Origin of the sequence: Nostoc sp. CCY0012, assembly GCF_963920855.1 — a bacterium.
GTDB lineage: Bacteria > Cyanobacteriota > Cyanobacteriia > Cyanobacteriales > Nostocaceae > Cyanocohniella.
Window position 1 is genome coordinate 1 of record NZ_CAWUDM010000045.1, and the last position, 51546, is coordinate 51546.

Here is a 51546-nt window from a genome sequence, read left to right on the forward strand (position 1 = left end):
TGTTACTGTTTTTTCAACTTGAGACTCCAAAAAGTTTTCTGCACCACTAAGCTGTAAAAGAGTCGCTTCTGTCTGCTTGCGTTCTAGGTTCTCAACCCGCAGTTGTTTAATTCGCATCTGTAGCGCTTCATTTGCTTCCTTCAAAGCAGCCTGCGCTCGTTTACGATCAGTAATATTCGTTAAAGAACCACATATTTCTCCTTGATCTTCAGAACGGGCTGATAACTCTAACCAGACAATCTCTGAATTTTTATGATGAAAACGTAATTCTCTACCTGCTAAATCCTGGTTATCATACATTTGACTCAAAAAATTCAACCAAACTTCTCGATCTTCGGCATGGAGATAATCATCGATGGGGCGATTTAAACATTCCTCAGCACTATAACCCAAAGTCATTGTCCAAGCTTTGTTCAAAAGTGTAATATTACCTGCTTGATCACATTTAAATACAATCTCACGTAGATTTTCAACTAACTCTCGATAACGCCGTTCTGATTCTGATATTTTTTCAATTAAACGATATTGAATCTGCGTATGCAGCTCGTTCTCAGCTAACAAATCTGGCTTCATAAACTTTTATATTGGTAGAAGTGACAGGAATTATTAAAAAAGTATTTCTATCATTCCCAAGACCCTATGAGATAAGCAAAGCTACTCGTAGCAATTTGTAGGGATAGAATTAACTATTCCCTATCTCTACGAGTAAAATTGCTATTTACAGAAATTTCTGGTTTAGATGGTAACAGTTAGCTGTAGATGACTGAGTAGTTCTTTGTGGGTTATTACTTCTGCATACAGCGGAAAAATATTACTACAATAAAACTCTTGCTCAAATACGGTACGGGCTGAAGTGCAGTCTGACAAAATTGTCACATGATAGCCTTTTTCGTGGGCAGATCTACCAGTAGAATCAATACATATTGATGTTACAGCCCCTGCTATAACAACCTCTGTGATTTCTCTCTCCTGAAGAATTTCACCCAGATTAGTATTGATGAAAGCATTAAATCCGCGTTTACCAGGTACTTCTAGTATTCTTTTTTGAAAAGGTATTAACTCCTTAATTGTTTCTGATCCCAGAGTTCCCATTTGAAAGGCATTGACTTCTTTAATTGTTTTCAGAATACCAATTGGCTCAATTAATTCTTCATAGTTAGGGGTAAAAAATATCGGAGTCGTGACTATTAGTGCAGATGTGGAAAACAAACACTCCAGAAGATGAACTGTATTTGATATGACATTTGTAACTTTCGATGATTCCTCTACCACTCGATATAAAATGCCATCCGGTGAAAAATAATCATTTTGATATCCAATAAGAATCAAAGCTATTTTTTCAGATTCCATAGTTTGTTTATTATGTTATGCGATATTATTGTTGAAGTTTTTAGTCAAATTTGATTTTGATAAGGTTGGTAGAAAAAGAAAGCACGCATCCTGAAGATATTTATATTGTAGTACTTACTCGCTTAAGCGCTAATGTAATTTTTACTGATTTTTATCTAATTTCGATCTTTTTGGCTCAGAGGTAGGGTTTAAAAATAAATAAATAACCTACACTCAATCAACTTTTTGATTTCTTTAGATAAAACAGTTTAATTATGAAATATCTTTATGAAATTTCAGATATAAATTTTATTATTTTCTTTATATATTATTAATTTGATTTCAATTTTGCAGTTATAATTCCATAATGCCTAGAAAATTTAGCACTTACAAAGTGACTAGCAAAGATTTGATTATAAATGGAAAAAGACGCCTTAACGTTGATTACCAATATTAATAGACTGCAACATTTTTTCGCGCTTTTTACGGGCAATTTCTTGTAAATCAACAGTTCTATCAGTCTCATCCACAATTTCACCAGTAATCACTTCCAGCACATCTTCCAAAGTGACTACACCAGCAACATCACCGTATTCGTCAACGACAACTGCTAAATGTTCACGCGCTTCTATAAAGTTTTTTAATAGTTTATCTGCTCGAATTATTTCGGGAACAAAGTGGACTTTCCGAGCTAAATTAGCGATTTTTTCATCGTTATTACCTTCTACCATCGCTGTGAGTAAATTTTGTTTTAAGGCAAAGCCAATAACTTGATCTATAGATTCATCGACGACAATAATTCGGGTATGTTGGGAGGCAATAATATCTTTTTTTGCTTCTGTGAGGGTCAGGTGACCGCGTATATATGTCAGCATAATTCTGGGTGTCATCAAGTCGGCTGCGGTGACATCATTTAATCTAAACACCCTTTGAATCATTTCTGCTTCATCACTTTCAATAATTCCCTCTTGTTGTCCAATATTTGCTAGTAGTTTAATTTCAGCTTCATTGGTTGTTGGTCGTTTTTTGACTTTAAAAAACCTTGCCGTCAAATTTTCAATGATCCACACTAAAGGTGTAAAGATAATCGAAAGTCCGGTGACAGGTAAAGCTGCTAGTAAAGCAATTGATTCTGAATAGCGTTCTCCAATTGTCTTGGGAATGATTTCTGCAAAAATGATAATTAAAAAGGTGAATACTCCCGAAAATATCCCCAGCCAGGTATCGCCTAAAATTTGAGTAGCAATGCTACCTGTAAGAATACTGCCAACTATATTGAAAATATTATTAAGTATGACGATGGTGGCAATTGGTCGATTCATATTTTCTCGAATTGCCAAAAGCGCCACAGCAGAAGGATTGTTTGATTGTGCTAATTGTCGGACTCGCAGAGGAGACACAGAGAACAGCGCAGTCTCTATGCTAGAACAAAGCGCTGAACCGATAATCACAACAAGTACGACGATAATAAGCTGGAGCATACAGTTTCCCAAGTATGGGAATGGTAAAGTTGGGGCTAGCGATCGCTAATTGATGCGCTATCTTAAAAATTTGAGTATGGTTTTTCTATTTTACCCGGAATATCGGGAAAACTACCCCCAACTAAAAACCACCAATTTAAACCAAATATTTCTTTAAACGTTCTGCGAGAACTTGCACATGAGGTTCCAGCACAAATGAGTAGTGATGTCCAGGTACTTTACAAATCTCTATTTCATCTGCTGCTAGTACTGAAAACAACTCAACCCAGACTAAAGTCGGGTCTGGAGCCATAATATGTTTTTCACTGGCTCTAAATATAGTGACTTTTCCTGGATAGGGACGACGTTGGTAGGCATAGGTGGCTTTTAATGTGCCTACAAGCACTTCTAAAATCCGGCGATTATTTTGCTGCTGAACGGTTGGCGGGAATATTTGGGCTTTTTTGGCTTTGTCGATAATATAGTCGATTTTTTCTTCTATATTCAGGTGGGCAATTTCTTCAGGCTCTACTAAATTATCTTGACCAAACATACCGCCAAAGACGCGAGATACAACCCCTACTAAGTAAGAATTATCAATTTCTTTGGCTTTGTCTAGCAATATTGGGACATAAGAATCTAACACTGCTAATAAAGAAACTTCTTGCCCCTGCTGGACTAATTGTTGCGCTACTTCATAAGCAACAACGCCCCCAAAAGACCAACCACCTATTTGATAAGGGCCTTCTGGTTGAACTTTTTGTATGGCTTTGACGTAAAGACTCGCCATATCTTCTATTGTTTCTAGGGGTGGTTTTGTTCCATTAAATCCTTGAGCTTGTAACCCATAGAATGGTTGCTCAGTACCCAGGTAACGAGCTAAATCGACGTAGCATAAAACATGACCTCCCGCTGGATGAACACAAAAGAAGGGACGTTTACTGCCTTGTGGTTGCAGAGGAATAATTGGAGAATCAAAATCTACTTCGTCTGATGAATTGATAACTTCTGCTAATTTTTCAATTGTGCCATTGGCAAACAAGGTGGCTAAGGGTAAATTTCGACCAAATTGCTTTTCTATGGCATTCATTAAATGAATCGCTGATAAAGAATTACCACCAATTTCAAAGAAGTTATTGGTTACACCCAGAGGTGAGATATTTAAAATTTCTGACCAAATTACTGCTAATTGCTGTTCTAGCTCATTCCGGGGGGCAATTATAGTTTCATCTCCACTCAAAATAGAAGAGTCGGGTTGAGGGAGAGAACGCCTGTCTACTTTACCACTGGGGTTGAGAGGAAGTGATTCTAGAATTACAAAGGCTGAGGGAACCATGTAGTCGGGGAGGGTGTGCTTGAGAAAACTGCGTAACTCGTTGGGTGTGGGTTGCTGTTGTGGTGTGACAATATAAGCAATTAATCGTTGCTGATTTAAGTGGTCTGTTTGAGTAATCACAACTGCTTCCCGAATCTGTGGGTGTTGAGTTAACGAGTTCTCAATTTCGCCTAATTCAATCCGCAAGCCGCGAATCTTGACTTGATGGTCAATGCGTCCGATGTACTCGATGTTGCCATCGGGTAAATAACGGGCTAAGTCTCCTGTTTTATATAGCTTTTCACCATCAATAAAAGGATGGGAAATAAATCTTTCTTGTGTTAACTCTGGACGGTTGAGATAACCTCTGGCAACTCCTACACCACCAATATAAAGTTCACCTGTTGTTCCTAGTGGGACTAATTGCAGATGGGAGTCGAGAATGTATAACTGAGTGTTGGCGATCGCTCTCCCTATAGGTACACTTTTTAAGGTACTCTGGCGTTGACACTGCCAATAGGTGACATCAATAGCGGCTTCTGTGGGGCCGTAGAGGTTGTGGAGTTGGCATTCCATCCGCGCAAAAAACCGTTCTTGGAGGTCAACTGGTAACGCTTCTCCACTACAAAACACGCGTTGGAGAGATTGACAACTTTCTAAATTTTTGGCTTCGAGAAACACCTGCAACATGGAAGGAACAAAATGCAGCGTCGTAATTCCTTCATGAACAATAGTATTAACTAAATAAGCAGTATCTCTATGTCCTCCAGGTTGCGCCATTACTAAACGCGCCCCAGTCAATAGCGGCCAGAAAAATTCCCACACAGAAACATCAAAACTAAAAGGTGTTTTTTGCAGTATCCTATCTGTGGCATTTAGTTGGTAAGTTTCTTGCATCCACAGTAAGCGGTTACAAATTCCCCGATGGGTGTTCATTGCACCTTTGGGTTTACCAGTGGAACCAGAAGTGTAGATGACATAGGCTAAATCTGTGGAACTGATGCTGGAATCAGGATTTTTATTACTGCTGTGTGAGATAGTTTCCCAGTCAGTATCTAAACAAATTTTCAGGGTGTTTCCAGGTAAATTATTCACCAAATGACTTTGGGTGAGTAGCACATTAGCTTGACAACCATCTAGCATATATGCTATGCGTTCCTGGGGATATTCCGGGTCAATAGGTACATAAGCACCGCCAGACTTGAGAATTGCCAACAATCCCACAACCATTTCCAGGGAACGTTCTACACAAATCGCTACCAGTACATCAGGCTTAACGCCTAAAGTTTGTAAGTAATGAGCTAACTGATTAGCGCGAGAATTAAGTTGTTCATAGGTCAAACTTTCACCTGCAAACGTCACCGCAACAGCATTTGGTGTCAGTTCTACCTGTGTCTCAATTAATTGGTGCAAACATCGAGATAAATCATAGTCAGTTTGCGTATTATTCCATTCAATCAACTGTTGATGGCGTTCAGCGGCATTTAATAAAGGAAGTTGAGCAATACTGGATGAAGAATTATGAGCGATTACGCCAAGCGTAGCGCCAGAGGCGACCGCCTCTAACAAATTCTCAAAATGCCCTACCATTCTCGTTATGGTGGCAGAATCTAACAAATCACAGTTATACAGAAAGTTGCAAACCAGAGAATCAGACAGCGCCACCACTTCCAAAGTCAAATCAAACTCTGTTCGCTGTTGGGTGATATGAAAATACTCTAACTCCGAGTTTTCTCCCCATAAGTGTGAGAGAGTTGGTAAATCTTGAACATCCTCATAAGCAAAAGCCACCTGACAGATAGGAGGATGACTAAGTTTGAAATCTGGTTGCAGTTGTCTGACTAACACAGGAAACGGATAATCTTGATAAGCAATTGCTTCTGTACAGACTTCCTGAACGTGTTTGAGTAACTCCCGAAAATGTAAATTATCAACAACAGCAGACCGAACAACCATCAAATTAGTCGCATTTCCCACCACCGTCGGATTTTGTGCAGCCTGCATCCAACCGACTAAAACATCTTCTTCACCCGTATAACGTCGCAGCAAAACTTGAAAAGCCGTCAAAAGCAAAACAGATAAACTAACATTCTCCGCCTCTGCTAAACCTTGAAGCTGCTGATAAACTTCCCCCTCAATCTTAAATCTCTCCCCTACCCCCTGATAACTCCGCATCGTTGGACGAGACTGACTCATGGGTAAATCCAGAACAGGTAACACCCCAGATAACTTACCTCCCCAATAATCCTCCAGTTCCCTCAGCCGAGAACCCGCCAACAAGCCCACCTCTCGCAACACATAATCCTCATAACTTCTTACCTCCGCGCCTCTATAACTTTGCGTGATATTATTTCCCAATAACTCATCCACACAAACCAACAAAGAACACCAATCACAAGCAATATGATGCACACTCAATAGCAAAACATGGTCTGTAGGAGAACAACTAAATAGAGTAACTCTTGCTACCAAACCCGCCTCTAGGTTAAACGGTTGCTTCACAGATGCGAGTAAATTTTCCTGTAACTCACAATCATTCCACCCAGAAGCATCAACCTGTTCAATAGGCAACTTAGTAATATTACATACTCGCTGCATCACTTGGTTATTTTTTTGATAGTAACCAGTTCGTAAGCAAGAATGGCGAGATAAGAGGTTATGAAAGCCGGTTTTTAATGTAGAGAAATTAATTTGTGATTTTACCCTGACAGCAAAGGCCAGTTTATCAGCCAAACCTTCTGGTGCTAGTTTGTAGAGGAACCATGTTGACTGCTGGACTTGAGACAGGGGAAATGGTTTGTAGTTTTCTGCGGAATTAAGTTCGTGTTTGAGTGTGATTTGCATAGATAATTGTTAATTCGTAATTCGTAATTGAGAAGTTTAGTGATTTTTTTCACGCAGAGGCGCAGAGGCGCAGAGGAGAGTATGAGTAAGTTTCCCCACTCCCTATTCCCTACTCCCCTCTTCTAGTCGCCGCCTAGTTCTACTAATTTGCCGATGTTGAAGTCGATTTTTACCCAGCTTTTGAGTTGTTGCAGGTTTTTCAGTAAAAGTAAGGTAATCTGCCAGTGGTGTAAGGTTAAAAATGGTACTGGGTCATCAAGTTGATAAATGGCATCAGTGCCTCGGATTAGGTTTTTCAACCAAGTTTGTAATTGTTTTAAGGAGCGAATGTCGGTGAGTCGCCAAATTTCGTGATATAGCCAATATGTGGGTTTACTATTTGCTAGAGGTTGCAGTGGTTCTGGTTGAGGAGTTTTTTCCAGATATGCTGCTGCTACGCCTGGGTGATTGTAGAACATGGTAATGGCTGAATGGGTACGGGGATTACATTCAATGGCGTAGACTTGGCCGTCTTCGGCTTGGATGAAGTCGAAGGATACTTGTCCGGTTAGTTTCAAACCTTTGACAAAGTGTTGCACCCATTCTTTGATTTGGGGATTTTCTATTTGTTCGTAGTTGATTTGAAAGGCGGATGAGTTGGAACAGCAATGCAAATTTAATTCTCCATCCCGGACTGTACTATGAGTACATAATTCCTTCCCAGGAATAAACTCTTGCATAATCCAAGGTTTTTCGGGACTGATGGGTAAACTTTTAACAAAGGCGGCTGTGGCTTCTGGAGTGTCGCAGGGAAGTTTGGTTAAGTCCAAGCGGCGCACGGAATCGTAGTCAATGCTTTTGAGGATATATTTGCGGGTTTCTTGACTAAAGTCGAAATTGATTACTTGTTCGGGATCTGTAATTTTAAAAGATTTGGGAACAGATAAACCAAGCGATCGCGCTTTCTCGGTAAAGGCAAATTTATCATCCAGCATTTTGGTGATATCTGCATCAAAATGGAACACTTCACAATATTTTGATAATGCAGGCTTGGCTAATGAATCATAATAGCTAGCCACAGGGCTACATACAGGCACATACACGTCAATCTTTTCTTTTTTGACGATTTCCACCAAAGCCTGAATATATGCTTCTGGGTCGCTTTGTGGTGCGGGAACTGTATAAAAACGACTTACAGCTTTCGAGAATTTATGTCCAGATAACCAGTATTTATGACTCTCAACCAAAATGACTCGGTGCCCTGCTGCATGGAAAGAACGAGCCAACTGCAAAGCCTTTGTCATCTTCGCTCCACTCACCAAGATGGTTTTCGGTTGAGTAGTTACGACAACTTTCTGAATAAATAAATTACGTATAATTGCTATGGGTAGAGATAATACAACTACCAGAGCATTCAAAGGCAAAGCCAAAAACAATAACAATAAAGTAGCGATAGTCTTGAATAAAGCCCATATCTTCACCTTCACAGCCATCACTGGCGTTGTCGATTCAGGCAAAGATAAAGAAATCGATTGTGTCATACTCTGCGCCCCTTTGCGCTTTCCTTCGCGTTCCTTTGCATTTAACAATTCTGAGGATGGGCGACACTAGCCACCCATCCGAAAAAACCTTAAACCAAGCGTCTAATTAAAGTCACCCCATCTCGTATGGGTAACAAAACCTGCTCTACACGTGGATCGGCCGCCACAACACGGTTAAATTGAGCGATCGCCTCACCATTTGCGGTACGTTGATCAGCAGGCAGATATACTTGTCCTTGCAACAAAGTATTATCGACGCAGATTAACCCGTCGACAGTCAATAAGTTAGCCTCCAAAATTATCTGGAAGTACTCTACATACTCCTTTTTATCGGCATCAATGAAGATCAAATCAAATGACTGTTTGGCTGCTGCTAACTTATGGAGTGTCTCTAAAGCCGGTGCTACCTCAACGGAAATCTTCTCACCGTGGGGCGAATCTTGAAAACAAGCTTGGGCAAATTGAGCGACATAGGAGTCTACTTCACAAGCAATCAATCGCCCCTCACTGGGTAAGGCTTCTGCCATGGCTAAGGCTGAATACCCTGTGAACATTCCCACTTCGAGGATGCGCTTGGCTTTGGTCATATGCACAAACATCTTGAGTGTCTGTCCTTCTAAATGACCAGAGAGCATTTCTTGTTCTAGTTGTCGGACTGTTTCTCCATCACTGAAGCGTTTACTCCAATCTTCTGCACTAGTCCTCTGGGCTAATGCTGTCAAGGCACTCGATTCGGGTGTGGTGCAATCATCGAGGTAAGGATCTAATCCTGCTGCTAATTGCAGAGTTTGCCGCAGAGAAGTCAATACCTCTTGAGGGATGTTATTTTCTTCTGCCGTTCTCAGAGTTTGCTGTAACTGCCATACAAGGATGCTATGAGGCGTTATCGGTCTAGCAGTGTGGCGTCCTAAAGTACTGGTCATGTATTTAAACTCCTAGTAGTTTCGATTCTGGAGTTTCAATATAGGCATCAATGCCATCGCCACCACGAGGTAATTTGGCGCATAAACGTTTGTGTTCCGCTAAGACTACATCAAGTTCTTCGCGGGTGAGGTCGTTAACAAAGAAGCACTCACCAATAGGTTTGGGCATGGCGGCGCGTTGTTTACCATCTCTTGTTAGGGTAATGGATTGGGTGGCATACCACAGTAAATCGCCATCTAGTAAAGGATGATCGATTGATAGACCGATGCGGCTCATCAAGCCCAAAATGCGATCGCGTTCTGCTGTGGTAATATATCCCCGTCTAGCAGCGATGGTTGCAGATAAAGCCATGTCTATATTCACGGCATGACCATGAAATAGAGGTACAAGTGGGGCTAATTCCAAGGTGGGACTCCATGTGTGACCATAGGCAATGACGCGATCTAGGTCTAGTTCATGTAGGTTGGGAGTCTCTAATTCCAACATGGTTTTGATGGCTTCATAGTTTAACTTATGAGCGATCGCTTGGAGTTCTTCTGTACCATTTACATAGCCAAAGTGAGTCCGCAGCAAGTCTTCGCCATATTCATCTAATAATTCAAAGACTTCTGAGTTCGCAACTACAGCTATTTTGATTAACTCTGCCATCCCATTACGAACTTGGGCTGTAGGTAAGGTCTTTAAAAAGGAAAAGTCCAAAATAACTTTCTGCGGCGCATGATATGCACCCAAGCGATTTTTTAACTTGCGATGGTTGACTGCAACCTTAATCGCTACACCTGCATCTATCAAACCAATTAATGTGGTAGGAACGCGAATATAGTTACTCTTGCGACGGTAAGCAGCACAAGCAAACCCAGCCACATCTGTGGTTAAACCACCACCCACAACTAAAACTGGTTCTTTGCGAACTAAGCCAAAGTCCGAAAACGCGTCAACAATTTTTTCAAAGGTCGCCAGGGTTTTGGTCGGCTCAGTAATCACAATGGGAACTACAGTAAGTTCAATATCATAATGTTTAAAATATGACTTGATTTGCTCACCGTACAATTTATTTACATTGGCATCAATTACAGTCAAACAGCGGCCAAATTTTTCGTAACTGTCAGCAATTTCTTTGTTATTGATGTCAAATGCACCGTTGACATAGACAAGACTAAACTCAATTTTCTCGTAACCTTCTACGCGAAATTCAGCTTCCGTTGCTGCAAAGGACGCTTGTACATTATTCATTTCTGTTGACCTTGGTGTAACTAAAATTTTCAGAACAATCTAGGCAAAACTATAAGTTTCACCTGTTATATAGCAACCACAAACTGTGCTTTTGTCAGATCAAAATCCATAACCCTAATTATGAATTATGCCAAAGCATTCGCAAGCAGGCTTTCATTCAAAAACCCCATTGCTATTGCTGGCAATGTTAATTAATAACATCACCTATGTATACAAATTTTGTAGGTTAATCTCTCATTCAAGATTACCTTAAGGTTAATTAACTAATCCCATGAAGAAATTATCACCATCATGCTGGCGCTGATGGAAGATTGTTAATTATATTTCAGGAAATTGACTCGAACTTAGATTAACGCCATTCTTTTAATTAATAATGGCTTGCCAATTGTGCGATTTCGCAAAAATTCTATTTTAGAAACCTGCTCAGAGCAACTATTTCCAGGCTTCCATTTGAGATTACAGCCCTGATTAACGTTCTGATCACTGTTATTTAGCATTAGTCCAAAACCTTAACATGAATAAATTGGTGACACTCTGCTGAAATTAGAGTGACGATGTACTTCCAGAAAGTTAACCTGCATTTGGATTAACTCTGCTATGCATCCTACTATATTTATCTATAGTGGATTTTGACTACTTGACTCTGCAAAAATGGGGTCACGGAAACTGTCTAGATAAATTATCTCCAGGTTTCCATTTCAGATTACAGCTCTGATTAACTTTCAGTTCGCTGTGTTTTCGCATGAGTCTCGAACCTTATATCACTAAAATTGTTACACTCTGTCTGATTCAGAATGATAGTGGACTTTTACTTTGATTCAGTTCAGTTACTATTCAGTACCAAATATACTAAGTCCGCAACTCTTGAAAATCAGAAGTTTTTATTCATCAGAGTTACTAATGACACAAATTAGTCTAACGCAATTAAGCGGCAATTTGCTATCAAGACATATTAAAAATATTTATATTTGTTTTTTTGCTTCATAATTTACTATTTCCAGCTAAAGCCATGAATAATTTTGGGGAAAATAATTTAAATAACGTTAAAAAATTAAGTATACAATCTTACATTGTTCATATATAGTTAGTTATTTTTAATACTTAAACAAAATATGTCCTAGGGGGGCCGATATTTTGACAACAATCATGGAGAAAAGATTGAAATTATCGTGTATTGACGACAACAAAAGTAGGCGATATCGGTCGGTGTTATTTCCCAGCCATAATGCGTCATCATAATTAATAGTGCATCTATCTGTTCTCATGCCCATGCAACAGTTATTTCCTGGTGAAGTATTCGCCAAAACGGCCGATTTTGATACAGGCATTCGCCAACTTTTACCTCGATATGACGAGATGTTGGCAGTCATTACCCATTGCTTGCCTGTGACAACTCATCGCATTTTAGAATTAGGCTGTGGGACAGGGGAACTGAGCCTGAAAATTCTCCAGCGCTTTCCCGATGCCCAAGTAATTGCTTTAGATTACTCACCCCGAATGCTGCAATTTGCTGAAACTAAAATCACCGCAGCTGGATATCAACACAGGTGGACTGGTATGGAAGCCGATTTTGGCGAATGGGCAGATAATTCCAGCAAGTTAGGCATTGGTAGCGAATTTGATGCCTGTGTGTCATCTTTGGCAATCCACCATCTTGATGATCAGATGAAGTTAAAGTTATTTCAGCAAATTGCCACCAGTCTCACCCAAGGCGGTTATTTTTGGAATGCAGATCCAGTATTACCGGAATCACCTACCCTCGCAGAAGTTTACAAAGCCGCGCGCGAGGAATGGGCAAGCCAACAGGGAGTTCCATTAACTGAAGTTCGCGCTAAACTTGGCACCAGCAGTACACAAGGGTATTCTAGTCAAGACCAGTTAGCTACTTTAGAGACACATTTACACATGCTGACAGCATCTGGATTTAAAACAGTGACAGTGCCTTGGAAATATTATGGTTTGGCTGTGTTTGGGGGTAGTAGGTAGTAGGGAGTGGGGAGTGGGGAAATCGGGGCCCCCTCTGGGGATAAGGGGTAATGGGGAGTGGGGAGTGGGGAATTTTGGTTTTGTGTTAATAAAGTGTACGCAGCGCAAATTTTAGATTGATTTTACAATATATCCCAGGCGGTTCCTTTATAGCCATAATCAAAAATCTCTGGATGCAAAATTTCTGCCAAAATTTCTAGGGAATCGGCTAATCGTGGCCCTGGGCGGTTAAAGAAGGCATTACCGTCAGTGATGTAAACTCTACCAGCCTGGGTGGCGTGGAGTTTTTCCCACTCTGGACGTTGAGTAAATAACTGGGCTTCTTGGCGAGTGCGATTTAAATCGAATCCACAGAGCATAAAGATAATTATGTCTGGATTGCTATTTATCAGTGTTTCCCAAGGTATGCGAGCCGAAGGTTTCCCAATTACACTAAACTGTGACTGTCCTCCTGCCAAATTAACGAGTTCGGGAATCCAATTTCCCGCAAACATTAAAGGATCTGTCCACTCAATACAGGAGACGGTGGGTAACTCTGTTAAAGAAAGCCCTTGAATTTTTTGCTGACATATAGTCACGCGAGCTTCTAAATTTTCTAAAACCTTAACTGAGTCTACGTCAAAGACGTGACTTACGCGCTCAATATCAGTCCACACGTCTTCTAGAAGATTCGGTTGTAAGGAAATAATTTGTGGTGAAGTATGAATCAGGCTAGCAACAGCTTTTTCTACGTCTTGTAGACTGACTGCACAGACATCACATTGGTCTTGAGTCAAAATGTGAGTGGGCTGTAATTTCTCTAAAACGTCTGTTTTGATGTCATAGATACTGAGCGCAGATTGCAACAAATTATTGACATCATCGTGAATTTTGCTGCTTGCTGCTTGGGAGTTTAAGCGTGGTTGTGTACAAACAGGGAGATTTTGGATTTCTGGAGGGTAATCACATTCATGCGATCGCCCGACAATTTCATTAGTTAACCCTAGTGTTGCTAAAATCTCTGTACCACTAGGAATTAATGAAACAATTCTTACATCTTTATTGGTCATTGAGCCACCTCCAGAAGATCTGCGTATTATTTTTAATTCTTACAAATTTTCCGCCTTAAAGTATCTTTCTCTAGGTGAATCTGCGGCTGTTCTGGTAATCAGTATTTACATGGTTAATTAGTCATAATTGCTCCTTGAGTCAAACAATTTTAGATTTTGCGGATCGCTAAAGCGTAAATCCCTGATCGGAAGAGGCGGGGGGAAAAATCCCTGTCCCGTTCGCGCATTACTACCTTCCCCCCTGCTCCCCACTCCCCTGACTCTTTTGTCCCCTAAGATAAATCTAGGTACTTGTACTATGAAGCAAGTATTGGTAATTATTGTAAATTGATTGTTACTAGCTTAAAGGAATGCTGAATGGGCTTATCAGACAGTCTTTGTTAATATAACCGCCCCTTAACTAAGTATAGAATTTTCATCAAGATATTATCAATCCAAATCCAATTTTTTCTAAAATTGCCTATGCAGCCCTTGTTTTCTGAGACTTTTTAGATGAAGTTGCTTTATTAAGTAACAAATCCCATAAGTACAATTTATTACTATTAATCATGTTTTCTAATGATTCAGAATCAACAGAGAGTATCAACCCTAACAGATTTACCCTAATGGAGTGATGCTATTTTGGAGTCTTCTATGTTATCTGAGTGTTAATCGTTAAAAATATGACCTCCCAGTACAATTTCAGCTGATTCAGAGCCAGTAATTTCTCGAAAGTGTGAGTACTTGACAGACTCAGTATATAAATATAGTTAGAAGATTTGATGAATAAAAATATACTGCCCGGTTATGAAAAACCCTGTGAAGTAATTGTAGTTAACACAGACGGTTCTACTTTTCCTGTAGACCCGCAAGGCAAAGTAATTTCTTTCCGGGGACAACAAATGCAGATGGTAGTGACTAAAGATATTACAGAACCTCAACAAGTACAAGAAGTCTTGCAACTTAAAGAGCAGGAGCGACGCAAACAAAGTCAGGCGCTAGTGCAATTAGCTAGAAGCAAAACGCTTCAACAAGGCAATCTGAATGCAGCACTCAGAGAAATAACCGAAATTGCGGCGCAAACCCTCTTGGTGAAGCGAGTTGGCGTGTGGTTATATAACGAAGACCGCTCTGCCATTGAATGTATCAATTTGTACGATGTGAGTAAAAAGGAACATACATCTGGTAAATATTTTTTAAAAGCGAATTATCCTGCTTATTTTCAGGCGTTAAAAGAAGAACGTAGCATTGCAGTCCATGATGCCATCGAAGACCAAAGAACCCAAGAGTTATCAACGGTTTATCTTTCTGTATTTGGGATCGCATCTTTGTTGGCTGCACCCATTTGGCTTGGGGGTCATTTGGTAGGGGTAGTCTGTCATGAACACTTTGGCGAAGTGCGTCATTGGAATTTGGCGGAAGAAAATTTTGCCGCCTCAATTGCAGATTTTGTCACCCTGGCTCTAGAAGCAAGCGATCGCAACGCCGCGCAAGAAGCATTACGACAAAGCGAGACTCAATTTCGGGCAATTTTTGAGCGTTCGTCCATTGGTATTGGACTGATCAATCTCAAAGCACAAGTAGTGGATATTAATCCCGCCTTGTGCCAGATGTTGGGATACAGCCGCCAAGAACTATGTGGTCAACGCTTCATCAATTACATTGCCCACCAAAAGGGAGATTTAGCAGTTTACAAACAACTAATTTCTGGAATCCATCTAGACGATGGTGAACAACTTATCGTCAAACAACACCTGGAGATGGAAAGACGCTTAATACACAAAGATGGTAGCCTAGTTTGGACTCAAATATCCGTTTCTATACTTCCAGACAGCAATGGTGCACCTGAATGTTTTTTAGCGATGATCGAAGACATTACTGAGCGCAAACAAATAGAGTTAAAACTACGTGCTTCTCAAGCAGCAGCAGAGGCGGGTAGTCGGGCAAAAAGTGAATTTTTAGCAACCATGAGCCATGAACTACGGACACCTCTCAATGCCATTATGGGCTTGTCTCAGTTGCTACAACAAGAAATGGTTGGCTCACTCAATGAGAAACAAAAGGAGTATATAAGTTGTATATACAGCAGTGGTGAACATCTACTGGCAGTAATTAACGATATCTTAGACTTATCTAAAATTGAAGCAGGTAAAGAAGAATTATCTGTATTACCTTTGTCAGTCCCAGAGCTATGTAATGCTGTCTTATCGACAGTCCGCGATCGCGCTATCGAGAAAGGATTACACCTCACAAGTGACATTGATTCCAAAGCAGACGTGTGTGTTGCAGATGCCCGGCGTATCAAACAAATGTTAATAAATCTTTTAACTAATGCTATTAAATTCACCCCAGCAGGTCAAGTTTCTTTACTAGTCCAAAAATTACCTGACGGTATTAATTTCACAGTTTCCGATACTGGTATTGGGATTGATGCCAATCAGTTTCAATTTCTATTTGAGCCTTTTAAACAATTAGACAGTCGATTAAATCGTCAATATGAAGGCACTGGCTTGGGTTTGGCTTTGACCCGCAAGTTAGCCCGGTTACATGGTGGAGATGTCACAGTAGTATCAAAACTAGGTGAAGGCAGTCAATTCACTTTATTTTTACCAGACCAAACTTATCCAGAGTAGGAGATGCATTGTTACTGAAATATTTTATTGTTGTATGGAGTCACGTTGATATGATTCCAAAGCGCCACTGCGAATCATCAGTTGCGGCCAAATTAAGATAAAAAATCCCATCCATGCTAAGACAGGTATGGCAACGAGGACTGTTAGCCAAATAATTTTAAATAATAACCAACTACTGCTAATTAAGATTACACCTGTAAGCAGGATAGACCAAGGCTGACACCACCAAGGTTTGTAGTGCCAGGGACTTAAAGATTTGTGTTCAGACATTGATTGGTCTTATGTAATGAGGGGCTTGCAATTTCCAAAGTATCCCATGTTCGTGAAAAATAGCACAATTACTACTTGCTAGCGTTTTAATTGCGCTCTCCATTCTTCCAAAGATATGTACTTGTTCTCGATTACATCTAAGACTTCGATGACATCACCTGTATTTAAGACACGAAACCAATAAATCGTTGTATTGTGGTCTGGTTCATCCTCAAATACCCGAACTGTGTAGTAGGGATCATCGGGTGTCGGATAACCATCAACAATTGCGCCAACTTTGATTGTCCCTTTGGATAGTTGTGAGATGATACGTGCTTTGCGTTGTACTTGCGGCAACTGCCAAACTAAGTTAAAAGCTGTTTTTTCATCAATTTCTTTGGTAGCCTGAGAAACCTTAACAGCAGTAGATGCGCCTAAATCTACAAAAGATGGTGAAGATTTGAGATTTATTTGCAAATACTTTTGGGGCTTCTGGCTAAGAGCTAACGTATCTGTAAATCCTATTAGCAGAGTAGCCATGATAGGACACCATATTAGTTTTTTCATGCTGTTTGGTATAACGGCAAATCATCCATGTAACAAATTGTAAAACAAAATCAGTCCAGAGTAAAATCGCCTGGATTTTGATCAATGAAGTCTAGATTTTTGACGGCTCCGCGTTTGTAAAACTTAATACATAATTTTTTGTGTTACAAATATTACTAGAACCTAGGCAATCTTTATTTGTATAGCTTATTTCGTGTACGAATAGGAAAAATTTAAGGATAAACACTGTAAAACATACGTAACTAAAAAAACTATAATCAAGCAGCTTATATCTGTAATTTCCCAAATTTTCCTTGCTGGAAATTCGCAGCATAGTGGGTATGGCGATTTTCAGGAATCACTGAGGAAATAACTGTAGCTTCAATTATTCAACCCGCAATTCAAGGAGATGCATCAATGACAACTGTTGTAGGGGAATTTCTCAACTTAAATAAAATTCAGTCTGAAAATAACCCGATCAAACTCACTGAATCTGATACTGACACCATTAAAGAAGTCCAAACTTTGCTGAACCAAGCAGGAATTTATAAGGGTCAAATTGATGGTATCGCAGGTGATTTAACCCAAAAAGCCTTTGCCCAATTTAAAGAAAGTGTTTGGCTAGATTCTCCGGAATTATTAGGGCCAACCACAGCTGCTGCATTGTTGGAGATTGCAGTAAATCATACAGTCATCGAAGAACAAACCCAGAAACTTACACCCATACCTACATCAACTTTAGGCACTAAAACTGGTCGAACCATGAGGTTAGTAACTGGTATGACCGTTTACCAAAATGAATTGATAGTTCCTGGCATACCTCTAACTTGGGGAGAATTTACTCAAGGATGTAACCCTGAAAGAGCGCCAGAATCCAGAGCTATTATTAATAACATTATCAAAACGACTCAAGGTTTTGGCAAAATCCGTGAGAAATACGGTAGTGCTATTGCCATAACTTCTGCTTATCGTCCACCTGCTGTTAATCGACGCATCGGAGGTGCGCGTTATTCCCAGCACATTCAAGGATTAGCAATTGATATTGCCCCTGCTGACGGCAACTTTTCCCGACTTATGGAAATTTGTCGCGCCTCTGATTGCACTGGCTTGGGAAGAGGAATGCATAGAGGTTTTATCCATTGTGATTGGCGTCCTAGTGGTCGTGTAGTGTTTAATTATCCCTAAAATAATGATATTTGGAGAAATTGCAGGCAAGAGAGTCGGGAAAAAGCATAATTTTGACTTATCCCTTTGTACCTCTGCCTGTTTTTTATGTTTCCAAAACTTCACGCAGTAGAGAGGCCAACTTATCAGCACTATCAGGAACTGCGATCGCCTTGGCATTATCTGCCATTTTTGCCAGTTCTGTTGGTGATTGTAATAAATTCAAAACTTGAGTTTGCAATATCTCTGTTGTTAACTCTGATTGCAAAAACGTTAAAGCTGCACCAGCTTTAGTAAATACGTCAGCATTATAAGATTGATGGTCTTCCGCAGCAAAGGGGTAAGGAATCAAAATCGCTGGGGTTCCACACACTGCTAATTCTGTTAAACTCCCAGCACCAGAACGACTAATTGCTAAATTGGCGCGTCGCAACAACGCCGCCATATTGTCGTAAAAAGGCAAGGCTATGTATTGCGGATGTTTGAGGCTATCTGCTTCGGGATCGCGATCGCCTGTTAAATGTACTACATAAGCACCGACATCAAACCAGGCTGGCGCTGATTGGCGCACTAACTGATTGACTGCAACGGCACCTTGACTACCACCAAAAACAACAATTAATGGAACATGATCGGGAATTGGTAAATCCAGGGTTGTATCCAATCCGCCATCTAGGAATTGGGAACGTACAGGAGTACCGACACAGACATTTTGGGCCCGCGGCAAATACTTAGCAGCAACGGCAAATCCTAAAGCTACCGCAGTACACCAGGGGCCAAAAAAGCGCGTTACTTTACCCGGTAAGGCGTTAGATTCATGGAAAACCACAGGTAACCCCAGCGATCGCGCCGCAATCACACTCGGCCCAGCAATATATCCCCCAGTGGTGAACACGCCTTGAAAATTACCTTGTTTGAGGATTCGTCTCACTTCGAGAATCGAAGCAATCAATTTACCCAATATACGTAACGAGGACAAGCCAAATCCTTGCTGAAACCCTTCAACTGCAATAGTATGCAAAGGATACTGTTTGGGGACAAGTTGAGTTTCTAAACGATTGGGGACACCCAGCCACTCAATTTTATATTCTGGCAATTTTTCAGCCAGTGCGATCGCTGGAAATAAGTGTCCACCAGTCCCACTAGCAGCTATTAATAATTTTATTGGTGCATTTGCCATCAACACTCTACCGTTTAGCGCCTAGCTTAACTAAGATAAAACAATTTCCTGACGTTCTCTACTTAAATCAGTAAACTCTTACCAAATGAATAACATTACTGCATTATTACTGAAACATCAACAAAAATTTCCCAATGGTATTTGGTTAATTTTATCTTTGCTGATTGTTGGTGTAACTAGTAGTTGGCAATCTGTTCAAGCCAGTACACCAGCAAATTTGCTACCCAACTCTTCTTCTGTGGCCAACGCTACACGTACAGAAAAGATTTCTCTGAGGGAACGGCTAATCAACTGGAGCGAAAGCAGAAGAGCAGATACGTTCTCAGAAGAAGTAAAATCGGAACCATCAGTTCAACCCGTTGCTTTGCAAAATGCACCAGCTGAACTCAAAAATTTATTAACACAAATGGATGCCACCGCTAGCAAGGGCGACATCAAAGGTGTGATGCAACTATACAGCCCTACCTTCACTCACGGAGATGGGTTAAATCGCCAAACCTTGGAACAATCCTTGACGGCATTCTGGAAGCGATATCCACAGTTGCGATATAGTACAACCTTGGAATCTTGGAAATCTGAGGGCAACGCTATTGTGGCTGAAACGGTAACTAATATCACTGGGTTATCATCAGCTAACGCTAATAATGTAGCTCTTAATGCCACCATTAAATCCCGCCAGCGGATTCAAGGCGGCAGAATTGTCCAACAAGAAATTTTATCAGAACGTACTCTCCTGACATCTGGTAACCAGCCGCCCCAAATTGATATCAATTTACCTCAGCAGGTGAAGGTAGGCGAGCAGTATAGTTTTGATGCCATTGTTCAAGAGCCACTAGGTGATGATTTTCTTCTGGGAACGGCAGTTGAAGAACCAGTGCAACCTAGCAAGTTTCTCAATCCCACCTCTGTAGATTTGGAATTGCTGACATCCGGTGGACTCTTTAAAGTAGGACGCGCACCATCTACCCCTGGTAATCAGTGGGTTTCTGCCGTGATTCTCCGTGGTAGTGGCATGACGATGGTAACTCAGCGTCTGCAAGTGGTGAGGTAGGAAAAACTTCCGGGGAAGTTAAAAGGAGCCAATGCGATGGGGAGACAGCGCCGTGGGCGGGTTCCCCGACTTGAGGCGACTGTCGTCGGTTTCCCTGACTTGTAGCAACTGGCGTTCAAAAAAGTTTAATTTTGATTGATTTATCTTTGCTTCCCCGACGCTCTACTTTTGTTGACGATTAACTTTGAATTAATCATGATTACTGTAAACAATCAAGTAATTTTAATCACGGGTGCAAGTAGTGGTATCGGTACTGCTTGTGCGAAAATATTTGCGCGTGAAGGTGCCAGACTGATTTTGGCGGCGCGACGTGGGGAACGCTTGCAAGAGGTAGCAGATGCACTTAACAAAATGTACAGTGTAGAGGTTTATTTGTTACCTTTAGACGTGCGCGATCGCTTGGCTGTGGAATCTGCTATTTCTAGCTTACCCTCCGATTGGTCTGATATTGATATTCTGATTAACAATGCTGGTCTGAGTCGCGGTTTAGATAAGTTGCATGAAGGCAACTCTCAAGACTGGGAAGAAATGATTGATACCAATATTAAGGGACTGCTTTACCTCACCCGTTATGTTGTTCCCGGTATGGTAAATCGTGGTCGTGGTCATGTGGTAAATTTGGGTTCCATTGCCGGACATCAAACTTATCCCGGTGGTAATGTCTACTGTGGTACCAAGGCTGCTGTCAAGGCAATTTCTGAAGGTTTAAAACAAGACTTGTTAGGAACTCCCATCAGAGTAACTTCTGTTGACCCTGGGATGGTAGAAACAGAATTTAGTGATGTGCGTTTTCATGGGGATACGGAACGCGCTAAAAAAGTTTATCAAGGAACTACGCCTCTGACTGCCGATGATATAGCTGATGTGATTTTCTTTTGTGTCACGCGATCGCCTCATGTCAATATCAATGAAGTGATACTCATGCCAGTGGATCAAGCTAGTGCCACCCTAGTTAATCGACAAACAGAAAAATAAAGCAAGATTACCTATTTTTTTACTAAACCATAGATAATCACACATGAATTTTCTGTGGTTTTTTATTAAGAGTATGTATTTACATTACTCATTGCTTAACATACGGAAATCTCAAATAAAATGTGTGGGCTGATACAATAATTTCTAAATAACTGTTATAGGCTTTTTAAACCCTTTACTTATACCCTTAGGGCGGAAATTTCCGCTCAAAAAGCACCAGAGCGTTAGCAAATTACCCCGGACAAGGATGATGGGTGTTCATTCACCACAAAGCTTGTAGAACAGGATGAGTAATTTCCAGCGCCCTGGTGATTTACTTTTTTCACTAGTTAAAACAACTTTATCCGAGGCGGCAAATATTTACTATTGCAGCTGTGGTATTCTGTGGTCATCAGCATCGCTGAACACTAAATTATTAAGTATATTTACAAATATATATCCTTACAAGATGACAGACAATTAGAAAAACTGTCAAACATATTTGATGAAGTCTACCTGATTGTCCCATCCACTATTAAAATCAATTTGCTGGGATACTACACAATATTCAAATTTCCGGAGTTTTGTCACCCTGTGCTTACTTCTGTATTACCTACTATCAATGCCCTCAATCAACCGACGAGTCCTGCTTGGGTCGAACAGGCCCTAGCTAACTTAGACATCATTTTGCTTGATCATTCTCACTGTGAACGTAAAGCAGCTGGGGTAGCACTAAACTTTATGTTTCGCTATCCTTCCAATACTAAAATGGTACGGGAATTAACTGCGATCGCCCGCGAAGAACTAGAACACTTTGAACTAGTTAACCAGTGGTTAGAACGCCGGAATATTCCCCTGGCGCCCCTACCACCACCTCCGTACGGTGCTGGTTTACGAGCTGCTGTGCGTCCCCAAGAACCCCATCGCTTCTTAGATACTTTACTCGTTACTGGTTTAATTGAAGCTCGCAGTCACGAACGTCTAGGACTATTAGCTACACATTGCCCTGAGCCAGAATTAGCTGCGTTTTATGGCAGTTTGATGGCATCAGAAGCCAGACATTACGGTACTTATTGGGTTTTAGCCGATACTTACTATGATCGTGCAATAGTTATGCAACGGCTAGATGAATTGGCAATTGTTGAAAGTGAGTTGCTGGAAAATTTGCATCCAGAACCGAGAATTCATAGTTAATAGAATCACGCAAAAGATATGATAATTCAGTTAACACACATCAGGTTGCTAGTCTCCAACTTCAAAGATTGCTTTCTGTTTTATCGGGATGTATTGGGGTTTAATATTGATTGGGGCGACGAAAATAGTTGGTATGCCGAGTTGCACACTGGAGATGGTATCAAACTGGCTTTGTTCAAAAAAGACTTAATGGCTGAAGCCGTCCCCAGCGCCTATCTGCCTTCAGCAAATGACTGCCACAATAAAGTGGCTTTGGTATTCGCCGTTGATAGTGTTGATGAACTATATCAGTATCTCAAAGAAAAAAATGTGACAGTTGTCACTCAACCCCAAGACCGTCCCACCTGGGGACTGCGAACCGCCCATTTCCGTGATCCTGATGGCAATTTGATTGAAATATTTAGTAATTTGGGCGCTTAAAAGTTTTGGTGGTTAACAGATTTGAATTTCTGCGTTATCTAAACTTTTCAGCATGGCTAACCTTGTATCTAGCCAATCATCATCGAACCAACCATAAGGTAAAACATCACCTACAACACTTGTACTAATTCCCATAACCCAGATATGAGCAGTTTGAACAAATACAGGAATTGATGCTAGTTCCTCTTTACTCAACTGGCGAATTGTCTGATAACCTTCAATAAAGCTGTTTCTAACTCCAATGTCTATCTTCATCCTTAGTGCTGCGTGTAAAAATTTTGCAATGTCAAAAGCACGCCAGCTATAACCACACTGATCAAAGTCAAACAATGTTGGTTTATTCTGCGCTGTAAAATGAGCATTACCTGAATGTACATCACCTATACAAATTCCATACTCAGGGGCTTTAAAAGGTAGCCTAAATCCGGCTATTTGGCTGGTAATTTTTTTGATTAATTGTTCAAGGTAGTCTAGCTCATGTTGACGGTGCTTGTAGAGGGGTGTAATTGCTAGTAATGACCTATGAAGTAAATATTCACTATTTAATTTATGTCGAATAAAACTACTCCTGAAGCAGTTTAATTCCTGGTGAATTTCTGCCAGCACTTTTCCCAAAATATAACTTTGGTCAGCATGAAGCTTTGCATTAACTGCACATCCTGGTGCATACGTAAATACAGCCGCATAACGTACACCCTCCGGTGCTAAAACCTCTGTAGTAAAACCATCATCTTTTCTAAGAAGAGGGTATGCTACTGGCTGATTTTTGTTATTTAAAAATGCTAGGATTTCTAACTCAAAACCAATCTCTTCTTTATTTCTCCAACTACATTTATAAATCCGTAAAATATATCTCTCTTGTTCAGTTTCTATTAAATAAGTATCGTTAAGCCCACGTTTATATAACTTACAACTCAGAGGCTTGTTAATGGAGTAGTTATCAAGTACAGTGTCAATTAAAGCTGACCCTTCAGGAATTGAATGAACTACAGGAATAAAAGGTGTGTCCATAAAATGTTGAGGTGGGCGACCTAAATTTCCGCCAAAGAGCGAACACTTAAAATTTCATGATTTCGCAGTGGTTTAATATCAGATATGGGAACGATGACAACAGCGATTGATTCACCAGTTGCATTGAATACTTCTAGAACACATCCTTGTTCGCCATTGCTGGGATGAGGGACAAAATCAATTAAAGTTGCTACATCACCTTTTTTTAATTGATATTCTTCTAAGTTACGATTTAAGGCGACACGCTGGTATAGTTCAAAGTTCATTTGCAGACTCCTTGTTGGGTTTGAGGGTGATAAACTGAAACTTGCCGTCAACAGCCCTTTGCAGCCAAACTGTAATCACTGCTAAGTTTCGCCCCTTTAAGCCGATTAATTCACCAGTAACGCGATAGAACATCCCATATTCATACATTTTAAGAGTACCTCGCAGACAAAATCTCCCACAAAAGCAATTAACTGGGTAAATTGGGATATAGATTCAGAAAAATTTTCTGTGCAAACCTGACCCATGAACAACTATTATCAAGATTTTTTGATTCGTAATTGGGAGATAGGCGATCGCACCAGAGCGGCCTCTGTCATCAGTTATGTACTATCAGAATACGGTTTGGGTTGGGAACCCAACGGCGCAGACAAAGACGTGCTGCAAGTAGAAGAATTTTACTTAGCTACTGGTGGCGAGTTTTGGGTAATTGAACACGAAAAGCAGCTAGTGGGTACGGGAGCATACTACCCTATACAACGGGGAAAAAAAGCCGTAGAAATCCGCAAAATGTATCTTTTATCGAGTGTCAGGGGTTTAGGCTTAGGGAAATATTTGTTACAACAGCTAGAAGCAGCCATCGCCTCCCGTGGATTTCAGCAAGTTTGGATTGAAACCGCCAGTGTTTTGGTGGAAGCCATCAAGTTATATGAAAGTAATGGTTACCAACCAGCAACAGGTGTAGAAACAACACGCTGCGATCGCGTCTATGTTAAAACCCTATGAAACATGAGGGAGAAAATATACCCAGCCCCCACCTATGCCCACCTGGACTAACAATCTCAAAGGCTTTCTCAATTTATTTCTACAATCTAATTGTCCTTTGTGTCAAAAACCTGCCTCTGGCGAATTTTGCTTATACTGTGCTAGGCAATTGCACAACTGTCACCACCAAGACCCTACGACTTTGTGGCAAAAACCAATACCAGTATTTGGCTGGGGAATGTATGGCGGCCCTCTCAAAAGAGCGATCGCCACGATGAAATACGACAATCAACCCCAAATTGCCCGTCCTCTGGGTCAATGGCTAGGAGAAGCATGGTTATCAAATTTATCTCAGTACAAGCCTTTAGTTATCCCCATCCCACTCCATACTAGTAAGCAAAAACAACGCGGTTATAACCAAGCTGCACTCATCGCCCAAAGCTTCTGTCAAACAACTGGGTTAAAATTACAACTCAATGGTTTAGCAAGAGTCCGAGAAACTGAAGCACAATTTGGTTTATCGGCGTCTGAGCGAGAAAATAACTTGGTTGCAGCTTTTGCTGTTAGTCGAGAACTACGCGATCGCCGTTTAAAAATCCCAGTGTTGTTAGTTGATGATATCTATACAACTGGTGCTACAGCCAGATCCGCTGTGCAAACATTCCATGAGTGTGGAATTGCCGTTTTAGGGTTAGCAGCTGTTGCGACTGCCGTTAAAGACAAATATCCAGAGAGTTCCTGGGCAAGCCATAGCTGAGAAATCTATAATTGGTCGAATACCCTGTTTTTGTGGGAACTCTGTTTGATAATGATGAGCAAAGCTTTTGTGGCAGGTTTAAAAAAAGTAATTATCGTTCCTGCCATCTTTTTGGCAATGGGCATGAATCCAAGGGTAGCATTTGCCCAAAATAAATTATACAGTCCAATTCCTTTAACTCCCAGTACTGAATTTACCGATACACTGTCTGAAAAAGACATTCCCACAGGCCAAGGTGGATTTGCTCGTGATTATACGGTGAAGTTGAATAAGGGTGATAATTTAGTGATTGATTTATCATCTGAAAGCTTCGACACCATCATCACATTGTTAGCACCCAATGGAGCCACCGTGGCAGAAAATGATGATGGGCCTGATGGCACTAGTAATTCTCTACTGTTCACGCGCATTAACGAAACAGGAACTTACATTATTCGTGTCCGTTCTTTTGGGGAAACTGGGGTGGGGCCTTTTAAACTGAAAGTTACCAAGCTGCAACCGATGAAGTAATTGGCAATTAGAAAATGGTCAGCGTACAAAGAAACAGCGCTTCTGTCCACTCCACGACTGCACCATAGGTATCACCAGTGTGTCCGCCTAATTTGTGATTAAACCATGCACCTGTAAGAGTGGCGATCGCACTTCCAGCTAGTATCATTCCGAGGGCCAAAAATACAGCCTGGCTATCTAATAACCACAGTAATCCACTCAAACTCAACAGCAACAACAGTCCTGGTAATAAATCCTGGAATGAACGAATTGCTTGTTTGTGGAATGCACCTTTGCCCGTCGGTTTGAGATAAGAATAGCGGGCGATGGCTAGTTGTTGTCCCCAACGTCCCCACCCACAAGCTGTCATTAGTATTAGCCAACGGTTTTGTTCCATGTCTACCAAGGCTGCGGTTTTTAATAATATTAAGGCGATCGCTGTCATTGCGCCAAAGGCACCTGTAGCACTATCTGTCATTACCTCTAGTCGTCTTTCGGGGTTGCCTACTGCTAAACCGTCGGCTGTATCCATTGCCCCATCTAGGTGCAATCCTCCAGTCATGGCTATCCATATACCCACTATTAAAGCGCTACGAGTTAGCACGGGCATCCCCAAATAGTTCATTCCCGTATCACATAGGCCTAACATTCCCCCAATCAGCAGCCCGACAAGTGGGGCCAAACGCGCCACTCCCTGGAAGTCTAGCCCCTGAATTTCAGGTAGAGGAATTGCTGTATAAAATATAATACTTGAGACAAAATTTAAACCTATTTGTTTTGTCCACTTCCACCCCTGATACAGTTGATTCATCTTAGTTAATATACGTAAAAACTGCTTAAGGAAGATTGCCGTTAATGCCCACGCTAGCAGTAGTCAAAATTTTAAAGCTTCAAATAAGATTACCCTTGATTAGAGACTCATGAAAAAAAGTTTGTTATGCTGGTTTCAGTAATTTATTTTTCCAAAGTGCCGATTGTCACGTAATTGCCAAAAATTTAGCAAATCAATACTTGTACAAAAAGAATCGGATTTTGCATTTTGCCATCAATAACTTACTCTAGACTTATGAAGCGATCGCCCTCCAAAGTTGATATTTTTTAAATTATCGGGGGCCAACAAGCTGTTAAAGTGACTGTTGAGCTGCGTTGTACCTCACCTTTGCTTATCTCCTATTTTCCTATGAGTCATCATCTACCCGACGCCAGGATACCAGCTCCGTGCATTGTTAACACGGGAATAATTGTGAATAAGCTCGACATACGGCGATTGCTGTCTGATTTAGGTCGAGTCCACTACATCTACACCCAAGATGGCAACATACAGAGCGAGGGTGAAGGGGATGTGATGGAAGTATTTGTGAATCCGCAACGGTCTACTTTAGTTGCTAATTGTGCGCTTTACTTGAATGTTCATAGTTTCGATTACTTGGAGCTAAAACAATCCCCACAAAAGGAAACTTATTTTGACTTGCTGCAAGAAGGCGTTTGTTTACGGCTGATTCCCCTTTCGACTCCTATACAAGAGCGAAAAGAGCGGAATTTGAATTTTAGTGCCATAGAAGAGATGATGGAACAAGTCTTGTCAGCTAAATGGGATGCAGAATTTGATGATGACTGTTCTGATTCATTTTAAGGGTTTGTAGTCAGGACTTTAGATAAGGACTAAAGTCCTGACTACGAACAAAAACTTGATCTGTTAGCCTAAAACCATGAATTAGGTTGTTGTAAAAACTCCTTTTCCTCTGGAGTTGAGGTACGTCCTAAAATGCTGTTGCGATGAGGAAATCGCCCAAAACGCTCGATTACTTCTTGATGACGCCATGAATATTCGATTGCTTGGGTACTATCAGGATCATCTCTTAATTGCTGAAATAGTTTGACACTCTGACGTTGATCCTCAAGGTTTTCACTATGTTCAAAGGGTAAATAAATAAACCAACGTTGCACAGGCAAAAATTGGCAGTCATAGCCTTTAGCCACAGCGTGCTGGGCGGCGGAAAGTGCTTCCCAGTCTGTAGCAAAGGCTTCTGGAGTGCCGCGAAACATATTGCGCGGAAACTGATCTAATAACAGGATGAGAGCTAAACAGCTTTCGGGGACATCAATCCAGTCGTCTAAATATCCTGCTGCTGCCTTTTGGTAATCTGCAAGAAACTGATTTCGCAGGGCTTCATCAAATGCCGCTTTTTCCTGAAACCAATCAGCCCTTGGTTTGCCGTAATCCGGTTCATCGGGATGACCAAACCAAAATTCCAAAATAGTTTTTGCCTGTGACATTGCCTTTATTGCACCTTACATAAAACTTGCCGCATTTTACGCATATTTGCAGGCAACTCAAAATTCATGGCTTGTTGAATAAAAATCGCAGGTATGGGGAGGTTTGGTGTAGCTTGCACATTATATGCCAACAAAGTGCCATCACCACAATCTTGTAGGTCTACAATGGCTGTAAAGTCCAGAAAATTTCCTTTTTCCATGCGGAATTGAATTTGTTGCCCCAACACTTCGACAACGTTAAGATAAATTTCGACTTGCGCCGTAAAAAATAAAAAGGCTTTGTGTGCTACTTGATACAGGCGCTTGACTTCACCTTTAGAGATCACTTCGCTTTTGGTAATGTCAGGAAAATATTGAACCCAACGAGGGTAGTCAGTTAGTTGCTGCCAGACTTGCGATCGCACTAGTGGTAAATACATGCAAGCAGTCACACAACCGCCCCAGGCTGTATGCGATCGCGTTTGCAATAAAATCTCCCCCTGCATTAGCAACGATTGCTGGTTTTGACTCCAAGCCATATCTGAACCTGTAATCATTGAGTCTGATATTTGAGACGCAGACATATTCATTTGCTTCACTCCTCACCTTTTCCACCTTGTACTAGGGCTGAAATAGCGACCTATGAAATTAGGTCGAGTCCTACCCCATAGATTTTTATTCCAGTGTTCAACTGCTGGAACCAGACATTTTCAGGACATTATTCAGAAATTTCACCTAAAAAAACTGTATTTATTATTACTTTTAATCAAATCTACACATGAGTGACTATGAATATATCACTACTATTTCGGGAAAAAAGAAATTTATAACAGCTAGAATGGCACAAATATAATCTCATATGCAAATTGATTTTTAGCAAAAAGAGGGCAATGTAGTCATAATTTTGGATCACCCGACTTTGAGCAGGATCAAACCCTTGCTGATGTTTGTTTATATATATACTATTGATGTTTAATTATCAATATATACAGAGATAAATTTTCAATTAAGAGGAAAAATTAAGTGAATAAATCTTCCTTAAACCGGACATTAACCCAGATTTTTGGTATCCTTCTCGGCATTGGACTAGCTGTTTGGGTACTCAGAGGCTTTGGTATTCTCACCTTTATTCCGGGTGGAGTAATTGGGTTATTGTTACTAGGGGCGATCGCTATGGGAATTATCAGCTATGTGCAAAGAACTTGGTGGCGTTTTTAGAGGAAAAGGATCATGGAAATTTATGTATGTACTGTTTGCGGCTACGAATATGACCCCGAAGTCGGCGATCCTGATAGCGGTATAGCTCCAGGAACACCCTTTGAAGATATCCCAGAGGATTGGGTTTGTCCGGTTTGCGGTGCCACAAAAGATTTATTTGAACCGTCAGAACCGTGAAAATAACAGCTAGCCTAGAGATAGGTATTGATCTAAAGAGACGTTTTTGAATTTGCTGCCGTTAAACATTGTAGTTATTGGGGGCGGGGCGGCCGGATTTTTCGGCGCGATCGCTTGTGCGAAAGCTAATCCTCATGCCCAAGTCACGTTATTTGAAGCTAGTCGCCAACCCCTGGCGAAAGTGTTAATTTCTGGTGGAGGACGTTGTAATGTCACTCACGCTTGCTTTGAACCACAGAGGTTAATCCAAAATTACCCCAGAGGTAGCAGGGCCCTACTAGGTGCTTTTACTCGCTTTCAAGCACAAGATACAGTAGCTTGGTTTTCTGCCCACGGTGTACATTTAAAAACTGAAGCAGATGGCCGGATGTTTCCCATTACAGATAATTCCGAAACAATTGTGGAATGTCTAGTCAAAGCTGCGGCTAAATCTGGGATAGAACTACGCATTGGGACACCAGTCGTTGCAGTCAAACAACTTGCTCAAAACCAAGGGTTTGAAATTTTTGGAAAATCAGGAGCAACCAAACAGTGCGATCGCCTATTATTGGCCACAGGCAGCAACCCTGTAGGTTATAAAATTGCTAGGGAGTTTGGTCATCACATTGAACCGCCTGTACCTTCTTTATTTACCTTCAATATTCCCGATGCCAAATTGCGGTCATTGGCTGGTATTAGTGTTGATCCTGTGCAATTACGGTTAGAGACAGGAAAACCCCAACTCTCACAAACTGGGCCATTGTTAATTACCCACTGGGGTATGAGTGGCCCCGCTGTCCTCAAACTTTCTGCTTGGGGTGCCAGATTCCTGCACCAAAACCACTATCAAGCTAAATTGTTAGTCAATTGGTTGCCTGATTTGCATCAAGAACAAGTACGGCAAAAGATTCTAGCAGTAAAAACCCAATGGTCTAACAAAGCGATCGCCTTGCATCGTGGCGTTGACCTACCCCACCGCCTCTGGCAATACATTGTTGATCGTGCAGATATTACCACAGAAGACCGTTGGGCAGGACTATCCAACAAAAAATTAAATCAGTTAGTCCAAGAACTGACTCAGGGTGAATACTTAATCAATGGTAAAGGAGTCTTTAAAGAAGAGTTTGTCACCTGTGGAGGTGTGAATCTCAAAGAAGTCAACTTCAAAACAATGGAAAGTAAGTTAATTCCTAGACTTTACTTTGCCGGTGAAATTTTAGATATTGATGGCGTTACTGGTGGTTTCAACTTCCAAAGTGCCTGGACAACCTCATATTTAGCTGGTAACGCAATGGGGATCAGTAGTTAGAAAGGAGCATCGGGCAATAAACGTGAGTTCGACGGATTTAAAAAACCCCTGCAAGGAGGAGCCACTGAGTTGCGCGGGTTCCCCGTGTTGTAGCAAGTGACGTTAGAGACTTTAAAGGCTTAATTTTTCGTTGGTAATTAAGGATATTTTTGCGCCTCTCCGCGTCAACAACGAGGAGTTGGGGAGAGGTTCATCGTACTCATTGTTAAATCAGGAGTCCGAATGGGAATTTTTCCCAAATTTCTCCCTCATCTCCTCCTATACCTGGACGTACACCATTGTGGGACTATCCGCAATACTTACTAAGTAAGTTATGTAAATGAAGTTATTGTAAAGCTATTTAAATTAAGTATAAGTAATTATGCTATGCCTTTTGCAGTGCAAATGTACTACAAAAAGAGGATTTTAGATGTTTTTCATGAATGAGAAACACCTTGTTTTTCTAACTCCAGAGTCAAACATTCAAGTATTGTGGCTGAAACAACTAAAATTTGTTGATTATTACTAAAACGTTTAATTTTCCAACTAATCACCTGCAAAGAATATCTTTTGCGATGTATAAGTCTCTCTAAGACTATAAATATTTAGTAAAGACTTGAACCGCTAAGTGACTTTTAAACTCAGAAATACTACTATATTTACCGAACGGGTACTATTATGTAATTTAATAAATACTTACTCAATATTACCTAGAATAACCAACATCATACTAACATCACATTCTCAGAAGCAACTTCTTTAAGAAGCAACTTATTGGGACTCGTGTGCAGAGATAACATGCATAAGCATACCCATTTGAAAACACAGTGGGTTATACAAACATGCCCTCTATTAAATTTATGTGTTTACTGTTCACAGCATGTTGACTAAGGTAAATTAAGTCTTTCCTCAACCGCTATTTGCGTTGTTAGCTATGCTCATTAGTTCTAAACACTTGAGAATGATTAACGGAAGAAGTGACGTTATTTCGTGAATTGGGGGTGTATTGTGAACAGAAACTCAAATATTTATCAACATGATCTTTCTTCGATTTACTATTACACCAGGTGTTCCTGAACATGACAAACAAAACTCTGACAACTAATCAATTAAGCGAAGTCGCTCTCGACTTACGTACGCCTGTATTTGATTTACGTGCGCCTGCATTTTCTAGACTCAGAAAAGGGTCATGGTGGCTACGATTAATCACATTGATTGCAGCAGACGCTAGTCTTCTGACTCTTGCGTGGGTATTAGCTCTACATCATGCTGCATCTGTAGATCCTCTTGGGAATACACAAATCACTTATATACCCTTGCTAGTTGTGATTCAAATAGCCGCACTAGCTATCCAAGGTATTTATCAATCAGGTAAAAAGCGATGTGATTATCTAGGGATTATCAAAACATTGACTTTTGCCCACGGATTAATCCTGCTTGTTTGTTTTTTATATCAACCTATTTTAGATCTTCCCCGCTCTACATTTATCTTATCTGGATTGATGAGTACAACTTTGGTTTGTGCTGGGAGATTATTTGTCAATTTTAATCTTGAATATCTTCGTAAGCAAAAAATATTCGGGTGTAATTCTGTTTTTATTATTGGTGATGCTGAAAATAGCGAGCAATTCCTTAACTTTGTGCAAAAGGAAAAGCGTTACGTTATTCGTGGACTCGAAGATTCTCAATGTTTAGACAGGTATCGCCGTCAAGAAACTTTAGAGAAACTGAAGAGATTGGGGGTTACAGAAGTTTTTATTACTTGGGATGCAATTAAAAATCGGATGTTTGTTTGCTGGTTATTTCAAGCATCTGGCATTACTGTACATCTTCTCCCAATGGGGCTAAAGCCAATTCACAGACAAGTCGAATTGCAAAACATCGGAGGAATGACTTGTCTAAGTTTTGATTGTCCAGTACTTACAGGTAAGGATTTTTGGCTGAAGCGGTGTTTTGACTTTTGCTTCACTAGCTTATTTCTCATGTTCACCTTTCCTGTTTATGCAGCCATTGCTATAGCTATCAAACTAGATTCTCCAGGCCCAGTCTTTTACAAACAAACTCGCATAGGTCTACGCGGTCAAGAGTTTAAAGTATGGAAATTCCGTACCATGAGACCAGATGCGGACAAACTCCAAAAAGAACTAGAAGCTTTAAACGAAACTAAAGATGGTATCATCTTCAAAATTAAAGATGATCCTCGGATTACTCGTGTAGGTAAGTTTCTTCGTCGTTATAGCTTAGATGAACTACCCCAACTATTTAACGTGATGTTGGGAGAAATGAGTTTAGTTGGCCCTCGTCCCTTGCCAACCAGAGATGTCAACAAGTTTGCTGAACACCACTTTATCCGACATGAAGTTTTACCTGGTGTTACAGGTCTGTGGCAAGTTTCCGGACGCTCCAATATTATCGATTTTGAACAAGTAATTAATCTTGATCTAAACTACATCGAAAATTGGTCGTTGCAGTTAGATTTTGAAATTTTGATGAAAACAGTCAAGGTGGTTTTGAAAAAAGAAGGCGCATATTAAGTATCAGGCACAAAAAACCATCTGAAGTACGTCATTTATTTACGAGTACAAGAAATTTGAAGGAAGATGAAAAAACCTGTAATTGCTATTGGTTTAGATGCAGCAGATCCCGTATTACTAGAAAAATGGATGTCACAAGGACATCTCAAAAATATAGCTAAACTGCGTCAGCAAGGAACCTATGGTCGGATTAAGAATACAGTCGAATACTGCGGTAAAACAACCGACTTTGCTGTAACCGAGCCATTGTGGTCTGCATTTTCCACTGGTTGTAAACCTCACAAAACAGGCTATTGGGACTCCTTTAGGTATGATGACAAAAAGTATGATATGGAATGTGATCTAGCTCTGAGTGGCTATGATTATCAAGAATATTCCCCATTTTATGCCTTAGGAGACAAGTACAAAGTCGCTGTTTTTGATTTACCTGTAACTAGGCTTTCACAGGAAGTCAATGGCACCCAAATTTTAGGATGGGGAGGACATTTTCCTTATACACCTAGTCATTCTCATCCCCCTGAAACCTATTCAGAAATTATTAATCAATATGGCAAAAATCCCATTCTCTTCAATGACGATGGTATTTGGTGGGATAAAGATTACGTCAAATGGTTGCGGCAAGCACTTAAAGAAAGTATTGACAGTCGCACTAAAATCTGCTGTGACTTATTAAAAAAAGAACCTTGGGATTTATTCTTAGCAGTATTTGGTGAGCCACACACTGCTGGTCATGACATTTATAACTATAGCCAACCAGATCATCCACTATATTCTGACCTGAGTAAAACTGGCACCCCTGATATATTGTTTGAAACCTATGAAAACATCGATAGAGCCATCGGCACAATATTAGCTGAAGCTCCTGAAGATGCTTATGTGGTATGTTTTTCACTTCATGGTATGGGGCCTAACTACAGTGATATGCTGAGTATGGTCTTTTTGCCCGAAGTTTTGTATCGATTTAACTTTCCCGGACAAGTTGCGATCGCACCTGGTAAAGTAGGAGATCCTCTGCCACCAACAGTCAGTAAACCCCTGCGGAACTCTTGGCCTGGAGAAGTTTGGGTGAAGAACTATGAGCCAAATCCCATTAAACGCTTCCTCAAACCCTGGACACCCAGCAAGTTCTTACACGCTAACCAAAACGGTTTAGCTTCTCCTTACCCATTGATGGAACAGTCAGTGCCTATGGGTTGGATGCCTGCACGTTGGTATCAACCTCTGTGGACAAAAATGAAAGCCTTTGGCATACCTTCTTTCACCAACGGACATATTCGCATCAATCTTCAAGGCAGAGATCCTCACGGTGTAGTCACCGCTGCTGAATATCATTCCCTCTGTGATGAAATCGCCGAAGTGCTATATCGTCTCAAAGATGGCAGAACTGGAGAACCCATAGTTAAAGAAGTTGTGCGGACAAGAGAAAATCCTCTAGATAACGATCCTCATTTGCCAGATTTTGACTTGGCCGTTTTATGGCATGAGAGCATGACTGATGTCGTAGATAGTCCCGACTTTGGACGCATTGGCCCCCTAACTCACTTCCGCGCAGGTGGTCACTGGAACCGAGGATTTGTTTTGGCAAAAGGCCCTGATATCCAACCAGGTTCTGATTTACCCAACGCTGAAGCTGTAGATGTATCAGCCACAATTTTAGAATTAATGGGCGCGCCCATTCCCAACTATTTTGAAGGTAGCCCACTAGTAAGACTCCCAGTGACTAACGCCACCGTTGAGGCTTAAAACAGTCCTAGTATTTCCAGATTCTTAGGAATTACACCTTGACAAAAACACCAAATATGAGGTTGAAGTTGAAGGCTGACTAACGATACTTATTAAAAGATAATTGAGAACAGCCTGTAAAAACTGACTATCCTCATATTTGGGATCAACCAATCAACTAGTAAATACACCTGAGAATTTCTCATCGATGACTACCAACATGAATCCAGAAGTATCGGTCATTATTCCTGCCTATAATACCGCAGGCTACATTTCCCAAACAATTGAGTCGGCCTTGGGGCAAACTCTGAAAAATATTGAGGTAATTGTAGTAGATGATGCCTCCACTGATGGGACACCCGAAGTAGCTAGAAGCTTTACAGATGAACGACTCAAAGTTTTTGTAAATCCTCAAAATCTGGGAGTGGCTGCTACACGTAATCGGGCCTTGAAGGAGGCCAAAGGCAGATGGATTGCTGTTTTAGACTCCGATGACTGGTATGCTCCAGAAAGACTAGAAAAACTTCTACAGTTACCAAACGCACAAAACGCAGATATAATTGCTGATGATTTATTTTTGATTAGAGACGGAGAAGATGCTCCCTGGAGTACACTAATTAACGAAAGCGGGGAAGTGATTGCAGAAATCAAGCAAATTGATCCGCAATATTTTGTGGAAACAGATGTGTATGGACAACAAGGGCTACACCTTGGCTTATCAAAGCCTTTATTCCGGCGAGATTTTATGTTGAAACATGACATTAAATATGATGCCTCAATGAAGGTGAGCGAAGATTTTTGGTTAGCCCTAAAATGTTTGGTAAGAGGAGCGAGATTTTTTCTTCTGCCAAAACCTTATTATTATTATCGCTCTCGTCCAGGTTCTTTAGTTTATTCATCTAAAATCAAGCGTCTTGAACAAGATTGTCAAGCAACTGTAGCTTTTATTGAGCAAGAAAACTGCCAGACACAAAAACCTGAAGTAGCTCATGCTTTATCTAAAAATCTTACTGTCTTTAAAAAGAATTTAGCTTATTACCGTGTTGTAGACACCTTAAAGCAACGACAATGGTTTAGAGGTGGGATAGAAATGGTACGTAATCCTTACTTTTTCTGGCATTTCTCTCTCCAACTTCCTGGTATTATAAATCGTCGCATACAGCGTTATCTTTTTGGCAATACAGCAGCATATGATGTGTTTTATCGTGGTAAAGACCAAAAGATTTTAAAGATTTAAAGTGAAAACTATAAAAAATAAATAAAACCCCCAACCATAGCAGATAATACATATTATCTGCTAAAAATTATAAAAAAAATTACTATAAAAAACATGGAAAAACGCACCTTAATTACCAACTCGCTATCATTATTAGTTACGCGTTTAATACAAAGTATCGCTACTTTTGTGTTAACAGCAGCCATAGCCCGTAATTTAGGTGCTTATGAATTAGGACAATATTTACTAGCATTCAGCTACTACTTTGTGTTTGCAAGTATTGCGTCACAGGGATTAAAAACCTTATTTACAAGAGAACTTTCGCGCAATCCCGAAGAAATACCTGTGTATCTAGTGAATGGCACTTTTTTGCAAATGCTTTTGAGTGTCCTTGGTTATGGAGCAATGATTATTTTGGTGTTTTTATTGCCCTACAATCCTGACACCTCAATGGTTTGCTACATCATGGGACTAGCAATTATTCCTTTTTCACTTTCTAATATTACAGAGGCAATTTTTCAAGCTCAAGAAAAGATGACTTTGATAGCTGCCTCTACAGTGCCAGTTTACATTCTACGTTTAGTAGTAATGATCTGGTGTATTCAAGAACTAAATTATGGAGTCAATTATATAGCGGGAATATTTGTTGTTTCCGAAGTAATAGTTTTTATTATTCAATGGGTCATGCTCACCAGTATGATTAAGCCAAGATGGGAGATTAAGCAAGATTTTATCCGGCAATTATTAAAATCTGCTCGGACATTCTTTGCTATTGATGCAGTAGGAATAATCACTAGTAAAACAAGTATCCTAATTATCTCACTCTTGGGAAGTGAAGTCATGGTTGGTCTTTTTGGTGCTGTCGTCCAATTAATGCAACCCATTTCGATGATTATTCAGAGCGTCAGTCTTGCTGCTTTTCCGGGGATGACAAAAGCGGTAAATAGTGGAAAAAAGAAGCAGGCACAAGTCGCAGAAAATATTGTCACAATGCTGATGTGTATAGCCTTACCATTTGTGATTGGGATATACTTTATTGGCAATGATTTAATAAGATTTATTTATCAAAATTCTGATTTTAATCAGATAGAACTAGTCCTTCAATTGACTGTGCTATCAGTTCTTGCCAGCCCGTTTATCCGCACCTTAGGTTATCTGCTTTTATCCAATGGGTTGGAAAAATATAACCTGAAAGAAGTACTTATTACTAATACTGTAGGAAATGTAGCAGGTGTAGTATTAATTTCACAATTTCAGTTAATGGGTGCAGCTTTTATGTATTTGTCAATGAGCTTAACGGCTTTTACCATACTTATGTATGGTGTGTACAGTCGCTTGTTTGTATTAAATCTATGGAGAATAATGTATCGTCCATTGCTAATTGGTGGTAGCATGACATTGGTATTTTTGTTACTACAAAGATACCAAATAAATTTTGTATTAGTTTTGATTTTGTCAACTTCAGCTTATGCTTTGATAGCTAGTTTCCTAGCAGTCAATACATTAGGAGGTGTCAATGTTCTACGGGCAAAAATTTTCAAAAAAAGTGAGCGAGAAACATGAAGATTAGTAACTTTACAAAGTATGAAAAAGAAAATTTGACAAGAGTCGCAGCGACTGTAGTTTGGGAAGATCGGGATCGACCCTCTCAAGAAATATACGTTGCTACTACTAAAGAATATGCCAACGACTTATCCTGCAACCCCAATACGTTTCTTATAGCTTGTACCATGCTAGCTTTTCACTATGGGGAAAAAAGAATTTTTATAGAAGCAGAAGAAGCAGACATTTGTCCAGAATTGCGTGATGGTTTAATTACGTCAATGCATTGGATGAAATCTTGGTACAAATTAGATCGTGATATTGTGCAAATAGAGGCAAAAACTAATTTTAAGGCATCAAACACAGTTAGACCTCAAAGGGCGGGGATGTTTTTTTCAGGTGGCGTAGATACCTTTGCCACTTTGCGAAATAACCGTCTTAACTTTGGACAAGATCATCCAGCTTCAATTAAAGATGGTTTTATAGTTTACGGGATAGCAAATACTACTTTAGAAGCATTTGAGAAAGCTTTTATTTCACTATTACCAGTAGCTAAAGATGCCGGAATAAACTTAATTCCAGTTTATACAAATATATATAGACATGTAAAAGACTTAGAAGATAGCAATTACAATTTTTGGAAATACTATTTTGGTGGTGCTGCTTTATCAGCTATTGCACATACGTTTGTCAACCGCTTGAATTTAGTTTATGTGGCCTCTACTAGTGAAATAAAGCATATCGAGCCTTGGGGTTCACATCCTTTAACAGATCCCAATTACAGCAGTTATGATTTGCGTGTTAAGTATGATAGCGTGCATTTATCCAGGTTAGATAAAACTAAATTAGTCGTGGGTTGGGATGTTGCGTTTCAAAACCTTAGAGTTTGTGATGAATTAGTTTTACCCACTGGTTATTTAAACTGTGGTATTTGTCATAAATGTACAATAACGATGGCGCACCTGGCTGCGTTAGATGTATTAGACAAAACTAATATTTTTCCTGTCAAGGAGCTTACGAAAGAAAGGCTGATAAAGTTTGCACATCCAAAAACTATTTTGGAAAAAGGAAAATATCAGAGTCTGATACCTTTGTTTGCATCTATAGGTCGTGACGATTTAGTACAAGCTACCAAATATATACTTGCTCGTGCTAATTTAAAATCCAATCTACAAAACCTATCCAAGCCTTTTTTAATCAAAAAAGTTAAGGAATCAAAGTAATAAAAATTACTCCTTCTTCATTACTATTTATGCTGAAATATGAGTTAAGTAACAAAGATTGGCAGTTTAAAAAACTTTTGTTATCTAGTAAGGGTTTGAGTTGTTAACTGATATTTAGCATACTAGGTAATGAAGAAATTGACCTTAGTAATTGTGACAAGGTGCTAAACATGGAGAAATGCGAGTGACAAAAGTTGCTTTACTACATTTTTGCTTTGAAGATTACACTATTGAGTTAGCTAATAGTCTAGTTAAGTACGTTGATTTAACAGTAATTCAACCAGAAAATGTCGCCGCTACCTGTAGCGATGTTCTCGACCCCAATATTCGCGTCATCAGCTTTAAAAAGCCACGGATGCGTGATCCGCGCAACTTGTCATCTATGCGCGCCATGATACGGATTATCAAAGATGTGCAACCAGATGTGTTACACGTACAAGAAACTAACGATCCGTGGTATGACTTGACGTTGCTGCTAAATCAAATGCCGCCATTGGTAACAACGATTCATGATGTATATCGTCATCCAGGCGATCGCCAAGTTGTATTCGGTGCAGAATATACTAGGCGTATTGCATTTTACCGCTCTCAGCAAATCATCGTTCATGCCCAGGCTTTAAAACAAGCACTGATTCAAGATTTTCAAGTGCCACAACAGCGAGTTAACGTATTACCCCACGGGGAACTTGGCAGTTTATACCAACGTCGATCAGAGCAACACAGTTTACCAACAGAACCTTATACATTACTATTCTTCGGCAGAATCTGGCCATATAAAGGATTAAACTACTTGTTAGAAGCACTACCATTGGTTGCTGCCAAAATTCCGGAAGTCAAATTGATTATTGCTGGACGGGGAGAAAATATCCAGCAATATTTTCCCGATGGTTATGATACCAGCCACATCGAACTGATGAATGACTTCATCCCCTTAGAAAAGGTTGCAGGGCTATTCCAACGTAGTGCCGTTTCAGTTTTACCCTACATTGAAGCTTCACAAAGTGGCGTAGCAACTTTATCTTATGGCATGGGAACACCGATAATTGCTTCTGATATTGGGGGTTTGCAAGAAATAGTTGCACATGAAAAAGATGGTTTACTCGTTCCTCCCAAAGATGTCAAAGCCTTAGCTGATGCCATCATCCGTTTATTAGGCGATCGCAACTTACAACAGCAGATGCAAACTGCGGCATTAGCGCGCTGTCAGCAAGATTTAAATTGGACAAATATTGCGGCGAAAACAGTGCAAGTTTATCACCAGGCAATAAAGATAAAAACTAAATCTTGAATCAGTTTATGAAAAAACTCTTACTTTTTGCTGAACAGGCATTTACAGTTGCTGTCTTACTGATTTATTCAGGGGCAATATTAACTCTTGTCCTCTCAGGAGGGATGCAAGAAAATGAAGTTGTTGAGTTTGATAGTTCATTAATTAGAGTTATTAATTTATTCATTTATGTAGTTACCTTCGTATTATTAGTTTTGCGTTGGAAAAAAACTCTCTATGTCTTTAGTAAAGACCGTTGGATTTTTCCTTTAATCATGCTTGCGGCTATTTCAGTCATTTGGTCTTTTGAGCCTGGTACAACAATTAAAGATAGTGTTACACTGATTGGTTCCAGTTTATTTGGAGTTTATTTAGCTGCCCGCTACACTTTAAAACAACAATTACAGTTGTTGGGTTGGACATTTGGCATTGCTGTAATATTGAGTTTCATATTTGCTATAGCTTTACCCTCATACGGTATTATGGGCGGTATTCATCAAGGAAGGTGGCGCGGAGTCTTCCTACACAAAAATGGACTGGGGGCAAAAATGGTCAATAGTGGGATCGTTTTTCTCCTTTTAGGTTATCAAAGTAAAAAGCATAGTTGGCTCATGTGGGGTGGGTTGAGTTTATCAATCCTACTTTTAGTGCTTGCAGATTCAACTTCATCTGTTGTCAATCTCTTAGTCCTGGTATTCGCATTTTTTGTTTTTCGGACTTTTCGTTGGCCATACATAGTGATGATACCAACGCAAATGATGTTGATAACCATGAGTCAGGCTTTTTCTTTTTGGTTGAGTGATAATGCCGATGTCTTATTTGCTTCAATTGGTAGAGATGCGACACTTACTGGTCGGGCAGATTTATGGCCATTTGTGATGGAAATGATTTGGCAACAACCTTGGTTTGGTTATGGTTACGGTGGATTCTGGCAAGGTTTCAATGGAGAATCGGCATATGTGTGGCGAGCAGTCGGATGGACACCAACTCATCCCCATAATGGGTTTTTAGCACTGTGGCTGGATTTAGGCCTGTTAGGATTAGTTTTATTCTTTATAGGATTCTGGCGTAGTTGCCGCCACGCATTTACTTGGGTACGTAGTAGTAAAACAGCAGCAGATATTTTGCCTGCTATCCATCTTACTTATATAGCCACATTCAATTTGACTGAATCCGCATTATTGGACTCAAACACTATTGTTTGGGTACTCTACATTGCCTTGGTTTTATCATTGCCTATAATTCCTAAAAACCAAGAAAAATTAATAACTTAAATTAGAGAAAATAGGGATATGGAAACAAGAAATATAATAAATAAATTAAGAATTAAATGAAAAAAAAAGAAAAAATGCGAATTTTAATGCTCGGAGAAAGCCTAAAAAATCAAGGAGGAATAGTTTCAGTTGAAAAGCTAATAATCAAACAAGCTCCTACTGATGTGCAAATTAACCATATATCAACTTTACCCAAGGGGTCTGCATTCATCAAAGTCTTAGTATTTTTTCAAGCTTTAGTATTATTATGTTGGCAATTATTAAAAAAAGAAGCTGACATTGTTCATATTCACGTCTCAGAACGAGGTAGTGCTTGGCGCCAGTCAATCACAACTTTAATTGCTTGGTTACTGCAAAAACCAGTCATTCTTCACACCCATAGTGCTGATTTCCATGTATTTTACTCAAATATACCCAGAATATTCCAAGCAGTATTAAGATGGGCATTTTGTAAATCTACACGTTTTATTGTTTTATCAGATAGTTGGAAAAAATTCTACGTCGATAATCTGGGATTAAACCCAAATCAAGTAGTTGTATTACCTAACCCAGTTAAACTTCCGGTAGAAGTACCGCCAAGAACAAATTCTCAAAAAGTAGATTTCTTGTTTTTAGGCCGAATTGGTGAACGCAAAGGAGCATTTGATTTAATTGAGGCTTTCGCGGAGATTCCTCATGAACAAAGACAAAATTTAGAGTTAACTATGGCGGGAGATGGAGATGGTAAAAGAGCTAGAGATTTAGTCAAAAAGCTGAATTTAAGTAACCAAATTACTATTTTAGATTGGGTAAATGAACAAGAAAGAGATGCACTTTTAAAAAAAGCTGATGTTTTTGTTTTACCTTCATACAATGAAGGGTTACCAATGGCATTACTTGAAGCTATGAGTTGGGGATTACCTGTGATTACTACACCAGTTGGGGGTATTCCAGAGCTAGTAACTCCTGATCAAAATGGGTTACTAGTGAAACCAGGAAATATTAAAGAATTATCAATCGCAATGCAGACTTTGGTTGCGAATCAAGAACTAAGGCAGAAAATAGGTGATAACGCCAGGGAAAGTATCCAACCGTTTGATGTAGATAAATATTTAATTTATCTGTTTAAAATTTATCATTCAGTGATGATTTAATTTACATATTTTTCAGCTATAGAGGTACAAAATGGAAAGATTTTCTGAAATAAAAATATTAGATACAAAATTTCATAAATTAACAGTCAATGACTTAATAAATTACATCGTAGCCAGTGGAAAAATCGAGCAAAAAAGAACTATCGCTAATGTCAATGTGCGAGGAATCAACTTTGCATATGAGTTACCTTGGTATCGGGATTTTATAAACAATGCTGATTTAGTATTTTGCGATGGATTTGGTGTATCACTGGGAGCAAAAATTTTGGGATACCAAATAGAACCCGCACATCGCATGACTTGTCCCGATTATATAGAAACTTTAGCTTTAGCTTGTGAGCAACAGAATGTTTCGTTATTTTTGCTGGCTGGTAAACCAGGAGTAACAGATAAAGCAATTAGCAAGTTGCTGGAAATAGCTCCTAATTTACGCATAGAAGGACATCACGGTTATTTTGAAAAATCTGGAGCAGAAGAGGAAGCTGTAATTGAGAAAATTAATAAATTTAAGCCAGATGTTTTATATATCGGCTTTGGTATGCCATTACAGGAACGCTGGATTCAAGATAACTTCCATAAAATTGACACGCGTGTGTTTTTACCTCTAGGAGCATGTCTAGATTTCTATACTGAATCTGTCTATCGTGGGCCGCGTTGGCTAACTGATAATGGTTTTGAGTGGTTAACCCGCTTAATTGTTGAGCCTAATCGTCTTTGGAAACGTTATGTTGTAGGCAATCCACTATTCTTTTATCGTGTATTCAAACAACGAATTACTCAAGCAATATTAGTAAAGCGCTAAGGTAATACTCTGCTTTGTTAAGAAAGTTAATTTTTGGGTTTGATTAATAATAATGCAATACATCTGGGGAGGTGTTTTACGATGATATCAAGCGTTTGTGCTACATCCATTTGTTATTAATAACTGATTTACATATATTGAGAATAAGGATTATTTATCATGCAGCAAATTGTAATAATATTCTCTCATCAGATGCAAATCTAGAAATGAATGTGATTCTATTAATGCTCTTGATCATACTACCAAAGACTGATAAGATCCTATTCATACTTTCTGTGTTGTTTATATTTCTTGAGATACAGCAATACAAACAAGCAGCAATTAACAAAACAGGTCAAGCAAATACACACATCGAAAAATTCTCAGTTTTGCAACCTAGTTAGTCAACACTATTGTTAAGTCCCATCAGTGCATTTATGGTTGCAGTATTACTTGAAATTCTCTTCTAAATAAAATCTAATTTTTTTGTTGCCAACCCTTACTTGTAAAGGAAAACTTATGTCAAATTCAGAAAGATTTGTGGAATCAAAAGAGTCTATTGATTTAGACTTGGGCCATTACTTATTAACGGTGAAACGGCGCTGGATATTAGTCTTACTCATTTTGGCAGGTACAGTTGGACTCAGTGTTTTAGCCACAACATTCATGAAACCCTCTTATGAGGCAGAAGGAAAACTCTTCTTCCGGATGCCTTCTTTTAAAACAGTAGGTAATAATTTGTTGCCTAGTCAAGCAGAAGGACAAGAAGCAGGTGATTTGAGATCTTTGCTCGCCACTCAAAATCCCATCAGTACTCAAATGCAAGTCATTTCTTCTCCTTCTTTTTTGCAGCAGGTAATAGACAAGTTACAACTCAAGAATGACGAAGGTGAACCACTAGAAGCAAAAGAGCTAGAGAGATCCCTGGATCTAAAAATTGTGGGTGGCACAGATGTGTTGCAAATTAACTACAGCAGTCGTCAACCTGACGAAGCAGCAGCAGTAATCAACACAATCATGGATCTCTATCTCCAAAACGATATTCTCATCAATCGTTCTGAGGCAGAAGCAACTCGTGACTTTATGTCCCAACAGCTGCCTCAAAGTCGAGCTGCTCTGAATAAGGCAGAAGAAGAGTTACGCATATTTAGACAGAAGTACAACATTGCAGACTTACCGGAAGAAACAAGGACATCTGTGGGACTGATTAGCAATCTCAATAACGAGATTAATACTGTTCAGGCGCAATTAGCTGAGGTAAATGCTCAAACTAATGAACTACGGCAGAAAGTGGCGCTAAATTCCCAGGAAGCGATCGTTGTGAGTACGCTGAGTCAGTCACCGGCTGTGCAGGGAGTGCTAACACAACTTCAAGAAACGGAACTACAGTTGGCGAATGAGCGTAGTCGTTTCCAAGATGAAAACCCGGTAGTAGTTGGACTAGTAGCCAGAAGAGCTAGTTTACAAAATCTCTTACAACAGCAAATTGCCCAGACTGTTGGTAGTCAAACCAATGTTCCGCCCAGACTATTACAGATTGGAGAACTCAGACAAAACTTGATCCAAAATTTGCTGCAATCAGAAGTGCAGCGCTCTGGACTGAGCCAAAGAGTTGCTTCTTTGTACAATTCACGCTCTACCTACGAGCAGCGTTTGAGAAACATACCCCAATTAGTACAAACTCAGCGGGATTTAGAGCGGAAAGTTACAGTTGCAGAAACTACCTATCAAAATTTGTTGCAAAAAGTTCAACAATTAGAGGTAGCAGAAAATAGAACTACACCCAATGCTCGGATTATTGCTCAGGCTTTAGTTCCCACAGAGCCAGCATTAGGGAAAAAACTGATTGTTTTGGCTTTGGGATTGATGTCAGGGATATTTTTATCCACTACAGCCGTTCTCTTCCTAGAGCTGAGAGATAAATCACTCAAAACAACGAAGGAAGTCAGAGAGGTATTTAACTATACACCGTTGGGAATGCTTCCTTTGTTACCGAGTAAGGCTAACTCCCGTCATCGTGATCCAGAATCAATTACCCCTGAGATTGCTGTTAGAGATATGCCATACTCTTTAACTAGCGAAATGTACCGGATGATTCAAGCCAATCTGAAATTCCTCAGTTCAGATAAGGATGTGAAAACAATTGTAGTCGCCAGTGCAGTTCCCAAAGAAGGTAAGTCTACAGTCTCAGCTAATCTAGCTGCTGCGATCGCTCAACTAGGACGAAAAGTTTTATTAATTGATGCAGATATGCGAGTTCCTTCTCAGCATCATCTCTGGCAACTAACCAATGCCGCAGGTTTGAGTGAGGTGCTTGTAGGACAGGCTGAATTCCGCACAGCGGTGAATACAGTTATGGATCACCTGGATGTCTTAACTGCTGGAGTTAGACCACCTAACCCACTGGCTTTACTTGAATCTAAGCACATGGCATCACTAATTCAAGAGTTTGCTTCCAAATACGACTGTGTAATTATCGATGCTCCTCCCTTGCTGCTTGCGGCTGACGCTTTAACTTTAAATCGCATGTCCGATGGGATGTTGTTAGTATCTAGACCAGAGGTAATTGATTATAATAGTGCTGTTGCCGCCCAAGAGATGCTAGACAGAGCCAATCACAACGTTTTAGGTTTAGTTGTCAATGGAATCATTGAGAAAAACGAATCTAGCAGTTATTTTTATCATGCAAAAGAATACTTCCCTCACGAAAGGTTAAGCAAAAAAGATGTGGCGTTGCAAAAACGTTAACTCTTGTCACAACCTTTTCTCTTTCAGGGGAAAGGTTCAAAAAATCGGCGTTGCATATTTTCTGGATGATTTTAATTTTATTGGGGACGGGCTTCTCGCCTGTCCCTTGTCTTTTGGGGCGTTTACGAAATTCACCCCATAAAATTCATCCCTAAATTCAGCAACGCCAAACAATCAACTTTTACTAAAGAAATGAGGAATCAGTATCAGGTTGCTTTCTTTGCCTAACATTAAGTGCCATAGACTTTAAATGTAGGCATCAGCTTTGCCGAAGGGCAATTTGATCAACCAATAGGTTAGTTGTGCTTAATTCTGATATTCATACGCCCCGATATCATATCCTTTACCGGACGGACGACGATTGCCAGCAAAATCAGTTTTTACGGCACTAAAGTTAGTACCTTTATCGATAGCTGGACTATTCGCCTTAAGTCGAAAATCATTGTTCGATAGATTGACAAATTGCGGATCAGCGACAATATCGTTAGCCCCTCGCACAACTATGTTGCCACCATTAGCGTAGATATTGTGGTCGTAAGTGATGTTGGAACTTCTAGAGTTACCGTTCATTCTCTTACCAGGAAAGGAGTAGAAAATATTGTTCAAAATTTTGACATCAGATGACTCAGCAGCAAATATTTGTCCACCGCTGAGTTCTGGGCTTTGGTTATTCAAAACAGCAGTATTGTGGACAATATCGACATTATCACTTAAAAATGCATGAATGCCTGAACCTCCATTTTTGTATGTGACATTGTTGGCAACCAAAGTGCGGCCTCGATATCTACCCAAATTGGAGCCGTTCTGAGTATTTCTGGAGTCATCGATAATGATGCCATTACCATCAGTAATAGTTCCGGTGGCAATCCACTGAATATTTTGGCGATTATTGTAAGTCTTGTTGTTGGTGACAATCATCTTGTAACCCTGAGTATTACTATCAGAGTTCCAGTTTTGCCACATAGAAATGCCGCTATTGGCATATACAGAGTACCAGGCATTGTTGTATACCTCGTTGCCATCTATGGTTATGTAGTCAGATTGAATGATGTTAATCCCACCACCACCACAGTTATGTACCTTGTTGTTGAGAATACGGATGTGACGCGAACGACCATTTTTGCGCCCATCTGCGGTGATACAATTGCCGTTTGTTAGTGGGTTACCACCGTTATATCTTTGGCTTCTGGCATAATCAAGGCTGATATTGGCATTGTTTCCTTCTACTTCCAGCCCATTGATTTCGATATAAGAAGCGCCTCTATCAATCTCAATTCCGTGCCAAGCATTGTGTTTAATCTTCGGTGAATGTCCAGGATGCGCTTTATAAGTAATCCAGGCATTTGCATTTCCAGACCGGGTAATATATACCACTTGACCAGGGTTAGAATTTCTGTATTCTCCGTTCATGATCAGTACCGTATCTCCTGGCTGAGTCAGGTTTGCTGCCTTTTGAATTGTTCTAAAAGCAGACGATGCCGAACGTCCGTTATTGTTGTCGTTGCCACTACCACTGACATAGTATGTTGTTCCCGAATTCATACTAATCAACTTGGATTCCTCTACCCTTTCTTGATGATTGGATAACGGATGATTACTGGTTGTTAAAGTTGGTTTTTGTGCTGCACCTATAACACCTAATACCCAAGGAAGTACAAGAAATGCACGCAAACTCAAACTTTTCATTCCTAGTGGAAACAGAATTTTCATCAATAATTTGTGTCTAAGATTACCTTAAAGAATCGCTTTTGCGACTTCCTGTGGAATTATCGCACTTTTTGGTAATCCTATCACTTCATATAAGAAATTCCTGATCCTGCTGTAATTTATCATAGAATAAATTGGCAATTATCATCATGAAAATACCCAATAAAAGCAGCAGAAACCCCACTAGTAACATCCTAAAAATTAGCAGAATTTCAGGATGTTATTCATTTCAATTACTAGGGCAACTAGGTGTAGGGTTATTTGGAGTAGTAGGATTTGTGGGAGTATTTGAATGCTGATATTCGTATGCCCCGATATCATATCCTTTACCGGACGGACGAGGTTTGCCAGCAAAATCAGTTTTTACGGCACTAAAGTTAGTACCTTTATCGATAGCTGGACTATTCGCCTTAAGTCGAAAATCATTGTTCGATAGATTGACAAATTGCGGATCAGCGACAATATCGTTAGCCCCTCGCACAACTATGTTGCCACCATTAGCGTAGATATTGTGGTCGTAAGTGATGTTGGTACTTCTGGAGTTACCATTCATTCTCTTACCAGGAAAAGCATAAAAGATGTTGTTCAAAACTTTGACATCGGATGAATCAGCTGCAAATATTTGTCCCCCATTCAGTTCTGGACTTTGGTTATTTAAAACAGCAGTGTTGTTGATAATATCAACATGATCACTCTCATAAGTATGAATACCTGAACCACCGTTTTTGTATGTGACATTGTTGGCAACCAAAGTGCGACCTCGATATTTACCCAAGGTGGAGCCGTTCTGAGTATTTCTAGAATCATCGATAATAATGCCATTACCATCAGTGATTTTACCAACTGCTAACCATTCAATGTTCTGACGATTGTTGTAAGTCTTATTGTTGGTCACAATCATCTTGTAATCTGTGGTGTTGTTATCAGAGTTCCAATTTTGCCACATAGAAATGCCGCTGTTGGCATATACAGAGTACCAGGCATTATTAAATATTTCGTTGCCATCCACTGTTATATAGTCCGATTGAATGACTGAAACACCACCACCACCGCAGTTATGTATCTTGTTGTTAAGAATGCGGATGTGACGAGAACGACCATTTTTGCGCCCATCTAGGGTGATGCAGTTCCCGTTTGTTAGTGGGTTACCACCGTTTTTTTTCTGACTTTTAGCGTAATCAAGGGTGATGTTGGCATTGTTTCCTTCTACTTCCAACCCATTGATTTCGATATAAGAAGCGCCTTTATCAATTTCAATTCCGTGCCAAGCATTGTGTTTAATCTTCGGTGAATGTCCAGGATGCGCTTTATAAGTAATCCAGGCATTTGCATTTCCAGACCGGGTAATATATACCACTTGACCAGGGTTAGAATTTCTGTATTCTCCGTTCATGATCAGTACCGTATCTCCTGGCTGAGTCAGGTTTGCTGCCTTTTGAATTGTTCTAAAAGCAGACGATGCCGAACGTCCGTTATTGTTGTCGTTGCCACTACCACTGACATAGTATGTTGTTCCCGAATTTATACTGATTAGCTGAGATTCTTTCTTTACCGTTGCTTCATAATTAGATGAAGGTTCTGTTAATGCCGCCAAGGGTGTTTTTTGTACCTCCCCAACACTACCTAACATCCAGGGCAGTACAAGGAACGCCCGTAAAGTAATACTTTTGACTACCATAACAAACACTTTTTTCATCAAACTGCAATCCAAAGATAGTTTGAAGAACTATGGGTGCCATCAGTGACATCACGAAGTCCTAAGATTGTTAGATAGTAAATATTATAGAAAAATGATGTAAAAATTAGAACTACTTGCGTGACGTGCTTATACAGAGATGCAATAAAGTTGAGTTCGAGAATACAATGGCGTAAAGTTGCTGTCATCAGCAATTACACTCTCCACACCTCAATTGTTTTGTAAAGGTCGATTACATAAAAACGTTATGTACTCAGAGTGAACATTCAAGCTAGATATAGTAATACTTGTAGCCGATTTGTAGAACTAATTATTTTTTATGTCAATGTCCCGAATGCTGAGATAATTAAGCCACAAATAGAGACTACAAGTAAAAATTGGTTAAATAGCAACTGTATCGCTTCAACATATAATCTCTAATAACACCATATGAAATTCAGTGAAATTATCAGTAAACTGGACGCCACTACCGACAATAGTCTGACAACTCCGCAAAGTTGCGATCCAGCAATTATAGGGTTAGCCGCCTTAGATGAAGCTCAACCTGGTAATCTCAGTTACGTAGAAGGCGCAAAATTTGCATCTTTTGTCAAGACAACAAATGCCAGCGCCTTAATTTTGCCTTTGGACAAAACATTACAATCACAAGCACAAGAACGCGGTATAGCTTGGATAGCTACACCCGACCCCAAGCTGATGTTTGCCCAGGCGATCGCCCTCTTCTACCAGCCATATCGCCCCAGCCCAGAAATTCATCCCACGGCTGTGATTCACCCCACAGCAAAACTAGGCAATGATGTTTATATTGGCCCCCATGCAGTAATTCAGCAAAATGTAGAAATTGGTAATCATGCCATAATTCATCCCAATGTGGTGATTTATCCCGATGCCAAAATCGGCGATCGCACCACCTTACACGCTAACTGCACCATACATGAGCGCACACTTATCGGAGCAGATTGTGTAATTCATAGTGGATCTGTTATCGGTGCAGAAGGTTTTGGCTTTGTGCCTACCCGTACTGGTTGGTTAAAAATGGAACAATCTGGCTACACTGTCTTAGAAGATGGTGTAGAAGTAGGCTGCAACAGTGCCATTGACCGCCCAGCCGTAGGGGAAACAAGAGTAGGTCGTCGTACAGTAATTGATAACATGGTACAGATAGGACACGGCTGCCAAATTGGTGCAGGATGTGCCATCGCCGGTCAAGCGGGTATGGCAGGAGGCGTCAAAATTGGTAATCGCGTCATCCTCGCTGGACAAACAGGAATTGCCAATCAAGTGAAAATTGGTGATGGGGCGATCGCATCCGCTAAAGCCGGGATTCATAGTGATGTTGCACCAGGGGAAATCGTCTCCGGGGTGCCAGCAATACCCCACAAACTATATCTGAAGGTATCTGCTATTTATAATCGCTTGCCAGAAATGTATCTATCCTTCAAGCAATTGCAACGCCAGTTAGGGAAGAAGTGATTGGGACTGGGGAAGAGGCAGGAAGAGGCAGGGGGGCAGGGGGCAGGGAGCAGGGG

General features: G+C 40.1%; 44 protein-coding genes. 25 read left to right on the plus strand and 19 right to left on the minus strand.

The window, feature by feature from the left end; translation table 11 throughout:
* From ACM0OS_RS14700 to ACM0OS_RS14730, 7 genes are all read right to left on the minus strand, one after another.
* Nucleotides 1-573 (minus strand): PAS domain-containing protein (locus tag ACM0OS_RS14700; protein ID WP_414543930.1); only part of this gene is annotated, 573 nt, incomplete at its 3' end.
* A 162-nt stretch (nt 574-735) separates the two neighbouring features.
* The gene (locus tag ACM0OS_RS14705; RefSeq protein WP_414543931.1) at nt 736-1350 is read right to left on the minus strand and encodes a cysteine hydrolase family protein; all 615 of its coding nucleotides are present in this window, start codon (nt 1348-1350) and stop codon (nt 736-738) included.
* Nucleotides 1351-1763: 413 nt separating this feature from the next.
* Nucleotides 1764-2810 carry a hemolysin family protein gene (locus ACM0OS_RS14710; protein WP_414543932.1) on the minus strand — a complete coding sequence of 349 codons (1047 nt, stop codon included), beginning with the start codon at nt 2808-2810 and terminating at the stop codon, nt 1764-1766.
* A gap of 136 nt (nt 2811-2946) precedes the next feature.
* Nucleotides 2947-6948, minus strand: a complete 4002-nt coding sequence (locus ACM0OS_RS14715) for an amino acid adenylation domain-containing protein (RefSeq protein ID WP_414543933.1) — start codon at nt 6946-6948, stop codon at nt 2947-2949.
* Nucleotides 6949-7070: 122 nt separating this feature from the next.
* Nucleotides 7071-8468 (minus strand): ATP-grasp domain-containing protein, encoded by a 1398-nt coding sequence (locus tag ACM0OS_RS14720; protein WP_414543934.1) that lies wholly within the window; start codon nt 8466-8468, stop codon nt 7071-7073.
* A gap of 89 nt (nt 8469-8557) precedes the next feature.
* Nucleotides 8558-9391, minus strand: a complete 834-nt coding sequence (locus ACM0OS_RS14725) for an O-methyltransferase (RefSeq protein ID WP_414543935.1) — start codon at nt 9389-9391, stop codon at nt 8558-8560.
* A gap of 4 nt (nt 9392-9395) precedes the next feature.
* Nucleotides 9396-10625, minus strand: coding sequence for a sedoheptulose 7-phosphate cyclase (locus tag ACM0OS_RS14730; RefSeq protein WP_414543936.1), 1230 nt, complete (start codon nt 10623-10625; stop codon nt 9396-9398).
* Between the two features lie 1269 nt (nt 10626-11894).
* On the opposite strand from ACM0OS_RS14730, the gene ACM0OS_RS14735 reads away from it, so the two are divergent.
* On the plus strand, nt 11895-12611 hold the full coding sequence (locus ACM0OS_RS14735; RefSeq protein ID WP_414543970.1) for a class I SAM-dependent methyltransferase: 717 nt from the start codon (nt 11895-11897) through the stop codon (nt 12609-12611).
* Nucleotides 12612-12733: 122 nt separating this feature from the next.
* On the opposite strand, the gene ACM0OS_RS14740 is transcribed toward ACM0OS_RS14735, so the two are convergent.
* A complete protein-coding gene (locus tag ACM0OS_RS14740; RefSeq protein ID WP_414543937.1) occupies nt 12734-13660 on the minus strand; it encodes a cobalamin-binding protein in 927 nt (308 codons plus the stop codon).
* A gap of 881 nt (nt 13661-14541) precedes the next feature.
* On the opposite strand from ACM0OS_RS14740, the gene ACM0OS_RS14745 reads away from it, so the two are divergent.
* On the plus strand, nt 14542-16272 hold the full coding sequence (locus tag ACM0OS_RS14745; RefSeq protein WP_414543971.1) for an ATP-binding protein: 1731 nt from the start codon (nt 14542-14544) through the stop codon (nt 16270-16272).
* 24 nt (nt 16273-16296) lie between these two features.
* Here the strand turns inward: ACM0OS_RS14745 and ACM0OS_RS14750 are convergent, their stop codons facing one another.
* A complete protein-coding gene (locus ACM0OS_RS14750) occupies nt 16297-16542 on the minus strand; it encodes a DUF6737 family protein (protein WP_414543938.1) in 246 nt (81 codons plus the stop codon).
* Between the two features lie 78 nt (nt 16543-16620).
* Nucleotides 16621-17061, minus strand: a complete 441-nt coding sequence (locus tag ACM0OS_RS14755; RefSeq protein ID WP_414543939.1) for a hypothetical protein — start codon at nt 17059-17061, stop codon at nt 16621-16623.
* A 423-nt stretch (nt 17062-17484) separates the two neighbouring features.
* On the opposite strand from ACM0OS_RS14755, the gene ACM0OS_RS14760 reads away from it, so the two are divergent.
* Nucleotides 17485-18252: a D-Ala-D-Ala carboxypeptidase family metallohydrolase gene (locus ACM0OS_RS14760; RefSeq protein WP_414543940.1), complete on the plus strand. Its 768-nt coding sequence runs from the start codon at nt 17485-17487 to the stop codon at nt 18250-18252.
* Nucleotides 18253-18337: 85 nt separating this feature from the next.
* On the opposite strand, the gene murG is transcribed toward ACM0OS_RS14760, so the two are convergent.
* Entirely contained in the window at nt 18338-19411 is a 1074-nt protein-coding gene (gene murG, locus ACM0OS_RS14765; RefSeq protein ID WP_414543941.1) for an undecaprenyldiphospho-muramoylpentapeptide beta-N-acetylglucosaminyltransferase, read from the minus strand.
* An 85-nt stretch (nt 19412-19496) separates the two neighbouring features.
* On the opposite strand from murG, the gene ACM0OS_RS14770 reads away from it, so the two are divergent.
* From ACM0OS_RS14770 to ACM0OS_RS14785, 4 genes are all read left to right on the plus strand, one after another.
* Nucleotides 19497-20462 (plus strand): nuclear transport factor 2 family protein, encoded by a 966-nt coding sequence (locus ACM0OS_RS14770; RefSeq protein WP_414543942.1) that lies wholly within the window; start codon nt 19497-19499, stop codon nt 20460-20462.
* Nucleotides 20463-20657: 195 nt separating this feature from the next.
* Complete coding sequence (locus ACM0OS_RS14775) at nt 20658-21437, plus strand: SDR family oxidoreductase (RefSeq protein ID WP_414543943.1); 780 nt, start codon at nt 20658-20660, stop codon at nt 21435-21437.
* Nucleotides 21438-22010: 573 nt separating this feature from the next.
* Nucleotides 22011-22610, plus strand: a complete 600-nt coding sequence (locus ACM0OS_RS14780; protein WP_414543944.1) for a tRNA-(ms[2]io[6]A)-hydroxylase — start codon at nt 22011-22013, stop codon at nt 22608-22610.
* An 18-nt stretch (nt 22611-22628) separates the two neighbouring features.
* A complete protein-coding gene (locus ACM0OS_RS14785; protein ID WP_414543945.1) occupies nt 22629-23030 on the plus strand; it encodes a VOC family protein in 402 nt (133 codons plus the stop codon).
* 12 nt (nt 23031-23042) lie between these two features.
* On the opposite strand, the gene ACM0OS_RS14790 is transcribed toward ACM0OS_RS14785, so the two are convergent.
* From ACM0OS_RS14790 to ACM0OS_RS14800, 3 genes are read right to left on the minus strand one after another with little or no spacing between them, the layout of a single operon-like run.
* On the minus strand, nt 23043-24041 hold the full coding sequence (locus ACM0OS_RS14790) for a phosphotransferase (protein ID WP_414543946.1): 999 nt from the start codon (nt 24039-24041) through the stop codon (nt 23043-23045).
* Between the two features lie 20 nt (nt 24042-24061).
* Entirely contained in the window at nt 24062-24307 is a 246-nt protein-coding gene (locus ACM0OS_RS14795) for a DUF4926 domain-containing protein (protein ID WP_414543947.1), read from the minus strand.
* Nucleotides 24297-24440 carry a hypothetical protein gene (locus ACM0OS_RS14800; protein WP_414543948.1) on the minus strand — a complete coding sequence of 48 codons (144 nt, stop codon included), beginning with the start codon at nt 24438-24440 and terminating at the stop codon, nt 24297-24299. The genes ACM0OS_RS14795 and ACM0OS_RS14800 overlap by 11 nt, the downstream gene beginning before the upstream one ends.
* A gap of 111 nt (nt 24441-24551) precedes the next feature.
* On the opposite strand from ACM0OS_RS14800, the gene ACM0OS_RS14805 reads away from it, so the two are divergent.
* From ACM0OS_RS14805 to ACM0OS_RS14815, 3 genes are read left to right on the plus strand one after another with little or no spacing between them, the layout of a single operon-like run.
* A complete protein-coding gene (locus ACM0OS_RS14805) occupies nt 24552-25031 on the plus strand; it encodes a GNAT family N-acetyltransferase (protein ID WP_414543949.1) in 480 nt (159 codons plus the stop codon).
* Between the two features lie 34 nt (nt 25032-25065).
* Nucleotides 25066-25767: a ComF family protein gene (locus ACM0OS_RS14810; RefSeq protein WP_414543950.1), complete on the plus strand. Its 702-nt coding sequence runs from the start codon at nt 25066-25068 to the stop codon at nt 25765-25767.
* A 54-nt stretch (nt 25768-25821) separates the two neighbouring features.
* Complete coding sequence (locus tag ACM0OS_RS14815) at nt 25822-26277, plus strand: PPC domain-containing protein (RefSeq protein WP_414543972.1); 456 nt, start codon at nt 25822-25824, stop codon at nt 26275-26277.
* Between the two features lie 7 nt (nt 26278-26284).
* On the opposite strand, the gene cobS is transcribed toward ACM0OS_RS14815, so the two are convergent.
* Entirely contained in the window at nt 26285-27067 is a 783-nt protein-coding gene (gene cobS, locus ACM0OS_RS14820) for an adenosylcobinamide-GDP ribazoletransferase (RefSeq protein WP_414543951.1), read from the minus strand.
* A gap of 369 nt (nt 27068-27436) precedes the next feature.
* Between cobS and ACM0OS_RS14825 the strand changes: the two genes are divergently transcribed.
* Nucleotides 27437-27889: a hypothetical protein gene (locus ACM0OS_RS14825; RefSeq protein ID WP_414543952.1), complete on the plus strand. Its 453-nt coding sequence runs from the start codon at nt 27437-27439 to the stop codon at nt 27887-27889.
* A gap of 68 nt (nt 27890-27957) precedes the next feature.
* Here the strand turns inward: ACM0OS_RS14825 and ACM0OS_RS14830 are convergent, their stop codons facing one another.
* Nucleotides 27958-28533: a DUF924 family protein gene (locus ACM0OS_RS14830; RefSeq protein ID WP_414543953.1), complete on the minus strand. Its 576-nt coding sequence runs from the start codon at nt 28531-28533 to the stop codon at nt 27958-27960.
* 5 nt (nt 28534-28538) lie between these two features.
* Nucleotides 28539-29096, minus strand: coding sequence for an SRPBCC family protein (locus ACM0OS_RS14835; protein WP_414543954.1), 558 nt, complete (start codon nt 29094-29096; stop codon nt 28539-28541).
* 439 nt (nt 29097-29535) lie between these two features.
* Between ACM0OS_RS14835 and ACM0OS_RS14840 the strand changes: the two genes are divergently transcribed.
* The 13 genes from ACM0OS_RS14840 to ACM0OS_RS14900 all read left to right on the plus strand — a co-directional run bounded on the left by ACM0OS_RS14840 (nt 29536) and on the right by ACM0OS_RS14900 (nt 46614).
* On the plus strand, nt 29536-29730 hold the full coding sequence (locus ACM0OS_RS14840) for a hypothetical protein (protein ID WP_414543955.1): 195 nt from the start codon (nt 29536-29538) through the stop codon (nt 29728-29730).
* A 12-nt stretch (nt 29731-29742) separates the two neighbouring features.
* The gene (gene rd / locus ACM0OS_RS14845) at nt 29743-29907 is read left to right on the plus strand and encodes a rubredoxin (protein ID WP_414543956.1); all 165 of its coding nucleotides are present in this window, start codon (nt 29743-29745) and stop codon (nt 29905-29907) included.
* A gap of 52 nt (nt 29908-29959) precedes the next feature.
* Nucleotides 29960-31195: an NAD(P)/FAD-dependent oxidoreductase gene (locus ACM0OS_RS14850; RefSeq protein ID WP_414543973.1), complete on the plus strand. Its 1236-nt coding sequence runs from the start codon at nt 29960-29962 to the stop codon at nt 31193-31195.
* A 1058-nt stretch (nt 31196-32253) separates the two neighbouring features.
* Entirely contained in the window at nt 32254-33708 is a 1455-nt protein-coding gene (locus ACM0OS_RS14855; protein ID WP_414543957.1) for a sugar transferase, read from the plus strand.
* A 66-nt stretch (nt 33709-33774) separates the two neighbouring features.
* Nucleotides 33775-35451 (plus strand): alkaline phosphatase family protein, encoded by a 1677-nt coding sequence (locus ACM0OS_RS14860; RefSeq protein ID WP_414543958.1) that lies wholly within the window; start codon nt 33775-33777, stop codon nt 35449-35451.
* 187 nt (nt 35452-35638) lie between these two features.
* Nucleotides 35639-36667: a glycosyltransferase family 2 protein gene (locus ACM0OS_RS14865; protein WP_414543959.1), complete on the plus strand. Its 1029-nt coding sequence runs from the start codon at nt 35639-35641 to the stop codon at nt 36665-36667.
* A gap of 93 nt (nt 36668-36760) precedes the next feature.
* Nucleotides 36761-38209 (plus strand): oligosaccharide flippase family protein, encoded by a 1449-nt coding sequence (locus ACM0OS_RS14870; RefSeq protein ID WP_414543960.1) that lies wholly within the window; start codon nt 36761-36763, stop codon nt 38207-38209.
* Nucleotides 38206-39411 (plus strand): hypothetical protein, encoded by a 1206-nt coding sequence (locus ACM0OS_RS14875; protein WP_414543961.1) that lies wholly within the window; start codon nt 38206-38208, stop codon nt 39409-39411. Before ACM0OS_RS14870 ends, ACM0OS_RS14875 begins: the two co-directional genes overlap by 4 nt.
* A gap of 178 nt (nt 39412-39589) precedes the next feature.
* The gene (locus tag ACM0OS_RS14880) at nt 39590-40699 is read left to right on the plus strand and encodes a glycosyltransferase family 4 protein (RefSeq protein WP_414543962.1); all 1110 of its coding nucleotides are present in this window, start codon (nt 39590-39592) and stop codon (nt 40697-40699) included.
* A gap of 8 nt (nt 40700-40707) precedes the next feature.
* Complete coding sequence (locus tag ACM0OS_RS14885; RefSeq protein WP_414543963.1) at nt 40708-41952, plus strand: O-antigen ligase family protein; 1245 nt, start codon at nt 40708-40710, stop codon at nt 41950-41952.
* A gap of 56 nt (nt 41953-42008) precedes the next feature.
* A complete protein-coding gene (locus tag ACM0OS_RS14890) occupies nt 42009-43085 on the plus strand; it encodes a glycosyltransferase family 4 protein (protein WP_414543964.1) in 1077 nt (358 codons plus the stop codon).
* Nucleotides 43086-43116: 31 nt separating this feature from the next.
* Nucleotides 43117-43887, plus strand: coding sequence for a WecB/TagA/CpsF family glycosyltransferase (locus ACM0OS_RS14895; RefSeq protein ID WP_414543965.1), 771 nt, complete (start codon nt 43117-43119; stop codon nt 43885-43887).
* Between the two features lie 498 nt (nt 43888-44385).
* Complete coding sequence (locus ACM0OS_RS14900) at nt 44386-46614, plus strand: GumC family protein (protein ID WP_414543966.1); 2229 nt, start codon at nt 44386-44388, stop codon at nt 46612-46614.
* Between the two features lie 306 nt (nt 46615-46920).
* Here the strand turns inward: ACM0OS_RS14900 and ACM0OS_RS14905 are convergent, their stop codons facing one another.
* Both ACM0OS_RS14905 and ACM0OS_RS14910 read right to left on the minus strand, forming a co-directional pair.
* Nucleotides 46921-48324, minus strand: a complete 1404-nt coding sequence (locus ACM0OS_RS14905) for a choice-of-anchor Q domain-containing protein (RefSeq protein WP_414543967.1) — start codon at nt 48322-48324, stop codon at nt 46921-46923.
* Nucleotides 48325-48550: 226 nt separating this feature from the next.
* Nucleotides 48551-50017 carry a choice-of-anchor Q domain-containing protein gene (locus ACM0OS_RS14910; RefSeq protein ID WP_414543968.1) on the minus strand — a complete coding sequence of 489 codons (1467 nt, stop codon included), beginning with the start codon at nt 50015-50017 and terminating at the stop codon, nt 48551-48553.
* Between the two features lie 429 nt (nt 50018-50446).
* On the opposite strand from ACM0OS_RS14910, the gene lpxD reads away from it, so the two are divergent.
* A complete protein-coding gene (gene lpxD, locus ACM0OS_RS14915) occupies nt 50447-51490 on the plus strand; it encodes a UDP-3-O-(3-hydroxymyristoyl)glucosamine N-acyltransferase (RefSeq protein WP_414543969.1) in 1044 nt (347 codons plus the stop codon).
* The last annotated feature ends 56 nt before the right edge of the window (nt 51491-51546 follow it).

Excerpts from the sequence above, each read along its gene's own strand:
- ACM0OS_RS14705 (WP_414543931.1), bottom strand. The coding sequence starts at position 1,350 with ATGGAATCTGAAAAAATAGCTTTGATTCTTATTGGATATCAAAATGAT.
- ACM0OS_RS14710 (WP_414543932.1), bottom strand. The coding sequence starts at position 2,810 with ATGCTCCAGCTTATTATCGTCGTACTTGTTGTGATTATCGGTTCAGCG.
- ACM0OS_RS14715 (WP_414543933.1), bottom strand. The coding sequence starts at position 6,948 with ATGCAAATCACACTCAAACACGAACTTAATTCCGCAGAAAACTACAAA.
- ACM0OS_RS14720 (WP_414543934.1), bottom strand. The coding sequence starts at position 8,468 with ATGACACAATCGATTTCTTTATCTTTGCCTGAATCGACAACGCCAGTG.
- ACM0OS_RS14725 (WP_414543935.1), bottom strand. The coding sequence starts at position 9,391 with ATGACCAGTACTTTAGGACGCCACACTGCTAGACCGATAACGCCTCAT.
- ACM0OS_RS14730 (WP_414543936.1), bottom strand. The coding sequence starts at position 10,625 with ATGAATAATGTACAAGCGTCCTTTGCAGCAACGGAAGCTGAATTTCGC.
- ACM0OS_RS14735 (WP_414543970.1), top strand. The coding sequence starts at position 11,895 with ATGCAACAGTTATTTCCTGGTGAAGTATTCGCCAAAACGGCCGATTTT.
- ACM0OS_RS14740 (WP_414543937.1), bottom strand. The coding sequence starts at position 13,660 with ATGACCAATAAAGATGTAAGAATTGTTTCATTAATTCCTAGTGGTACA.
- ACM0OS_RS14745 (WP_414543971.1), top strand. The coding sequence starts at position 14,542 with ATGCAGATGGTAGTGACTAAAGATATTACAGAACCTCAACAAGTACAA.
- ACM0OS_RS14750 (WP_414543938.1), bottom strand. The coding sequence starts at position 16,542 with ATGTCTGAACACAAATCTTTAAGTCCCTGGCACTACAAACCTTGGTGG.
- ACM0OS_RS14755 (WP_414543939.1), bottom strand. The coding sequence starts at position 17,061 with ATGGCTACTCTGCTAATAGGATTTACAGATACGTTAGCTCTTAGCCAG.
- ACM0OS_RS14760 (WP_414543940.1), top strand. The coding sequence starts at position 17,485 with ATGACAACTGTTGTAGGGGAATTTCTCAACTTAAATAAAATTCAGTCT.
- murG (WP_414543941.1), bottom strand. The coding sequence starts at position 19,411 with ATGGCAAATGCACCAATAAAATTATTAATAGCTGCTAGTGGGACTGGT.
- ACM0OS_RS14770 (WP_414543942.1), top strand. The coding sequence starts at position 19,497 with ATGAATAACATTACTGCATTATTACTGAAACATCAACAAAAATTTCCC.
- ACM0OS_RS14775 (WP_414543943.1), top strand. The coding sequence starts at position 20,658 with ATGATTACTGTAAACAATCAAGTAATTTTAATCACGGGTGCAAGTAGT.
- ACM0OS_RS14785 (WP_414543945.1), top strand. The coding sequence starts at position 22,629 with ATGATAATTCAGTTAACACACATCAGGTTGCTAGTCTCCAACTTCAAA.
- ACM0OS_RS14790 (WP_414543946.1), bottom strand. The coding sequence starts at position 24,041 with ATGGACACACCTTTTATTCCTGTAGTTCATTCAATTCCTGAAGGGTCA.
- ACM0OS_RS14795 (WP_414543947.1), bottom strand. The coding sequence starts at position 24,307 with ATGAACTTTGAACTATACCAGCGTGTCGCCTTAAATCGTAACTTAGAA.
- ACM0OS_RS14800 (WP_414543948.1), bottom strand. The coding sequence starts at position 24,440 with ATGTTCTATCGCGTTACTGGTGAATTAATCGGCTTAAAGGGGCGAAAC.
- ACM0OS_RS14805 (WP_414543949.1), top strand. The coding sequence starts at position 24,552 with ATGAACAACTATTATCAAGATTTTTTGATTCGTAATTGGGAGATAGGC.
- ACM0OS_RS14810 (WP_414543950.1), top strand. The coding sequence starts at position 25,066 with ATGCCCACCTGGACTAACAATCTCAAAGGCTTTCTCAATTTATTTCTA.
- ACM0OS_RS14815 (WP_414543972.1), top strand. The coding sequence starts at position 25,822 with ATGAGCAAAGCTTTTGTGGCAGGTTTAAAAAAAGTAATTATCGTTCCT.
- cobS (WP_414543951.1), bottom strand. The coding sequence starts at position 27,067 with ATGAATCAACTGTATCAGGGGTGGAAGTGGACAAAACAAATAGGTTTA.
- ACM0OS_RS14825 (WP_414543952.1), top strand. The coding sequence starts at position 27,437 with ATGAGTCATCATCTACCCGACGCCAGGATACCAGCTCCGTGCATTGTT.
- ACM0OS_RS14830 (WP_414543953.1), bottom strand. The coding sequence starts at position 28,533 with ATGTCACAGGCAAAAACTATTTTGGAATTTTGGTTTGGTCATCCCGAT.
- ACM0OS_RS14835 (WP_414543954.1), bottom strand. The coding sequence starts at position 29,096 with ATGTCTGCGTCTCAAATATCAGACTCAATGATTACAGGTTCAGATATG.
- rd (WP_414543956.1), top strand. The coding sequence starts at position 29,743 with ATGGAAATTTATGTATGTACTGTTTGCGGCTACGAATATGACCCCGAA.
- ACM0OS_RS14855 (WP_414543957.1), top strand. The coding sequence starts at position 32,254 with ATGACAAACAAAACTCTGACAACTAATCAATTAAGCGAAGTCGCTCTC.
- ACM0OS_RS14860 (WP_414543958.1), top strand. The coding sequence starts at position 33,775 with ATGAAAAAACCTGTAATTGCTATTGGTTTAGATGCAGCAGATCCCGTA.
- ACM0OS_RS14865 (WP_414543959.1), top strand. The coding sequence starts at position 35,639 with ATGACTACCAACATGAATCCAGAAGTATCGGTCATTATTCCTGCCTAT.
- ACM0OS_RS14870 (WP_414543960.1), top strand. The coding sequence starts at position 36,761 with ATGGAAAAACGCACCTTAATTACCAACTCGCTATCATTATTAGTTACG.
- ACM0OS_RS14875 (WP_414543961.1), top strand. The coding sequence starts at position 38,206 with ATGAAGATTAGTAACTTTACAAAGTATGAAAAAGAAAATTTGACAAGA.
- ACM0OS_RS14880 (WP_414543962.1), top strand. The coding sequence starts at position 39,590 with ATGCGAGTGACAAAAGTTGCTTTACTACATTTTTGCTTTGAAGATTAC.
- ACM0OS_RS14885 (WP_414543963.1), top strand. The coding sequence starts at position 40,708 with ATGAAAAAACTCTTACTTTTTGCTGAACAGGCATTTACAGTTGCTGTC.
- ACM0OS_RS14890 (WP_414543964.1), top strand. The coding sequence starts at position 42,009 with ATGAAAAAAAAAGAAAAAATGCGAATTTTAATGCTCGGAGAAAGCCTA.
- ACM0OS_RS14895 (WP_414543965.1), top strand. The coding sequence starts at position 43,117 with ATGGAAAGATTTTCTGAAATAAAAATATTAGATACAAAATTTCATAAA.
- ACM0OS_RS14900 (WP_414543966.1), top strand. The coding sequence starts at position 44,386 with ATGTCAAATTCAGAAAGATTTGTGGAATCAAAAGAGTCTATTGATTTA.
- ACM0OS_RS14905 (WP_414543967.1), bottom strand. The coding sequence starts at position 48,324 with ATGAAAATTCTGTTTCCACTAGGAATGAAAAGTTTGAGTTTGCGTGCA.
- ACM0OS_RS14910 (WP_414543968.1), bottom strand. The coding sequence starts at position 50,017 with ATGAAAAAAGTGTTTGTTATGGTAGTCAAAAGTATTACTTTACGGGCG.
- lpxD (WP_414543969.1), top strand. The coding sequence starts at position 50,447 with ATGAAATTCAGTGAAATTATCAGTAAACTGGACGCCACTACCGACAAT.